Raw genomic sequence first — 54,705 nt, 5'->3', positions numbered from 1 at the left:
TACTTGCTGTGCGTCTGATATCTCGGAACAGAAGATTCTCCCAGGCAGCGGTGACCGCCGCGGTCGTCGCACTCGCGGCTGCCGGCTGCGGTGAGTCCAGCACCGGTTCCAAGGCGAGCGAGACGGAGTCCGGGAAGTACTCGGGCAAGGGCATCGGGCTCGCGTACGACATCGGCGGCAAGGGCGACCAGTCCTTCAACGACGCCGCCTACGCCGGCCTGCAGAAGGCCGAGAAGGAGTTCGGCATCAGCGGCCGGGACGTCGAGCCGCAGGACAACGAGACCGACGCGGACAAGGTCCAGCGCCTGACCCAGCTGGCCCAGGCCGGCTACAACCCGGTGATCGGCGTCGGCTTCGTCTACGGGCCGGCCGTCAAGGAGGTCGCCGCCAAGTTCCCGAACACCACCTTCGGGATCATCGACGACGAGACCGTCCAGGCGAAGAACGTCGCCGACATGGTCTTCCACGAGGAGCAGGCCTCCTACCTGGCCGGCGTCGCCGCCGCCAAGGCCTCCAAGAAGGCCCACATCGGCTTCATCGGCGGCGTGGACATCCCGCTGATCCACAAGTTCGAGGCCGGGTACGTCCAGGGCGCCAAGTCGGTCAACCCGAGCATCAAGATCGAGTCGCAGTACCTGACGGAGACGCCCCAGGAGGGCGGGTTCTCCAGCCCGGACAAGGGCAAGGACGCGGCCGGCGGCCAGATCGAGGCCGGCGCCGACGTCATCTACCACGCGGCCGGCCTCTCCGGCCAGGGCGTGATCACCGAGGCCGCCGCCAAGAAGGTGTGGGCCATCGGTGTCGACTCCGACCAGTACAACCAGAGCGCGCTGAAGGCGTACAAGGACTACATCCTCGGCTCGGCGCTGAAGAACGTCGGCGGCGCGGTCTACGACCTCGTGAAGTCCGTCTACGAGGGCAAGCCCCTGTCCGGCGCGGTCCGCGGCAGCCTCTCCAACGACGGCGTCGGCTTCGCCGACTCCAACCCGAAGTACAAGGCGATGACCGACGTCGTGGACGCCGTGAACAAGGCCAAGCAGGACATCATCGACGGCAAGGTCACGGTCAACACCAAGTAACAACCGGAATCCCGTTCCGGAAGGCCGTGACTACGGCTTCCGGGCGTCCTCGCAGCCCATGCGCCCCTTGCCTCCCGCAAGGGGCGTACTGCCGTACGTACGCTTGAAGACAACTGTGGCCACAGCTCGATAACGGAGCGGACAGAAGGGTTTTTCCTCCCGGTCTACGCGCGTTACGCTGCGGCGGAACCAGCGCCTGGTTTGGGCGCTTGCACAAAGGAGTCTCGTTCCATGCGCCGGGTGTCCCGAATCGCGGTTGCGGGTGTTGCCACCGCAGCTCTCGCAGTGACCGTTTCCGCCTGTGGAAGCTCGTCCACATCGTCGTCCTCGTCCGAGAGCAGCGGCAAGAACCTGGGCCTCGCTCTCGCGTACGACGTCGGCGGCAAGGGCGACCAGTCCTTCAACGACGCCGCGACCGCCGGCCTGGAGCAGGCCGACAAGGAGTTCGGCTACAAGTCCACCGCGGTCGAGCCGCAGGACAACGAGTCCGACGCGGACAAGGTGCAGCGCCTGGAGAGCCTCGCCAAGGCCGGTTACAACCCGGTCATCGGCGTCGGCTTCGCCTACGCGCCGGCCGTCAAGGAGGTCGCGGCCAAGTACCCGAAGACCACCTTCGGCATCGTCGACGACGAGACCATCAAGGCCGACAACGTCGCCGACCTCGTCTTCCACGAGGAGCAGGCCTCCTACCTCGCCGGCGTCGCCGCCGCCAAGGCCACCAAGTCCAACGTGGTGGGCTTCATCGGCGGTGTGGACGTGCCGCTGATCCACAAGTTCGAGGCCGGCTTCCAGCAGGGCGTCGAGGACACCAAGAAGGGCGTCACGGTCAAGTCGCAGTACCTGACCGAGACCGCCGCCGAGGGTGGCTTCTCCAGCCCGGACAAGGGTGAGAGCGCCGCCGAGGGCCAGATCGACGCCGGTGCGGACGTCGTCTACGCCGCCGCCGGCCTCTCCGGTCAGGGCGTCATCAAGGCCGCCAACGCCAACAAGGTGTGGGCCATCGGCGTCGACTCCGACCAGTACAAGCAGGACGCGCTGAAGGCGTACAAGGACTCGATCCTGACCTCCGCCATGAAGAACGTCCAGGGCGCGGTCTACACGCTGGCCAAGTCCGTCAAGGACGGCAAGCCGGAGACGGGCGTCGTCCGTGGCAGCCTGGAGAACGGTGGCGTGAGCCTGTCGAACTCCAACCCGACCTTCTCCGGCAACGCCGACATCCAGGCCGCGATCAAGAAGGCCGAAGAGGGCATCAAGGACGGCAGCATCACCGTCAAGACCTCCTGATCCGGGGAACTGAACCGGTCGGAGGCATTGGCCAACCGAACGCTGTAATGACAGCGTTACGGCCGCGGAACGGGGCACGGGAAAGATCGGTCCGCCAGGACCGCCCGCGCCCCGTTCGCGCGGCAGAATGCTCGGAACGGATCGGAACTGATCGAGATCGCCATCGGGATCATGGCCACCAAGATCATTAAAGATCGATTCGATCCGGGCACTATTTAAAGCAGGGGCGCTACGCGCGTAGAGCGGCCCCTTTCCCAAGGAGAGTGCGCCATCGACGCGTCCAGCAGCCCTCCGCTCACCGCACAGTCGACGATCGCGGTAGAGCTGGCGGGTATCACCAAGCGCTTCCCCGGTGTCGTCGCCAACCACGACATCCATCTGGCCGTCCGCAAGGGCACCGTCCACGCCCTCGTCGGGGAGAACGGCGCCGGCAAGTCGACCCTGATGAAGATCCTCTACGGCATGCAGAAGCCGGACGAGGGCACCATCGCCGTCGACGGCGACCAGGTGAGCTTCTCCAGCCCCGCCGACGCCATCGCCCGCGGCATCGGCATGGTCCACCAGCACTTCATGCTGGCGGACAACCTGACCGTCCTGGAGAACGTCGTGCTGGGCAGCGAGAAGCTGTACGGCATCGGCGGCGCCGCCCGTAAGAAGATCAAGGAGATCTCCGACCGCTACGGCCTCGGCGTCCGCCCCGATGCCCTGGTCGAGGACCTCGGGGTCGCCGACCGCCAGCGCGTGGAGATCCTCAAGGTCCTCTTCCGCGGCGCCCGGACCCTCATCCTCGACGAGCCGACCGCCGTGCTCGTCCCGCAGGAGGTCGACGCGCTCTTCGACAACCTGCGCGAGCTGAAGTCCGAGGGCCTCTCCGTCATCTTCATCTCCCACAAGCTCGGCGAGGTGCTGTCGGTCGCCGACGACATCACCGTCATCCGGCGCGGTACCACGGTCGGCACCGCCGTACCCTCCGAGACCACCCCGCGCCAGCTCGCCGAGATGATGGTCGGCAGCGAGCTGCCCACCCCGGAGACCGCCGAGTCCACGGTCACCGACCAGGCCGTGATCAGGGTCGACAGCCTCACCGTCTACGCCAGCGGCGGCGCCTCCCTGGGCGTCGAGTCCGAGCCCGTCGGCGGCTCCCTCGTGGAGGCCGGCGGCGAGGTCAAGCGCGTCCTGGACGACGTCAGCTTCACCATCCACGCCGGTGAGGTCATGGGCATCGCCGGTGTCGAGGGCAACGGCCAGACCGAGCTGATCGACGCGCTGATCGGCACCAAGAACGCCGACTCCGGCACCATCGCCTTCCTCGGCGAGGACATCACCCCCTGGCCCACCCGCAGGCGCCGCGAGTCCGGCGTCGGCTACATCCCCGAGGACCGCCACCGCCAGGGCCTGCTCCTGGAGGCGCCCCTCTGGGAGAACCGCATCCTCGGCCACGTCACCGAGACCCCCAACGCCAAGGGCTTCTGGCTGAACCCCAAGGGCGCCCAGGCCGACACCCGCCGGATCGTCGAGGAGTTCGACGTCCGCACCCCCGGCATCGACGTCACCGCCGCCTCCCTCTCCGGCGGCAACCAGCAGAAGCTGATCGTCGGCCGCGAGATGAGCCACAACCCGAAGTTCCTGATCGCCGCCCACCCCACCCGCGGTGTGGACGTCGGCGCGCAGGCCCAGATCTGGGACCGCATCCGCGAGGCCCGCCGCGAGGGCCTGGCGGTGCTGCTGATCTCCGCCGACCTGGACGAGCTCATCGGTCTGTCGGACACCCTGCGGGTGATCTACAACGGCAGGCTGGTCGCGGACGCCGACCCCGCCACCATCACCCCCGAGGAGCTCGGCTCCGCCATGACCGGCGCCGCGACCGGTCACCTGGAACACGTAGAGACGCCTGCGGAAGACGACGCAGCCGCCGGTCCGGAGGACGAGGCCCGATGAAGAAGTTCGACAAGGAGCGCCTGCTCCTCGCCGTGGCCGGACCGGTCATGGCGCTCGTCGCGGCGATCCTGCTGACCTCGGTCGTGCTGATCGCCTCGGGTAAGAGCCCGATCGAGCCGTACACGCTCATGGTGGAGCAGATCGGCTACTCCGACGTCCAGGTGCTGATCATCAACCAGGCGTCGCTGTACTACATCGCCGCCCTGGCGGTCGCCCTCGGCTTCCGCATGAACCTCTTCAACATCGGCGTCGACGGCCAGTACCGCCTGGCCGCGATGATGACCGCGGTGGTCGGCGCGCACATGGACCTGCCGGCCTTCCTGCAGATCCCGCTGCTGCTGCTGGTCGCCGCGCTCACCGGTGGCATCTGGGCCGGTGTCGCGGGCGTCCTGAAGGTCACCCGGGGCGTCAGCGAGGTCGTCGCGACGATCATGCTCAACGCGATCGCCACCAGCCTCATCGCCTACCTCACCCTCCCCGACCTCTTCGGCGAGCTGGTCGGCGACAACAAGACGACCGGCATCATGAAGGAGTCCGGCTGGGTCCCCGGCATCGACCTCGGCCCGGACGTCGGCGAGATCTACGGCCTGGTCTTCCTCGCCGTCGCCCTCGGCCTCGTCTACTGGCTGGTCCTCAACCGCACCCGCTTCGGCTTCGACCTGCGTGCCACCGGTGAGTCCGAGTCGGCCGCCGCCGCCTCCGGCGTCGACGCCAAGCGCATGATCCTCACCGTGATGATCATCTCCGGTGCCGTCTCCGGCCTCGCCGGTCTGCCGCTGCTGCTCGGCGACGCCCACACCTACAGCCTGAGCTTCCCGACGGGCGTCGGTTTCACCGCCATCGGCATCGCCCTGCTGGGCCGCAACAACCCCGGCGGCATCGCCCTCGCCTCCCTGCTGTGGGCCTTCCTCGACAAGGCGTCGCCCGCGCTTGACTACGCGACTCCGGAGCCGTACGAGAAGGAGATCGCGATGATCATGCAGGGCCTGATCGTCTTCGCGGTCGTCATCTCCTACGAGGTCGTCCGCACCTGGGGTCTGCGCCGCCAGCAGAAGCGCGTCGGCGAGGAACTCGCCGCCGCCGCGAACACCAAGAAGGAGGTGGCGGTCTGATGAGCACCGCGACCATCGCGAAGCCGAAGGCCCATCAGCCCGGCAAGGGCGGCCGCCGGATGTCGCTGCCCGTGCTCCTGCTGGTCATCTCGGGCGTCCTGATCCTCACCTCGATCGTCCGCCTGATCACCGGCGCGGACGGCATCACGTCCACCGGCCAGATGTCCACCGCCCTGCGCGCCGCCGTACCGATCGGGCTCGCCGGCCTCGGCGGTCTGTGGGCCGAGCGGGCGGGCGTCGTCAACATCGGCCTCGAGGGCATGATGATCCTCGGTACCTGGTTCGGCGCCTGGGCCGGCTACCAGTGGGGCCCGTGGACCGGTGTCGTCTTCGGCATCATCGGCGGCGCGCTCGGCGCCGTCCTGCACGCCATCGCCACCGTGACCTTCAACGTCAACCACATCGTCTCCGGTGTGGCCCTGAACATCCTGGCCCTCGGCGTCACCCGCTACCTGTCGAAGTTCACGTTCGAGGACGCCCCGCAGGGCTCCTCCAAGCAGTCCCCGCCGATCGACTCGCTGGGCACCTTCGACATCCCCGGCCTGTCCGGCTGGCTCGAGACCCTCAACGACAAGCACTGGTTCCTGGTCTCCGACCTCGCCGGCCTGGTCGGCGGGCTGATCACCAACCTGTCGCCGCTCACCGTCGTCGCCGTCGCCCTCGTACCGGGCACCTGGTACGTGCTGTGGCGCACCTCCTTCGGCCTGCGGCTGCGCTCCTGCGGCGAGAACCCGGTCGCGGCGGAGTCCCTCGGCGTCAACGTCTACAAGTACAAGTACATCGCCGTGATCATCTCCGGCGGCTTCGCCGGACTCGGCGGCGCGTTCCTGTCGATCGTCGCGTCGAACGTCTACCTCGACGGCCAGACCGCCGGCCGCGGTTACATCGGTCTCGCCGCGATGATCTTCGGCAACTGGATGCCGGGCGGACTGGCGCTGGGCGCGGGCCTGTTCGGCTACACCGACAGCCTCAACCTGCGGGGCGGCGCGACCAACGTGCACGCGCTGATCCTGCTGCTCGCGATCCTGCTGGTGGCCGGCGTGGCCTACCTGGCGTGGAGGAAGAAGTACGTCCCCGCCGCGATCACCGCCGCCGTCTCGGCCCTGATGTTCATCTGGTACGTCAGCACCGACGACGTTCCGAACCAGGTCGTCACGGCCACCCCGTACGTCGTCACCCTCCTGGTCCTCTCCCTCTCCGCCCAGCGCCTGCGCATGCCGAAGGCGGACGGGCTGCCGTACCGGAAGGGGCAGGGCAAGTGACCCCCGCCGCCGACACGGTCGACTGGGAGAAGCTGCGTTCTGTGGCCCGGGACGCCATGTCCCGGGCTTACGCCCCTTACTCCGGCTACCCGGTCGGCGTGGCGGCCCTCGTGGACGACGGCCGGATCGTCTCCGGCTGCAACGTCGAGAACGCCTCCTACGGACTCGGCCTGTGCGCCGAGTGCGGGCTGGTCTCCGAGCTGCAGAACACCGGCGGCGGCCGGCTCACCCACTTCACCTGCGTGGACGGCAGGGGCGAGATCCTCGTCCCGTGCGGACGCTGCCGCCAGCTGCTGTACGAGTTCGGCGGCGGCGGGCTCCTGCTGGAGACGCCGGCGGGGATCCTGCCCCTCGCGGAGATGCTCCCGCAGGCCTTCGGCCCGGACCATCTCACCAAGTGACTCCCGCGCGGCCCCTCTGACCCGCTTCGATCCGGGCAGAGGGGCCGCGCACTTTCCCGAGACTTCTTTCTGCACCACCCGCACCACCGGAAGGAAAGCCATGGCCATGGACGCCATCTCCGTCATCCGCACCAAGCGGGACCGCGGTGAGCTCAGCGACGAGCAGATCGACTGGGTCATCGACGCGTACACCCGTGGCGAGGTCGCCGACGAGCAGATGTCGTCGCTCGCGATGGCCATCCTGCTCAACGGCATGAACCGCCGGGAGATCGCCCGCTGGACGGCCGCGATGATCGCCTCCGGCGAGCGCATGGACTTCTCGTCCCTGTCCCGCCCGACGGCCGACAAGCACTCCACGGGCGGCGTCGGTGACAAGATCACGCTCCCGCTTGCTCCGCTCGTCGCGGCCTGCGGCGCGGCCGTCCCGCAGCTCTCCGGCCGCGGCCTCGGCCACACCGGCGGCACCCTGGACAAGCTGGAGTCCGTCCCGGGCTGGCGGGCCCTGCTCTCCAACGAGGAGATGCTGCACGTCCTCGACACCACCGGCGCCGTGATCTGCGCGGCGGGCGACGGTCTGGCCCCGGCCGACAAGAAGCTCTACGCACTGCGGGACGTGACCGGCACGGTCGAGGCGATCCCGCTCATCGCCTCCTCGATCATGTCGAAGAAGATCGCCGAGGGCACCGGCTCGCTGGTCCTGGACGTGAAGGTCGGCACCGGCGCCTTCATGAAGACCCTCGAGGACGCCCGCGAACTGGCGTCCACGATGGTCGGCCTGGGCACGGACCACGGCGTGAAGACGGTCGCCCTGCTGACGGACATGTCCACCCCGCTCGGCCTCACCGCCGGCAACGCCCTGGAGGTCCGCGAGTCGGTCGAGGTCCTCGCGGGCGGCGGCCCGGCGGACGTCGTCGAGCTGACCGTCGCCCTGGCCCGCGAGATGCTCGACGCGGCCGGTGTGAAGGACGCCGACCCGGCGAAGGCGCTGGCCGACGGCTCGGCGATGGACGTCTGGCGCCGCATGATCGCGGCCCAGGGCGGCGACCCGGACGCGCCCCTGCCCACCGCGAGGGAGCAGCACGTGGTGAAGGCCCCCTCCTCGGGCGTCCTCACCCGCCTCGACGCCTACGACATCGGCATCGCCGCCTGGCGCCTCGGTGCGGGCCGCGCCCGCAAGGAGGACCCGGTGCAGGCGGGCGCCGGCGTGGAGATGCACGCCAAGCCCGGCGACACGGTGACCGAGGGCCAGCCCCTCCTCACCCTCCACACCGACACCCCCGAGCGCTTCGAGTACGCGCTCCAGGCGGTGGCGGGCTCCTACGACATCGCAGCGGCGGGCACGACGTTCACCTCGTCCCCGGTGGTGCTGGAACGCATCGCCTGATCGGCGGTTTCATCGGTTCCGATGAGTCGGGGCCCCCGTGCGGGTCTACCGTACGTGGACCCCAAAACACCGCCCGTGCTCGCCCTGAACGGCCCCGTCACCCGCGACCGGGTGGCGGGGCTCGCCGACGACGTACGCACCCTGCTGGAGGCCGCCGGCGGCGGGGTCCTCGTCTGTGACGTGGCCGGGCTCGGGCCGCCGGGGCTTGCCGCCGTGGACCTGCTGGCACGTCTCCAGCTCGCCGCGCGGCGGGCCGGGGGGCGGATACGCCTGCGGGCCCCCGACGCCGCCCTACACGCCCTGCTCGACGTCGTCGGACTCCGCTTCGAGATGGAGGGGGAGGCCGAAGAGGGGGAACCAGCGCTTGGTGTCGAGGTAGAAGTGGAACCCGGTGAGGCGGCCGTCTGACATCTCCAGGACCTGGATCGCCCAGGGAGTGAACCCGCCCGACTCCGGGTCGGGCTTGTACTGGGCGAACCCCGGCAGACCGTTCACCCGCACCGGCAGCAGGCGCGAGCCCTCGCAGGCCGAGCCGAGCGTCGTCATGAAGCCCGTGATGTCGTCGTGGCCCGTCAGCCACAGGTCGAACGGCGGCATCGTCATGATGGCGTCCTCGTGCAGGAGGGCCGTCAGCGCCGTCATGTCATAGCCCTCGAAGGCCGCCACATAGCGCTCCAGCAACTTCTGCTGCTCCTCGTCCAGCGGGTCCGACACGGCCGCGTCCGCGCCCGCCTGAGCCCGTTCGGCGAGCGTCGCCCGCGCCCGCTGCAGCGCGCTGTTGACCGAGGCGACCGAGGTGTCGAGCAGCTCGGCGACCTCGCTGGCCCGCCACGCCAGCACCTCGCGCAGGATCAGCACCGCCCGCTGCTTCGGCGGCAGCTGCTGCAGCGCGGCCATGAACGCCAGCCGTACCGACTCCTTGGCGACCGCCGCCTCCGCCGGGTCCTCCACCGTCGGCAGGACGCGCGCGTCGGGCATCGGCTCCAGCCAGGTGTGGTCGGGGCGGGGGGACAGGGCCGCCTGGGCGAGCGGGGTGGACTCGGAGAGGTCCATCGGCCTCGCCCGCTTGTTGCCCGCCGTGAGCATGTCCAGGCAGACGTTCGTCGCGATCCGGTACAGCCAGGAGCGCAGGCTGGAGCGGCCCTCGAACTTCTCGTAGCTCCGCCAGGCCCGCACCAGGGTGTCCTGCACCGCGTCCTCGGCCTCGAAGGAGGAGCCGAGCATGCGGTAGCAGTAGCCGGTCAGCTCGACCCGGTGCTTCTCCAGCCTGACGTCGAGGTCCTCGATCGTCGAAGCGCCCGCCGTACCGTCACTCATCGTCGTCCACCCGCCCCTGTGGCCGTCCTGTCACGCGCCTTCGCGCCCAGCACTTCGGAAGCTACCGCAGGCCACTGACACTGGCCTGCCGAGTCGGCGAAGCCGCAGGTCACAGCGGTGAGGGGGCGGCGGAATTCGGACGAGCTGCCTCCACGGCCGGGTCACCGCGGTCGACCCGGAACCCCCCTCGACAAACCCCTGCCCGACCCTCGGCAAACCCCTGCCCGGCCCAGTTGTCGGCCGGAGGCCACCGGCCACCACCGACGACCGGCGCTGAGCAGGGGGAACGGGGGAGTTGTTCAGTGCGCGGCGACCAGCGTCTCCCGGCGCGCGGCTCGGGTCCCCAGCACGGTGATCGTCACGACACCGAGCACCGCCAGGACACCCACGCCGACCGTGCCGGCCCAGCCGCCCGAGTGGAAGGCGATGGCGCCGACCGTGGAGCCGGTGCTGGAGCCGATGTAGTAGGCGGACTGGTAGAGGGCGGAGGCCTGGGCGCGGCCGGTGGTCGCCGTCTTGCTGACCGCCGAGGACGCCACCGCGTGCCCCGCGAAGAAGCCCGCCGTGATGAGCACCAGGCCCATGAGGACGAGGGCGAGGGAGTCCGCCAGGGAGAGCAGCAGGCCCGCCGCCGTCGTACCGCCCGCCAGGTACAGCGCCCCGCGCCGCCCGAGCCGGCCCACCAGACGACCGGCCGTCGACGCCGACACCGTACCCACCAGGTACACCAGGAAGATCGAGCCGACGATGCCCTGCGGCAGGGAGAACGGCGCCTCCGTCAGCCGGTAGCCGATGACCGTGTACACACCGCCGAAGACGGTCATGAACAGCGCGCCGATGGCGTACAGCCGGCACAGCAGCGGGTTGGACAGGTGCTCGCGGACCGTACGGGCCAGGACGCGGGGCCGCAGCGAGCCGGCCCGGAAGTGCCGGGGCGCGGGGAGCAGCAGCCGGAACGCGACCGCGCACCCGACCGCCAGCACACCGATCACCCCGACGGCGACCCGCCAGCCCCATTCCTGCGCGACCCAGCCGGTGATGACCCGGCCGCTCATCCCGCCGACGCTGTTGCCCGCCACGAACAGTCCGATCGCCGTGACCAGGGCCTTCGGCCGGACCTCCTCCGCCAGATACGCGGTCGCCGACGCCGGCAGCCCGGCCAGGGCCGCGCCCTGCACCGCCCGCAGCACCACCAGCGCGCCCAGCGACGGCGCGAACGGCACCAGCAGTCCGACGGTCACCGCGACCGCCAGCGAGCCAGTCATCACCGTACGGCGCCCGTAGCGCTCGGAGAGCGCGCTCATCGGCAGGACGAACAGCGCCAGCCCACCGGTCGCCGCCGCCACCGTCCAGCTCGCCTCGCTCACCGCCACCCCGAAGTCACCGGAGATCAGCGGCAGCAGGGCCTGGGTGGAGTACAGCAGGGCGAAGGTCGCCACACCGGCGAGGAAGAGCGCGAAGCTCATCCGGCGGTAGCCGGGACCCCCGGGGGTCATGCGCGTGTCGGAGGAGGGGACGGACGAGACGGCGCCCACGATCGTGGACGCCCCGGTACTGGCGGGAGACATGCCTCGAACCTACGGACGATCCCGTTCATCCGTCCAATGCACGGACTCGCCATAATCGTTCCCATGGAGCATCAGCAGAGGTCACAGGCTCACCTGTCACGATCCAGTGACACACAAGACATGGCTGACATGTCGATGTTGCTGGCCCCGAGGCTCGCCTACTTCGCCGGGGTCGCCCGAACCGAGCACGTCACCCGTGCCGCCCAGGAGATGCAGGTCCCGCAGTCGACCCTCTCCCGGGCGATGGTCCGCCTGGAACAGGATCTGGGCGTGGACCTGTTCGCCCGCAGAGGCCGCACGGTCTCCCTGACCCCGGCCGGCCGCACCTTCCTCACCTCGGTCGAACGCGCCCTCGCGGAGGTCGAGAAGGCCGCCGACGAGGTCCGCGCCGACGCCGACGCGGCCACCGGCAAGGTCGCCTTCGGCTTCCTGCACACCCTGGGCGCCGAAACCGTGCCCGGCCTGATCCACGCCTTCCGCGCCGACCACCCGCGCGTCCGCTTCAGCCTGGTGCAGAACTACGGTGAGGCGATGATCGAACGCCTCCGGGCCGGCGAACTGGACCTCTGTCTGACGTCCCCGGTCCCGGACGCCCCCGACCTGGTCGCCCGCCGCCTGGACGAACAGAAGCTCCGCCTGGTCGTCCCGGCCGACCACCGCCTGGCCGGACGCAAGCGGGTCCGCCTGGCCGAGGCCGCCGAAGAGGCCTTCGTCACGCTGGAACCGAATTACGGCATGCGCCGCATCACCGACGACCTGTGCAAGGAAGCGGGCTTCAAGCCCCGGATCGCCTTCGAGGGCGAGGAGGCGGAGACCCTGAGGGGCCTGGTGGCGGCGGGCCTGGGGGTGGCCCTGCTGCCTCCACCGGCGGTGCCCCGGCCCGGCGTGGTGGAACTGACGGTCACGGCCCCGCGCGCGGTACGCGAAATCGGCGTGGCGTGGCTGGACGGCCACCCGGACACCCCACCGGTGGCGGCCTTCAAGAAATTCCTGCTCTCGAGAAGGGGCAACCTGCTGCCGACCTGAGGGCAGCACCCTCGGCCCGCACCCGAACCCCGTGTCAGCCCCGGCGCAGCGACCGCCCGAACCCCGCGGCCAACGGCATCCGCAACCCCAGGGGAGGCGGAGCGGCCAACGCGTCCTCCACCGGCCGGGAGAACGTCCTCCCGAACAGCACCCCCATCACGAAATCCTCGGCCAGCGCCAGCACTTCGTCCCAGTACTGACGCAACCCATGGCCGTCGGCGTGCACTTCGAACCGGCACACCCCCCGGTTCACCTTCTTCACCCGGCCCGCAAGCCGAAACGACAACTCCGGATCACTCCGGTCGTCATGGGTACCGTGCACCACCATCACCCGCCGCCCCACCAACTGCTTCACCGGTTCGGGTGGCGCGGCCACATCCTCCTGCGGCAGCCAGGGAGCGAGCGCCAGTACCGAGTTGACGGCGTCATGGCCGCCCGCCCGCAGCGCCGCCCGTCCGCCCATCCCGACCCCGGCGAGGCACACGGGAACGTCTCCATAGCGCCGTACGACCTCGTCGGCCGCCCATGCCGCGTCCGCGGCGAGATGCGCCTCGCTGCCGTTCCAGCCGCGGTAGCGGTAGTGGACGACATGGGTGACCAGCCCTTCCTCCCGGCCGGCGCGTGTGAGCCTTCGGCCGAGGCCGTGCACGGTCGCGGCCGCCCACAGGGGCGACGGTCTGCGCTCGGAGACCTCCTCGCCGCCGGGGAGCAGCAGCACCACCCCGCTCACCGCCCTCGGCTCCGGGCCGAACGCCCTCCCCAGCCGGGCCGTTCGAACCGGCGTCGTTTGGTGTGTCACGACAGAACAGTGTCAGAAGTGCCGGTGTACTCCACCCTTCCGTGCGGTCACCGTTGGGTATCGACGTGACGGCGCAACGCGCGTCCGCCAGGCGCTCTACGCGCGTAGGCGTTACAGTGCGGAGATGACGAGCCAGAGCATCCAGACGGGCACCACCCCGAACTCGGACCAGATCCGGCGGGCGCCCAAGGTTCTGCTGCACGACCATCTCGACGGCGGGCTGCGCCCCGGCACGATCGTCGACCTCGCCCGGGAGACCGGGTATCCCCACCTCCCCGAGAGCGACCCCGACAAGCTCGGCGTCTGGTTCCGGGAGGCCGCCGACTCCGGTTCCCTGGAACGGTACTTGGAGACCTTCTCGCACACCGTCGGAGTGATGCAGACCCGGGACGCGCTCGTGCGGGTCGCCCGCGAGTGCGCCGAGGACCTCGCCGAGGACGGTGTCGTCTATGCCGAGGTGCGCTACGCCCCCGAGCAGCACCTGGAAGGCGGGCTGACCCTGGAGGAGGTCGTCGAAGCCGTCAACGAGGGCTTCCGGCAGGGCGAGCGGACGGCCCGGGAGAACGGCCACCGCATCCGCGTCGGCGCGCTGCTCACCGCCATGCGGCACGCGGCCCGCGCCCTGGAGATCGCCGAACTCGCCAACCGCTACCGGGACCTCGGGGTCGTCGGCTTCGACATCGCGGGCGCGGAGGCCGGCTTCCCGCCCACCCGCCACCTCGACGCCTTCGAGTATCTGAAGCGCGAGAACAACCACTTCACCATCCACGCCGGTGAGGCCTTCGGTCTTCCGTCCATCTGGCAGGCCCTGCAGTGGTGCGGCGCCGACCGGCTCGGGCACGGCGTGCGCATCATCGACGACATCGAGGTCGCCGCCGACGGCGGTGTGAAGCTCGGCCGGCTCGCCTCCTACGTCCGCGACAAGCGCATCCCCCTGGAGATGTGCCCCAGCTCCAACCTCCAGACCGGAGCGGCCGCCTCCTACGCCGAACATCCCATCGGTCTGCTGCGCCGCCTGCACTTCCGGGCCACGGTCAACACCGACAACCGGCTGATGTCCGGCACCAGTATGAGCCGGGAATTCGAGCACCTTGTCGACGCATTCGGTTATACGCTCGACGACGTGCAATGGTTCTCTGTCAATGCTATGAAGTCAGCATTCATTCCTTTCGATGAACGACTCGCCATGATCAATGACGTGATCAAGCCGGGCTATGCCGAGTTGAAGTCCGAATGGCTGTTCCAGCAGACCTCCTCCACCAGCGGTTCCGTGACCACGGGCGACTGATCGCGGGGTTTGCCGGGGTGCGGAATGCGGGCGGGTGTTCACCATCCGTCCGCATTTCGATGTTTGCGGCTCGCCCCTTTCGGTGTTTACGGTCGTGAGCCGCTTGGTTTCCGTATCCCATTCGAGGACGCACTTATCATGAAGCAGTCTGCTGCCAAGACCCTCGGTGTCGCCGCCCTCGGTGCCGCCATCGCCGCCGTCGGTGCGGGTGCCGCGAACGCCGCGCCGGCCGTCCCGGACGCCACGCAGGCCCTGGACGGGGTCACCAAGACGCTGCCGACGGAGAACGTCACCAAGGTGCTCCCGGGTGCCACCCAGGCGCTCGGGCAGGCCGAGCTGTCGCAGGCCCAGCCCGCGCTCGCCTCGGGCCTGTCCGCCGTGCAGCCGGTCGCCGAGCAGGCGCTCGCCCAGGGCCCGACCAAGCCGGTCGCCGGTCTCATCGGCGGCCTTCCGATCGGCAAGGGCCTGCCCACGCACGGCCTGCCGGTGAACGGGATCCCGCTGGGCTGAACCCCCGGCCCGCCAGACGCCGTTGGGGCGCGCCCGAGGACCGGGCGCGCCCCAACGGCGTTCGCGGGTACCGGGACCGGTCCCGGGTCACCAGGCCGTGCGCGCCTTGCCCTCCGACGGGAAGAGGATCCACAGCGCTATGTAGAGCAGGAACTGCGGGCCGGGCAGCAGACACGAGACCAGGAAGATCACACGCATCGTCGTCGCGGAGGTGCCGAAGCGGCGGGCCAGCGCGGCGCACACTCCGCCGATCATGCGGTCGTTGGTGGGGCGGGCGAGGCTGGACATCTGCGGCTCCTTCGTGAGCGTCGGGAGAGGCGGCCCCAGCGGCCGCCCGACCTGTCTTCAACGCTACGGAGACGAAGGGGACGAAGCGTCACTCCCCGGGGCGATCACGACCCCGAGAATCCTCGCACTACGGGGCGATCCCGACCCTGGAAATCGTCGGGGTCCGACCCTGAACCGCTTCCTCCTGCGGGACGGCCGTGGACACCCGGCGCGCGCTCCTGCGGCGCAGCCACACCCGGGCCGCCGGCACCACCGCGGTGTGCGCGAGCGCCACACCCACCGTGTTCAGCAGCAGCGAGTCGACATCCACGACCTGACCGGGCACCCCGGTCTGCAGCAGCTCGATCGCCAGCGACAGCAGGGCGCCCGCCGCGACCGTACGGATCAGGGAGGCGAGCGGCGAGACCCGGAGCCGGCCGTGCACCAGCGGCAGCAGGACACCCAGCGGAGCCAGCAGCGCCAGCCCGTCCGCGATCCGCCGGGCCGCCTCGGGCCAGCCCAGTCTCAGGTCGGCCCGGATCCCGGCGAACGGGTGCAGATTGGCGGGCATCACCCAGGGCACGTCCAGTGGGCGCAGCGTGACCCAGGCGACGAGCACGAGGTGGACGACCAGGAGGACACACCCGGTCGCACGGAGACGGATCGCGGCGCTGCCGCCGATGGAGCCTTGACGCTGCACGAACCCCTAGACGCACCCCTCGGCACGATCGGTTCCGGCTCCCCGCCCGGCACTGCCGGGCGGCTCCGGCGGCACCGCTCACGGCCGTCCCGTCGGCAGACGGTGACCTGCGACGACGGTGACCCGGGAGCCGGTGTGAGGCGTCCGCCACACCCGGCGCGCCGCCTGTCAGCCGCCGTCGGCGACCGCGGAGGACGGCGGTTCGGCGCTGCCCGGCCGGGAGCGCACCTCGTCCGTGCACTCGTAGCGGCGCAGCGGCTCCGAGCCCGGGCCGCCCAGCACGACCGAGCCGTCGCCCTCGGCCGCCGCCGAGTCCGAGAACGTGCAGACCACCTGGGCGAGCGCGTACGAGGTCAGGTTCCCCGGCGGCACGCTCAGCCGCAGCGCGTCGTCCGGATCCCTCGCGCCCGGCCCGCTCACCGTCATCCCGCCGCGCACGTCGGTGGTGTACCCGGCCTCCTTCTCGGCCGCCGACGGCGTCTCGGCGAGCTGGTCGAGCAGGCCCTGCGCCACCAGCGCGCGCCGCTCGGAGTCCGCCGGCGCGTCCGTCACCCGCACCGAGCGGTCGACGGCCACCAGCGACGAGCCGCACAGCAGGAACACCTGCACCGGCACCCCGGCACGCCCGGACTGGGTCGTCAGGTCCGGCTCGCTGAGCGAGCAGCGCACCCGGGACGGCGCGGCCCCGAAGTCGGTGGGCACCTCGGTGGACCGGATCCCGCAGCCGGTGAGCAGCCCGGCCAGGAGGGGGAGCGCGAGCAGACGGCGTACGTTCATCGGGCGTCCCCCTCGTCCTTCCCGGCCTTCTCGCCCGGCTCGCCCTGTTCCACCAGCTCCGACGCGTCCCGCGGCAGCCGCAGCGTGAACACCGCGCCACCCTCGGGAGAGTTGGCGGCGGTGATGCCGCCGCCGTGGATGTGGGCGTTCTCCAGGGCGATGGACAGCCCGAGTCCGCTGCCGTCGGAGCGCGGCCGGGAGGCGCTCGCCTTGTAGAACCGGTCGAAGACGTGCGGCAGCACCTCCTCGGGGATGCCCGGGCCGTGGTCGCGTACGGCGATGACGACGTCCTCGGCGGACTCGCGCACCGACACCCGCACCGGCGAACCGCCGTGCTTGAGCGCGTTGCCGATCAGGTTGGCGAGGATCACGTCCAGGCGCCGCGGGTCGAGACGGGCGTGGATGCCGCGCTCGGCGTCCAGGTCGACCGCGTCCAGCCACGCGCGCGCGTCGATGCAGAAGGTGATCTGGTCGGCGACGTCGACGTTGTCGAGCACCAGCCGTGCCGTACCGGCGTCGAAGCGGGTGACCTCCATCAGGTTCTCGACGAGGTCGTTGAGCCGCCGTGTCTCACTGACCACCAGCCGGACGGCCGGCTCGATCATCGGGTCGATGCTGCCCGACTCGGCGTCCAGCTCCTCCTCGAGCACCTCGGTGACGGCGGTGATGGCGGTCAGCGGCGTGCGCAGTTCGTGCGACATGTCGGCGACGAACCGCCGTGACGCGTCGTCCCGCGCGGCCATGTCGGCGACCCGCTTCTCCAGCGCCTCCGCCGTCCGGTTGAACGTCCGTGACAGATCGGCGAGTTCGTCGGTCCCCGACACCCGCAGCCGGGTGTCCAGCCGCCCCTCGCCGAGCCGCCGCGCGGCCACGCCCAGCCGGTGCACCGGCTTCAGTACGGTCGTGGCGGCGGCCTGCGCGAGCAGCGCGGCGCCGATCAGCGCCAGCGCGGTGGCGATCCCCAGCGACCAGGCCAGCGAGTTGAGATCGTCGGCCTCCGGCTCCAGCGACTTGCGCATGTACCCGGTCGGCCCGCCCCCGATCACCTTCGTCCCGGCCACCAGGTACGGCGTCCCGTGGTCCACGACCCGCTGCCAGTACAGGTGGTACGGCGACTTGTTGCCGCCGGTGACGTCCTGCTTCTTGTTCACCGCCGTACGCAGCGACTTGGGCACGTCGTCCAGCGAGAAGCCGTTCAGCCCGCCGGAGTTGCCGTAGACGGTGGTGCCGCTCGCGTTCTCGCCCACCAGCAGCACGCTGAAGCGCTGGCTGCTGTTGGCCATCTGCCCGGCGGTGTGCTGCAGCTCGTCCTGCGTGGGATGCTCCGGCAGCGAACCCGCCCGGTTCTGCATCTCCTGCTCGAAGTCCCGCAGCACCGCCCCCTGGGTACGGGTGAGCACGGCCTCGCGGTTGAGCCAGTACGCGATGCCGGACGCGGAGACGGCGGCGGTCAGCGCCACCGCCCCGAAGACCACGACGAGCCGCAGCCGCAGACTGGTGAGGCGCAGCCGTGACAGATGACCCTTGCGCACCGCGGACCAGCCGCGGAACCCCCCTTGCGGCTTTGTCACTGAGGGGCGTCCAGGCGGTAGCCGACCCCGCGGACGGTACGGATCAGCGTCGGGGACGACGGCACGTCCTCGACCTTGGCGCGCAGCCGCTGCACACAGGCGTCGACGAGCCGCGAGTCACCGAGGTAGTCGTGCTCCCACACGAGGCGCAGCAGCTGCTGCCGGGACAGCGCCTGCCCCGGCCGCCGGCTCAGCTCCAGGAGCAGCCGGAGCTCGGTCGGCGTGAGCTGCAGATCCTCGCCGTTCTTGGTCACCGTCATCGCCGCCCGGTCGATGACCAGGCTGCCGAAGGTCGCCGCGTCGTTCGACTCGCGCTCCCCGCGACGCAGCACGGCCCGGATCCGGGCGTCCAGCACCCGGCCCTGGACGGGCTTGACGACATAGTCGTCGGCGCCGGACTCCAGCCCGACCACCACGTCGATGTCGTCGCTCCTCGCGGTGAGCAGGATGATCGGCAGCTGGTCGGTGCGCCGGATGCGCCGGCACACCTCGAAACCGTCGATGCCGGGCAGCATCACGTCCAGAACGATCAGATCCGGCCGCTGCTCGCGCAACAGCTTCAGACCGTCCTCACCGCTCGCAGCGGTCGCCACACGGTGCCCCTGGCGCGTCAGTGAGAGCTCCAGGGCCGTACGGATGGCGTCGTCGTCCTCGATCAGCAACAGGGAAGGCACGGCCTCATTCTGGCCCATGAGGGGGGTGTCCTTCGACCTGTGGGTGGGTGCCTGTCCGGCGGAGCAGGTCGCGGAGAGGCAACGGCGCCCGTTTCGGGCCGGTGAGCGGGGTGCTGAGGGGTGCCCTCCGCGCGGGCCCGGCGCCCGACCGCCATACCCCCGACGCCTGTGAACGATCTGTGGTGCCGACGTGACGGACCCCTGTGACAGGTCTGTGACAGTCGGCGGACACGGCGATGAAGTGGCCCCGGCAGTCTTTTGCTCACAGGCAGGACCGCAAAGAACGAAACACCGGAAGTCCACGACGGGGGGCGCGAGATGAGCACGCTGCAGGGCATCAGCACCAGGGCAGTCGTCACGCGTCTCCACGACGTGAACGTCGGCCGGGGTCCCGAGAAGTCCGGTGCCGTGAGCGGGCGGGGGTGCGCTCGCGGCACCGGGCGTCAGCACACCGCCTTCATGACGGTGGTCGACGCGGGGGAGCAGGCGGCTCACGGGGGAGCCGCGTACAGGGAGGACACGGGGGAGCGTCGCTCGCTGACCGAGGCGGAGTTCACCGCCTACGTCCAGGAGCGCCGCGCCTCCCTGTACGCCACCGCCTACCACCTCACCGGCGACCGCTTCGAGGCCGAGGACCTGCTGCAGAGCGCGCTGTTCTCGACGTACAGGGCGTGGGAGCGGATCAGTGACAAGGCCGCGGTCGGCGGATACCTGCGCCGCACGATGACCAACCTGCACATCAGCGCGTGGCGCCGCCGCAAGCTGAACGAGTACCCGACCGAGGAGCTGCCGGAGACGGCCGGCGACACGGACGCGATGCGCGGCACCGAACTGCGCGCGGTCCTGTGGCAGGCGCTGGCCCGGCTGCCCGAGCTCCAGCGGACGATGCTGGTCCTGCGCTACTACGAGGGCCGCACCGACCCGGAGATCGCGGAGATCCTCGACATCAGTGTCGGCACGGTGAAGTCCAGCATCTGGCGGTCGCTCCGCCGGCTGCGCGAGGACCAGGTCCTCAGCTTCGGCCGTGACGAGGAGGACGCCTTCGGGGAGCTTGTCGCCTGAGGGTCACGGGGGAACGATCCGGCCTCGGCCGGTGACGGGGGAACACGGGGGAGCGGTACCGGGGGGACCCGACGGGGGACGTTCGGGGGAGCGGTACCGCACAGCACGGGGGAAGCACCACCCGGGGGGAACGCGGGGAAGCACGGGGAAGCACGGGGGAACGGGGGGAGCGGGACTGGAGGGCCGGGGGGTCCGTCCAGTCCCGCTTTTCGTGTCCCGCGTCCAGGCGGACCCGTGGGTGGCTTCAGGCGGTCGTACGCGCCGTCGTCGCGCCGCGGCCCGGCGCCGCGGCCGCCAGCCGGCCCATCGCCTCGTCGCGGTCGCAGGGGTACGCGCCGAGCGCGGTCTGCCGGGCCACGATGGAGCGCTCCGCGCGCATCAGACGCCAGCCCCTGCGCAGCAGGAACGGCACCGACTTGCGGCCCTCCTTCAGATCGCGCAGGAACCGTCGGCGGAACGTCTTCACCGGGCCGCGGCTCAGACACAGCGCGTCGGCCAGGACGCCCAGCTCACGGCAGCGCTCGACGATCTCGGCGGCGAAGATGCCCTCCGCGATGAACAGCGGGGTCCGCCCGATCCCGACCGCCTCCACGCCGGTGCGGGCGCTGAGCGAGATGTCGTACACGGGCACGTTCGTACGGCCCGTGCCGCAGAGTTCCACGATGGCGGCGACGGCCGTGTCCGCGTCCCACGAGTCCGGGTGGTCCCAGTCGATGTCGGAGCTCCCGGCGACCAGCGGCAGGGTCGGGTCGTCACCCTCCTTGTAGAAGTCGTCGAGCCGCAGCACCGGCAGGCCGGAGCGGGCGGCGAGGAGGGACTTGCCGGAGCCGGAAGGGCCGCAGAGCAGCACGACTCGCGTCGGTATGGGCAAAGGGGAGGTCACGGGACACCAGTGTGAGGCATCCGTCGGGCCGGGTTCGACCCCGCGGGTCGGCTTTGAAGCGCGCGTCACACCTCAACTACCCTTCGTGTCGTCCTGATTACCTTGCGCAGCAGAAGGCGGCACCATCGATGGCACGACACGCCTCACCACAGAACTCCACCGGCCGGCGCGCCCTCGCCGCCCTCGCGACCGCCGGAGTGGCGCTGGGCGCGGGCGCCGGGACCGCCGCCGCGGCGACCGGCGAACCGGTCGCCGACGTGACCCGCACCCGCCCCGCCTCGATCGGCGCGATCGACCCGCAGACCGGGGTGCAGGGCACGCTCGCCACCCTCCCCCACGTCACCGGCGCCGTCTCGGGCCTCAAGCCCAACCCCCTCGCGGGCACCGGAGTCGACCCGCTCGACAACGGCGTCGGCACCCAGTTCGCCGACTTCAAGCCCCTGACGTCCCGGATGCTGACCGGGCCGGTGGCGCAGGCGCAGTCGGTCGGGGCGATTCCGGTGCTGGGGGACGCGACGAAGGCGCTGGGCGGCTGAGGGCACACGGCGCAGGGCCGCGTCTCCCCCCGGGCGGGGAGGAGACGCGGCCCTCCGGTCCGCGGTGCTCGGTGGCGGCCCCTACGGGGACGCGGGGGACTCAGTAGGACGAGCCCGACGCGCCCAGCGACCCCGTCGGATGCCAGACCGTCTTCGTCTCCAGGAAGGCCGTCATGCGGTCGATGCCGGGAGTCGCCGACCAGTCGTCCACAGGCTGTGGACGAAGGACGCGCTTCAGGTTGTCGGCCGCGGCGATCTCCAGTTCCTTCGCCAGGACCTCGTCGGCGCCCGCGAGGTCGATCGCGTTGACGTCCTGGTGGGCCGCGAGGGGCGCCGCGATCTCCGCCGTACGGCCGGACAGCACGTTGACGACACCGCCGGGAACGTCGGAGGTGGCCAGCACCTCGGCCAGGGAGAGCGCCGGGAGCGGGGACCTCTCGCTCGCGATCACGACCGCCGTGTTGCCGGTCGCGATCACCGGGGCGACGACACCGACCAGGCCCAGGAACGACGACTCCTGCGGAGCCAGGACCACGACCACGCCCGTCGGCTCGGGGGAGGAGAGGTTGAAGTACGGGCCCGCGACCGGGTTCCCGCCGCCCACGAGCTGGGCGATCTTGTCCGTCCAGCCCGCGTACCAGACCCAGCGGTCGATCGTCGCGTCCACGAGCGCGCCGGCCTTGGACTTGGAGAGGCCCTCGGCGTCGGCCACCTCGCGGAGGAACTGGTCCCGGCGGCCCTCCAGCATCTCGGCGACGCGGTAGAGGACCTGGCCCCGGTTGTAGGCCGTCGCGCCGGACCAGGCCCCGAACGCCTTGCGCGCGGCCACGACCGCGTCACGGGCGTCCTTGCGGGAGGACTGCGGTGCGTTGGCCAGCCAGTTGCCCTTGGAGTCGGTCACTTCGTACACCCGGCCGCTTTCGGAGCGGGGGAACTTGCCCCCGACGTACAGCTTGTAGGTCTTGAGGACCGACAGGCGCGGTTCGGTCTTTTCGGTCTTCTCAGACATCGAGGTACGCCTCCAGGCCGTGGCGGCCGCCCTCGCGGCCGAAGCCCGACTCCTTGTAACCGCCGAACGGCGAGGTCGGGTCGAACTTGTTGAACGTGTTGGACCACACGACACCCGCCCGGAGCTTGTTCGCCACCGCGAGGATGCGCGAGCCCTTCTCCGTCCAGACGCCCGCCGACAGGCCGTACGGCGTGTTGTTCGCCTTGGCCACGGCCTCGTCCGGGGTGCGGAAGGTCAGGACCGACAGGACCGGGCCGAAGATCTCGTCGCGGGCGACAGTGTGGGCCTGGGTGACGTTCGTGAACAGCGTCGGGGCGAACCAGTAGCCGCTCTCGGGCAGTTCGCAGGCCACGGACCAACGCTCGGCGCCCTCGGCCTCGCCCCGCTCGACGAGGGTGGTGATCCGCGCGAGCTGCTCCTCGGAGTTGATCGCGCCGATGTCCGTGTTCTTGTCCAGCGGGTCGCCCAGGCGGAGGGTGGAGAGGCGGCGCTTCAACGACTCCAGCAGCTCGTCCTGGATCGACTCCTGGACCAGCAGGCGGCTGCCCGCGCAGCAGACCTGGCCCTGGTTGAAGAAGATGCCGTTGACGATGCCCTCGACGGCCTGGTCGATGGGGGCGTCGTCGAAGACGATGTTGGCGCCCTTGCCGCCCAGCTCCAGGGTGAGCTTCTTGCGGGAGCCGGCCACGGTGCGGGCGATCTCCTTGCCGACGGCCGTGGAGCCGGTGAAGGCCACCTTGTTCACGTCCGGGTGCGCGACGAGCGCGGCGCCCGTGTCGCCGTAGCCGGGCAGGATGTTGACGACGCCCCTGGGCAGGCCCGCCTGGCGGCAGATGTCCGCGAAGAAGAGGGCCGAGAGCGGGGTCGTCTCCGCCGGCTTCAGGACGACCGTGTTGCCGGTCGCCAGCGCCGGGGCGATCTTCCACGCCAGCATCAGCAGGGGGAAGTTCCAGGGGATGACCTGGCCGGCCACGCCCAGCGGCCTCGGGTTCGCGCCGAAGCCGGCGTGGCCGAGCTTGTCCGCCCAGCCCGCGTAGTAGAAGAAGTGCGCGGCGACCAGGGGAAGGTCGGTGTCGCGCGTCTCCTTGATGGGCTTGCCGTTGTCCAGGGTCTCCAGGACGGCGAGCTCGCGGCTGCGTTCCTGGATGACGCGGGCGATACGGAAGAGGTACTTCGCGCGCTCGGAGCCGGGGAGCGCCGACCACTTCTCGAAGGCCTTGCGGGCCGCCCTCACGGCGCGGTCGACGTCCTCGGCACCGGCCCGCGCGATCTCCGACAGGACTTCCTCGGTGGACGGCGAGACGGTCTTGAAGACCTTGCCGTCGGCGGCATCGGTGAACTCGCCGTCGATGAACAGGCCGTAGGAAGGGGCGATGTCGACGACCGAGCGGGACTCGGGCGCCGGGGCGTATGCGAAGACCGAGGTCTGCTTTTCCATGGTCATGGGGCTCAGTCCACCGTCACGTAGTCGGGGCCGGAGTAGCGGCCCGTGGCCAGCTTCTGACGCTGCATCAGCAGGTCGTTCAGGAGCGAGGAGGCGCCGAAGCGGAACCAGTGGTTGTCCAGCCAGTCCTGGCCCGCCGTCTCGTTGACCAGGACCAGGAACTTGATGGCGTCCTTGCTGGTGCGGATGCCGCCGGCGGGCTTCACGCCGACCTGGATCCCGGTCTGGGCACGGAAGTCCCTGACCGCCTCCAGCATGAGGAGGGTGTTGGCGGGGGTGGCGTTGACGGCGACCTTGCCGGTGGACGTCTTGATGAAGTCCGCGCCGGCGAGCATGCCGAGCCAGCTGGCGCGGCGGATGTTGTCGTACGTCGACAGCTCGCCCGTCTCGAAGATGACCTTCAGGCGGGCCGACGCCGCGCAGGCCTCCTTGACGGCGACGATCTCGTCGTACACCTTCAGATAGTCGCCCGCGAGGAACGCGCCGCGGTCGATGACCATGTCGATCTCGTCGGCGCCCGCGGCGACCGCCTCGCGCACGTCCGCCAGCTTCACCGAGAGGGCGGCGCGGCCGGCCGGGAAGGCGGTGGCGACCGAGGCGACCTTCACGCCGGAGCCGGCGACCACCTGCTTGGCGACGGCCACCATGTCGGGGTAGACGCAGACCGCGGCCGTGGTGGGGGTCGTACGGTCGGTGGGGTCGGGGAGGACCGCCTTGGCGCCGAGCGCCCGGACCTTGCCCGGGGTGTCCGCGCCTTCCAGCGTCGTCAGATCGACCATCGAGATGGCGAGGTCGATGGCGTACGCCTTCGCGGTCGTCTTGATGGAACGGGTGCCGAGCGACGCGGCGCGTGCCTCCAGGCCGACCGCGTCGACGCCGGGCAGCCCGTGGAGGAAGCGGCGCAGCGTGCTGCCGGACGTGGTGACGTCCGAGAGCGTGTGGGCCACGGAGGGGGCATTGGTGGGCATGGTCACCAGACGAGCATATCTACGCGCGTAGCGGGTGTACAGCCCCCCTGCTCTTTCCGCGCGAGGGGAGCCCGGATGAGCGGTGGTGGGCGGTCGGGCAGAATCGGGACCATGACGACCCCGGAAGACCAGCCCTCCGCGCCGCGGCCCGCGGCACCCGAGTTCGACGACCGCGTGTACCGGTCGTCCGCCGGTATCGCCAGTGGCGTGATGCTGCTGGCTCTCGTGGGCTGGCTCGGCATCGACGCGATCGTCACGGGCGACGGGCGTACGCCGTGGCTGGCGCTGGCCGCGCTCATCCTGGTGGTGCCGCTGATCGTCGCCTTCACCCTGCGGCCCGCCGTGTACGCCGGTCAGGACAGGCTGCGGGTGCGCAATCCGTTCCGGATGATCGTGCTGCCCTGGGGGCAGGTGGCCGCGCTGCGGTCCGGATACTCCAACGAGGTCGTCAGCACGGCCGGGGCGAAGTACCAGCTGTGGGCCGTCCCCGTCTCGATGCGGGCCCGCAAGTCGGCGGCCCGGCGGCAGGCCAGGGCGGCGTCGGACCGGACCGCCGGACGCGAGGGGCGCAGCGGTGGCCGGGGCGGTCTCGGCGGGCTCGCGGGGTTCGGGGCGGCCGGCGGTTCGTCCGGGCCGGCTCCGGCGGGACCCGTGCGGGCCGCGACCGACCAGATCATGGACGAGGTGCGGGCACTGTGGGAGACGCACGAGAAGGAGGAGGGCGCGCAGGGCGAGGTCACCGTGCGATGGGCCTGGGAGATCCTGGGGCCGGCGGTCGCGGGGGCCGTGGTGTTGGGGATCTTGCTGGCCGTGGGGTGACGGGTCCTCGTGAGAGGGCCGGACGGGTGACGGTTCGACCGGCCGGGTGGTGACCCGGCCGGTCTTCCGTCTCTCCCGCCGGGTCAGATGCCCGCCGCCGCCGACAGATCCCGCTTGATCGCCGCGAGCAGGCCGTCGGCCTGGGCGCGGGCGGCCGGGAGACCGGCGTGGTCGGCGACCGGGACCACGACCTCCAGGTAGCACTTCAGCTTGGGCTCGGTGCCGCTGGGGCGGACGATGACGCGGGCGCCGTCGAGGGTGTAGCGCAGACCGTCGGTGGGCGGCAGTGTGTCGGTGCCCCGGGTGAGGTCCTCGGCGCGGGTGACGGCGAGCCCGGCGAGCGAGGCCGGGGGCTGCTCCCGCAGCCGGCGCATCGCGTCGGCGATGACGGCCAGGTCCTGGACGCGGACCGACAACTGGTCGGTGGCGTGCAGACCGTGCTCCACGGCGAGGTCGTCGAGCAGGCCGAGGAGGGTGCGGCCCGCCTCCTTGAGCTCGGAGGCGAGTTCCGTGATGAGCAGGGCGGCGGTGATGCCGTCCTTGTCCCGCACGCCCTCGGGGTCCACGCAGTAGCCGAGGGCCTCCTCGTAGCCGTAGCGCAGGCCCTCCACGCGGGCGATCCACTTGAAGCCGGTGAGGGTCTCCTCATGGGGCAGACCCGCCTTCCCGGCGATACGGCCGAGGAGGGAGGAGGAGACGATCGACTCGGCGAAGGTCCCCTGGACGCCGCGCCGGACCAGATGGGCGGCGAGGAGCGAGCCGACCTCGTCGCCCCGCAGCATGCGCCAGTCGCCGCCGGCGGGGACGGCCACGGCGCAGCGGTCGGCGTCCGGGTCGTTGGCGATGATCAGGTCGGGGTGCGTGGCGCGGGCCCGCTCGAAGGCGAGGTCCATCGCGCCGGGCTCCTCCGGGTTGGGGAAGGCGACGGTCGGGAAGTCCGGGTCGGGGTCGGCCTGCTCGGCGACGAGGACGGGCTCCGGGAACCCGGCGCGCGCGAAGGCGGCCAGCAGGACGTCCTTGCCGACGCCGTGCATCGCCGTGTAGACGGCGCGGGCGGTGCGGGGGGAGCCGGGGGCGAGGACGGCGTCGGTGCGGGCCAGGTAGACGTCGAGGACGGCCTCGTCGAGCGTCTCCCAGCCGGACTCCGGCCGCGGGACGTCGTCCAGGGACCGTACGGCGTCGATCTCGGCGGCGATCTCCGCGTCGGCGGGCGGCACGATCTGCGAACCGTCGCCCAGGTAGACCTTGTAGCCGTTGTCACGGGGCGGATTGTGACTGGCCGTGACCTCGACTCCGGCGACCGCGCCCAGGTGCCTTGTGGCGTACGCCAGGACGGGCGTGGGGAGGGGCCGGGGCAGCACGGCGGCGCGCAGTCCCGCGCCCGTCATCACCGCGGCGGTGTCCCGGGCGAAGTCGGCGGACTTGTGGCGGGCGTCGTACCCGACGACGACCAGACCGCCCTCCTGCCCCTTGCCCTTGAGGTACGCGGCGAGACCGGCGGCGGCGCGGATGACGACGGACCGGTTCATACGCATCGGCCCGGCCCCCAGCTCACCGCGCAGACCGGCGGTGCCGAACTGGAGCGTGCCGGTGAAGCGGGCGGCCAGCTCGGTGACGTCCCCCGCCTCGATGAGCTTGTCCAGCTCGGCGCGGGTCTCGGGGTCGGGGTCCTCCGCGAGCCAGGCCTGGGCGCGGGCGAGGAGATCGTCGTGCACGGTGGTCAACCTCCGGTTGCTTGTGAACGCCGGCCCATTCTCCAGCCCGGCCGGCGTGTGGGGACGAGGCCCGTTCGGGGCCGAAGCGGGGTCTGGGGGCCGGCGGCCCCCAGTCGCCGGCGGAACCGCTGCTACAGCCGGTCCAGCACCTGTGCCAGCAGCGAGCCCATCCGCGTCGCCGAGTCCCGCCCCGCCTGCAGAACCTCCTCGTGGTTCAGCGGCTCCCCGGTCATGCCCGCGGCGAGATTCGTCACGAGGGAGATGCCCAGCACCTCGGCCCCGGCCTCACGCGCCGCGATCGCCTCCAGCACCGTCGACATGCCCACCAGGTCCGCGCCGATGACCCGTGCCATCCGGATCTCGGCCGGCGTCTCGTAGTGCGGGCCGGGGAACTGGGCGTAGACGCCCTCCTCCAGCGTGCCGTCGATCTCCTTGCACAGGGCGCGCAGCCGCGGCGAGTACAGGTCGGTGAGGTCGACGAAGTTGGCGCCGATGATCGGCGAGGTCGCCGTGAGGTTGATGTGGTCGCTGATCAGGACCGGCTGCCCGGGGCGCATGCCCTCGCGCAGACCGCCGCAGCCGTTGGTCAGGACGACGGTCTTGCAGCCCGCCGACACGGCCGTACGGACCCCGTGCGCGACGGCGGCGACCCCGCGTCCCTCGTAGTAGTGGGTGCGGCCCAGGAACACCAGGGCGCGCTTCTCCCCCATGCGGTACGAGCGGATCTTGCCGCCGTGGCCCTCGACCGCCGGCGGCGGGAAGCCGGGCAGCTCGGTGACCTGGAACTCGGCGTCGGGGGCGCCGAGGGCGTCCACGGCGGGTGCCCAGCCGGAGCCCATCACGAGGGCGACGTCGTGGGTCTCGGCGCCGGTCAGTTCGCGCAGGCGCGAGGCGGCGGCGTCGGCGGCGGCGTGGGGGTCGCCCTGGATGTCGTCCGGGAGAAGATGTGCGTTCACGCGGATGAGGGTAGCCGGTTCTTGCCTACGCGCGTAGATGACAGAGCCCGCGGGAAGGCGATCGTTGCCTTGTCGTTTCCAACCGGCGGCCCCCACGATCGCCGTCGGCAGCGGCCTCCGGCAGCGGTTCCGGACGGCCGCTCCGGTCACTCCTGCGACCACTCCTCCGGGACGACGACGTCCTGGTCGCTGAAGACCTCGACCACGAAGATCAGCAGCCGGCCGCGGCTGACGATGTACTCCGCGAAGATGTGCTCCGTGAGCCGGACCGTGCGGTCGTCGCCCGTCGCGCTGACGGCACGGGACGCGGGGAGGTAGGGGTCGCGGGCCAGTACGGCGATGCCCCGGTCGAACCTGGCGCGCTGGCGTGCGTCCAGGCGGTCGCGCGCCGCCGCGGCCTGCTCGGTGTAGAAGACCTGGTAACCGTGGCGCGTCCCGCTCATACACATCAGGATCGTTCAGCAGGGCCTTTTCCGCAGCTCCATCACGTAGTCGTGCGGCGCCCCCGCCGACTCCGCCGCGTCGGCGATCTCCCCGAGGTAGCGGGCCGACGGCAGGCCTCCCTCGTAGCCGTTGAGGACGTACACCCACGCCCCGGTCTCGCCGTCCAGGGTGTGCACCCGGACCCGGGCCCGGCGGTAGATGCCGAGCCCGACGCCCTCCCAGCGGTCCAGGGACTCCTCGTCCATGGGCGCGAGGTCGTAGAGCGCCACGAAGACCCGGGCCTCCGGGTCCGCGCCGTCCTCCACGACCGTCGCCAGCGCGCCCTCCCAGCCGAGCTGCTCGCCGCCGAAGGTCAGCCGCCAGCCGTTGAGCCAGCCCGTCGCGCGCAGGGGCGAGTGCGGGGCGCGGCGGGTCATGAGCCGCGCGTCGAGGTTGCCGGCGTACGCGGCGTAGAGCGACATGCGACGAGAGTACGGCAGTCGGCACACCCGTCATTCGCGCCACAGAGGCGGCTCCCGCGCCCCCCGGGGAGTACCACCGGGGGGCGTGCGGGACAATGGAGTACGTGACTCGGATCGTGATCATCGGTGGCGGACCCGGCGGCTATGAGGCGGCGCTGGTGGCCGCGCAGCTCGGCGCGGAGGTGACCGTCGTCGACTGCGACGGTCTGGGCGGAGCGTCGGTGCTGACCGACTGCGTGCCGTCGAAGACCCTTATCGCTACGGCCGAGGTCATGACGACCTTCGACTCGTCGTACGAGGAACTCGGCATCATCGTCGCCGACGACACCCCACCCCTGGAACAGGCGGCCCGGGTCGTCGGGGTGGACCTCGGCAAGGTCAACCGGCGTGTGAAGCGGCTCGCGCTCGCGCAGTCGCACGACATCACCGCCTCCGTCACCCGTGCCGGGGCCCGGGTGCTGCGCGGCCGCGGCCGCCTGGAGGGCATGCAGGCCCTGGACGGTTCCCGCAAGGTCGTCGTCACCGCCGCCGACGGCGCCGAGGAGACCCTCACCGCCGACGCCGTCCTGATCGCCACCGGCGGTCACCCCCGCGAGCTGCCCGACGCCCAGCCCGACGGCGAGCGCATCCTGAACTGGACCCAGGTCTACGACCTCGGCGAGCTGCCCGACGAGCTCATCGTGGTCGGCTCGGGCGTCACCGGTGCCGAGTTCGCCGGCGCCTACCAGGCCCTCGGCTCCAAGGTCACCCTGGTCTCGTCCCGGGACCGCGTGCTGCCCGGTGAGGACCCGGACGCCGCCGCCGTCCTGGAGGAAGTCTTCCGGCGCCGCGGCATGAACGTGATGGCCCGCTCCCGCGCCGAGTCCGCCAAGCGGGTCGGCGACCGGGTCGAGGTCACCCTCTCCGACGGGCGGGTCATCACCGGCTCGCACTGCCTCATGGCCGTCGGCGCCATCCCCAACAGCGCGGGGCTCGGCCTGGAGGAGGCGGGCGTCAAGGTCCGCGAGTCCGGGCACATCTGGACCGACAAGGTCTCCCGGACCACCGCGCCGGGCGTGTACGCCGCCGGTGACGTGACCGGCGTGTTCGCGCTCGCGTCCGTCGCCGCCATGCAGGGACGTATCGCCATGTACCACTTCCTCGGCGACGCGGTGGCCCCGCTCAACCTCAAGACGGTCTCCTCGAACGTCTTCACCGACCCCGAGATCGCCACCGTCGGCTACACCCAGGCCGACGTCGACGCCGGTGTCATCGACGCCCGAGTGGTCAAGCTGCCGTTGCTGCGCAACCCGCGCGCCAAGATGCAGGGCATCCGCGACGGCTTCGTCAAGATCTTCTGCCGGCCCGGCACCGGCATCGTCGTCGGCGGTGTGGTCGTCGCGCCGCGCGCGTCGGAACTGATCCACCCCATCTCGATCGCCGTCGACAACAATCTGACGGTCGAACAGATCGCGAACGCCTTCACCGTGTACCCGTCCCTTTCGGGCTCGATCGCCGAGGTGGCCCGGCAGCTTCACACCCGCAAGGCGGCGGGGGAGGCCTGAGGGCGGGTTCCGACTCCCCGCAGGTCACGGCGAGTTGACGGACGCACAGAAGGGTTTACGGGTGGCATGGGTGCCGGAACTGCGCCCTATACCACCTCCCGTCCCTCTGTGCGAACAACTTCGACTATTCGGTGTAAAGAGCTGAAAGCAGACGGTCGCCCGCGTTACTGTCAGTTTCGTGTTCGCTGCAGAACGTCGCCAATTGATCCTCGAAATGGTGCGAGCGAACGGGGCCGTGTCGCTCCGTGAGCTCGCCCGCGTCGTCCAGACCTCCGAAGTGACCGTACGGCGGGACGTGCGCGCACTGGAGGCAGAAGGACTCCTCGACCGCCGGCACGGCGGTGCGGTATTGCCGGGCGGGTTCACGCGGGAGTCCGGCTTTCCGCAGAAATCCCATCTCGCGACCGCCGAAAAGACCGCCATCGCGGACCTCGCCGCCAACTTCGTCGAAGAGGGCGAGGCCATCGTGGTCGGGGCGGGTACCACCACCCAGGAGCTCGCCCGCCGGCTCGCCCGTGTCCCCGGTCTGACGGTCGTCACCAACTCCCTCCTGGTCGCCCAGGCGTTGGCCCATGCCAACAGAGTCGAAGTGGTGATGACCGGGGGCACCCTGCGTGGCTCCAACTACGCCCTCGTGGGCAGCGGAGCCGAACAGTCGCTCCAGGGGCTGCGCGTCTCCAGAGCGTTCCTGTCGGGGAGCGGACTGACCGCCGAGCGCGGACTGTCCACCTCCAACATGCTGTCGGCCTCCGTCGACCGGGCGCTCGTCCAGGCGGCCGCCGAGGTCGTCGTCCTCGCCGACCACACCAAGCTCGGCACCGACACCATGTTCCAGACCGTGCCCACGGACCTCATCACCCGCCTGGTGACCGACGAGCCGCCCGCGCACGACGACCGTGCCGCCACCGAGCTGCAGGCCCTCGCGGACCAGGGGGTGCAGATCGCCGTGGCCGGGGCGTCCGGAAGCCCGGGGGGTGACGCGGTCCCGGCGCGCCCTCAGCAGCAGCGCCGGGACGTCCCCCTCCCGGCCCCTCGCCGGGGCCAGGTCCCCGGCTCGGCCACACTGCGTGCGGCCGCGGCCGCGGCGCTCGCCGAACAGTCGTCCGGCACCGACCGCGCCCGTGTCGCGGACCTCCGCCGCCGCTGAGGCCTCGGGCGGTTGAGCGGGCGGGTGGGGTGAACTCGACCCTCGGGGGGCTGCCGCCACCGCGTCTCCGGCTTCGGCCCTCGACGGACCTCGTCCCTCGGGCCTCGTCCCTGAACGGCCCCGGAGGAGATTCCCGGACCGGCTGACGGTGCCGTTCTGTGCTGTGCATACGGCGGGGCGCCCGGTGGGTCGGTCCACCGGGCGCCCCGTCGCATGTCGTGCGCTCAGTCCTTGATCTCGCAGATCGCCGCGCCGGAGGTGACGGACGCGCCGACCTCGGCCGCGAGGCCCTTGACGGTGCCGGAGCGGTGCGCGTTCAGCGGCTGCTCCATCTTCATCGCCTCGAGTACGACCACCAGGTCGCCCTCCTTGACCTCCTGGCCCTCCTCGACCGCGACCTTGACGATCGTGCCCTGCATCGGGGAGGCGAGGGTGTCGCCGGAGGCGACGGGGCCGGACTTCTTGGCCGCCCGCCGCTTGGGCTTCGCGCCGGCGGCGAGGCCGGTGCGGGCCAGGGACATACCGAGCGAGGACGGGAGGGAGACCTCCAGGCGCTTGCCGCCGACCTCGACGACGATCGTCTCGCGGTCCTTGTCCTCCTCGTCCGCCTCGGCGTCGGCCGGGGAGACGAACGGCTTGATCTCGTTGACGAACTCGGTCTCGATCCAGCGGGTGTGGACCGTGAACGGGTCGCCGGAGCCGGTGAGCTCGGGGGCGAACGCCGGGTCCCTGACGACCGCGCGGTGGAACGGGATGGCCGTGGCCATGCCCTCGACCTGGAACTCCTCCAGCGCGCGGGCGGCCCGCTGCAGAGCCTGCTCACGGGTGGCGCCGGTGACGATCAGCTTGGCGAGCAGGGAGTCCCACGCGGGGCCGATGACCGAGCCGGACTCGACACCCGCGTCGAGGCGCACACCCGGGCCGGACGGCGGGGCGAACGTGGTGACCGTGCCGGGGGCCGGGAGGAAGCCCCGGCCCGGGTCCTCGCCGTTGATGCGGAACTCGAAGGAGTGACCGCGCAGCGGCGGGTCGTCGTAGCCGAGCGCCTCGCCGTCGGCGATGCGGAACATCTCGCGCACCAGGTCGATGCCGGAGACCTCCTCGGTGACCGGGTGCTCGACCTGCAGACGCGTGTTGACCTCCAGGAAGGAGATCGTGCCGTCGTTGCCGACGAGGAACTCCACCGTGCCGGCGCCGACGTAGCCGGCCTCCTTCAGGATCGCCTTGGAGGAGGAGTACAGCTCGGCGACCTGCTCGTCGGAGAGGAACGGCGCGGGGGCCTCCTCCACGAGCTTCTGGTGGCGGCGCTGGAGAGAGCAGTCACGGGTGGAGACGACCACCACGTTGCCGTGCTGGTCGGCCAGGCACTGCGTCTCCACGTGGCGCGGCTTGTCGAGGTAGCGCTCGACGAAGCACTCGCCGCGTCCGAAGGCGGCGACCGCCTCACGGACGGCCGAGTCGTACAGCTCGGGGACCTCTTCCAGCGTCCGGGCGACCTTCAGACCCCGGCCGCCGCCGCCGAAGGCGGCCTTGATCGCGATGGGCAGGCCGTGTTCCCGGGCGAAGGCGACGACCTCCTCGGAGCCGCTGACCGGGTCCGGCGTACCGGCCACGAGAGGGGCGCCGGCGCGCTGGGCGATGTGGCGGGCGGCCACCTTGTCGCCGAGGTCGCGGATGGCCTGCGGCGGCGGGCCGATCCAGACCAGGCCGGCGTCCAGGACCGCCTGGGCGAACTCGGCGTTCTCGGAGAGGAAGCCGTAGCCCGGATGGACGGCGTCCGCGCCGGACTCGCGCGCGGCGTTCAGCACCTTCTGCATGTCCAGGTAACTGGTCGCCGGAGTGTCACCGCCCAGGGCGAACGCCTCGTCCGCGGCCCGGACATGCAGAGCATCCCGGTCCGGGTCGGCGTACACGGCAACGCTCGCGATACCGGCATCCCGGCACGCCCGGGCAACGCGGACTGCGATTTCGCCACGGTTGGCGATGAGCACCTTGCGCACGATTGAGGCTCCCTCCTTGAAACAAGCCGAGTTTAGGGACTGCCGACACGGCACTTCGACCCGTCCCCAGAGGTGAGCTTGCCCACACGGAGCGTGATGCGAGGCTCACTCGACCGTGAAATCCCTTGTAGTACCGCCGTACGCAGCACTCCACCCGGCAACCCTAGCCCTCCCGTGTGGCCAAGGTCTCTGTGAGAGCGTGCTGCGGCCCACTCCGTTTCTTTGTGGAGTCCCTACGAATGGCCCAATGATTCTTTGCCGGGCGCAGAACCCTTGTCCCCGGGTTTACCCGTTAGTAGCGTTCGCGATGTCTCGAACGTACTTGAGGTAACTGCAACCCCGCTCGGGCCGGACTCGGGCGGGGGCGAAAGTGGGTGGGGACCGGTGGTACGCAGACCGGTGGCGTGGATCGTGGCTCTCCTGCTGTTCGCGGAGGCACTCGGCATCGCCGCGCTGAACTGGCTCATGGGAACCCTGGCCGACCGGCAGAACATGTCCCTGGCGGGCATCGATCCGGACGTCATGTCGACCTCCTCGAAGGTCGGCGGGATCGTCTTCGGCCTCTACTTCGCCCTGTGCGGGCTGGTGGCGCTGCTGGTGGCCCTGCGCAACCGCCCGGCCGCCGGCTTCGGGCGTGTCCTGCTGATCAGCGCGGCCGTGGTGCACGCCCTGCTGGGCGCGTTCGCCTGGGGCCTGCTGGGCTGGCAGCAGTTCCTGTTCATGGTCGTGGTGCTCGCGCTGATCGTGCTGCTCCTGATGACGTACGACGTCCCGCAGGCGCCCGCCGCCGAGGAACCGGAGGACGGCGGCAGGGGGGACGGGGGCGACGGCTCGCCGGTCACCCCTCCCGCGGCGCCCACAACTCCGTGATACCGACCCCCAGCCGGCCCAGCAGCCTGCGGACCAGGGGCAGGCTGATGCCGATGACGTTGCCGTGGTCGCCGTCGATACCGTCGATGAAGGGCGCCGAACGGCCGTCCAGCGTGAACGCCCCCGCGACATGGAGGGGCTCGCCCGAGGCGACGTACGCGGCGATCTCCTCGTCGGTCGGCTCCCCGAAGCGGACCACGGTGGAGGCGGTCGCGGAGGCGTAGCGCCCGCTGAGGGTGTCGTAGACGCAGTGCCCCGTCTGGAGCGTGCCCGCCCGGCCGCGCATCGCCTTCCAGCGGGCCGTGGCCTCCTCCGCGTCCGCCGGCTTGCCCAGGGCCTCGCCGTCCAGGTCGAGGACCGAGTCGCAGCCGATCACCAGCGCCCCGTTGACCTCGGGCCGCGCGGCCACCACGGAGGCCTTCGCCTCGGCGAGCGCGAGGGCCAGGTCGGCGGGGGTGGGGGCGGTGACGGCTTCCTCGTCCACGCCGCTCACGATGACCTCGGGGACGAGGCCGGCCTGGCGCAGGAGGTTCAGGCGGGCGGGGGACTGGGAGGCGAGGACGAGTCGGCGCATGCCGTCAGCGTAGCGCCGGGTGCGGCGCTCATCTGAGGCCCAGCACGATCATGGCGATCACCATGGCCAACGCCAGGAAGAGGCCGAGCCGCCTGAGGGTCTCCTGCATCTCGCGGAGTTCCTTGGGCGGCTCGTTCTTCGGGTCGGACCACAACATGCTTCCCAGGGTGCGGCGAGTGCGGCCTCGCCGCCTGAGTACGCGTACTCAGGTTTCGTGGCGGCCGGCCGCCGTTCCCCGCGCCCCTCAGGAGCGGGTGGGCTGTCTTCAGCTCGGCCAGTAGGTGCGGGCCCACGACGCCCGACCGGGCTGCGGCACCCGCTGACCCGCGAGACGGGCCGGGTCGGACCACGCGTCCCTGGGACCCTCCGCGCCGGACGGCATGGCCGACGCCGCCGCGGCGCGGGCTCTCACCACCGCCAGGGCGGCGGCCAGCTCCTCCGGGGTCGGGTTGCCCCGTACGACCTTGATGTTCATGACGGCTCCCGGGCCTAGAGGGGGATGTTGCCGTGCTTCTTCGGAGGCAGGGATTCCCGTTTGGTGCGCAGTTGACGCAGGCCGCGCACGATGTGGCGGCGGGTGTCGGACGGCATGATCACGGAGTCGACGTAGCCGCGCTCGGCCGCGACGTAGGGGTTGAGGAGGGCGTCCTCGTACTCCTGGATGAGCCGGGCGCGCACCGCCTCGGCGCTTTCGCCGTTCGCCTCCGCCTCGGCGATCGAGCGGCGGTGCAGGATGTTGACCGCGCCCTGGGCGCCCATGACGGCGATCTGGGCGGTCGGCCAGGCCAGGTTGAGGTCGGCGCCGAGGTGCTTGGAGCCCATGACGTCGTAGGCACCGCCGAAGGCCTTGCGGGTGATGACCGTGATCAGCGGGACGGTCGCTTCCGCGTAGGCGTAGATCAGCTTGGCGCCGCGGCGGATGATGCCGTCGTGCTCCTGGTCGACGCCGGGCAGGAAGCCGGGGACGTCGACGAAGGTGATGACGGGGACGTTGAAGGCGTCGCAGGTGCGCACGAAGCGGGCCGCCTTCTCGGAGGCGGTGATGTCGAGGCAGCCGGCGAACTGCATCGGCTGGTTGGCGACGATGCCGACCGGGTGGCCCTCGACCCGGCCGAAGCCGGTGAGGATGTTCGGCGCGAACAGCGGCTGGGTCTCGAAGAACTCGGCGTCGTCCAGGACGTGCTCGATGACCGTGTGCATGTCGTACGGCTGGTTGGCGCTGTCCGGGACGAGGGTGTCCAGCTCCAGGTCCTCGTCGGTGACCGCGAGGTCCGCCTCCTCCGGGAAGACCGGGGCCTCGGACAGGTTGTTGGACGGCAGGTACGACAGCAGCTGCTTGACGTACTCGATGGCGTCCTTCTCGTCGCCCGCCATGTGGTGCGCCACGCCGGAGACGGAGTTGTGGGTGCGGGCGCCGCCCAGCTCCTCGAAGCCGACGTCCTCGCCGGTGACCGTCTTGATGACGTCCGGGCCGGTGATGAACATGTGCGAGGTCTGGTCGACCATGACGGTGAAGTCGGTGATCGCGGGGGAGTAGACCGCGCCGCCCGCGCAGGGGCCGACGACCAGCGAGATCTGCGGGATGACACCACTCGCGTGGGTGTTGCGGCGGAAGATCTCGCCGTACGCCCCCAGGGAGGCGACACCCTCCTGGATGCGGGCGCCGCCGGAGTCGTTGATGCCGATGACCGGGCAGCCGGTCTTCAGCGCGAAGTCCATCACCTTGACGATCTTCTGACCGTAGACCTCGCCCAGCGCGCCGCCGAAGACGGTGAAGTCCTGCGAGAACACCGCGACCGGACGGCCGTCGACCGTGCCGTAACCCGTCACGACACCGTCGCCGTAGGGGCGGTTCTTCTCCAGGCCGAAGTTGGTGGAGCGATGGCGGGCGAACTCGTCGAGCTCGACGAAGGACCCCTCGTCGAGGAGGAGTTCGATGCGCTCACGGGCCGTCAGCTTGCCCTTGGCGTGCTGTTTCTCGACGGCGCGAGCGGAGCCGGCGTGCGTCGCTTCCTCGATACGGCGCTGGAGATCCGCGAGCTTGCCCGCGGTGGTGTGGATGTCGATCTCTTGACGCTCTTCCGGCTCGGACATCGGGATGCGGCTCCCTGCCTGCTCAAAAGGGGGGACGGTTACTCATCCGTAGAGTAGTGGTGGCCCTGGGAATCAGCAGTGCGGCGTTTCACACACCTAGGGTGGCTTGCATGACGCCCCGAGATGCTTCAGACGCCGACGGCAGCCGCTGGTCCGACCTGGACCGGCCGCCCCTCAACGCCACCTCCCTGCGCCGGGCCCTGGTGCGGGAGGGCAGCTTGTGGTCAAAGGTGGACGTGGTGCAGCGGACGGGCTCCACCAACGCCGATCTGCTGGCGCGGGCGGTCGAGGGCAAGGTGGAGGAGGGCGCCGTCCTCGTCGCCGAGGAGCAGACCTCCGGGCGGGGCCGCCTGGACCGCCGGTGGACGGCGCCCCCGCGCTCCGGGCTCTTCTTCTCCGCGCTGCTCAGGCCCGGCGAGGTGCCGGTCTCGCGCTGGGGCTGGCTGCCGCTGCTCACGGGCGTGGCCGTGGCGACCGGGCTGGCGCGGGCGGCGGGTGTCGACACGGCACTCAAGTGGCCGAACGACCTGCTGGTGACCGTGGCGGGAGAGGAACGCAAGGCCGGCGGGATCCTCGCCGAGCGGGCCGGGCAGGACGGTGTCGTCATCGGTGTCGGCATCAACGTCACCCTGCGCGCCGACGAACTGCCGGTCCCGCAGGCCGGGTCGCTGGCGCTGGCCGGGGCGGTGAACACGGACCGGGACCCGCTGCTGCGGGCCGTGCTGCGGTCGCTGGAGGACTGGTACGGGCGCTGGCGGGCGGCAGGGGGCGATCCGGCGGCGAGCGGGCTGCAGGAGGCGTACGCGGCGGGGTGCGCGACGCTCGGTCGTGCCGTGCGCGCCGAGCTGCCGGGGGAGCGGTCCCTGGTGGGGGAGGCGGTGGCCGTGGACGGGGACGGGAGGCTGGTGATCGCGACCGAGGAAGGGGTACAGGAGCCGGTGGGGGCGGGAGACGTCGTGCACCTGCGACTGGCGTGAGTGCTGATCCGCGCTGAGGCTGGGGGTGGGTTCACCCACCCTCGCTGCGTAGGGCAGCTCGGGCGTGAGCTGGCGCACACTGCCGTAGAGTTGAGGCCGGTCGATACCTGACCGCGGAAGATCGGAAGGGCAGCAGGCGTGACCGTCGACGACACGGGCTCCGGCGCGGGCGCGGAACGCCGGGTGGATCCCCACGCCGCCGATCCCGGCGACAACGGCGAGGACAACCCGCTCGCCCTGCGCCTCGAACACCTCATTCTCGGCGCCGAGCGGCGCTACACCCCGTTCCAGGCGGCCCGCAGCGCCGGTGTCTCCATGGAGCTGGCGTCCCGTTTCTGGCGGGCGATGGGCTTCGCCGACATCGGGCAGGCCAAGGCGCTCACCGAGGCCGACGTACTGGCGCTGCGCCGCCTCGCCGGTCTGGTCGAGGCGGGACTGCTGAGCGAGGCGATGGCGGTCCAGGTGGCGCGGTCCACGGGGCAGACCACCGCCCGGTTGGCGGAATGGCAGATCGACTCCTTCCTGGAGGGGCTCACCGAGCCGCCCGAGCCGGGCATGACCCGCACCGAGGTCACGTATCCGATCGTCGAGCTGCTCCTGCCCGAGCTGGAGGAGTTCCTCGTCTACGTCTGGCGCCGCCAGCTCGCCGCCTCCGCCGGGCGGGTCGTGCAGGCCGCCGACGACGAGGAGATGGTCGACCGGCGGCTCGCCGTCGCCTTCGCCGATCTCGTCGGCTTCACCCGCCTCACCCGCCGCATGGAGGAGGAGGAGCTCGGCGAGCTGGTGGAGGCCTTCGAGACCACCGCCGCCGACCTGGTGGCGGCCCGCGGCGGACGGCTGATCAAGACCCTCGGTGACGAGGTGCTCTACGCGGCGGACGACGCGGGCATCGCCGCGGACATCGCGCTGCTGCTCGTCGAGACGATGAGCAACGACGAGACGATGCCCGAGCTGCGCGTCGGCATGGCCTTCGGCACGGTGACGACCCGGATGGGCGATGTCTTCGGTACGACGGTCAACCTGGCCTCGCGGCTGACGTCGATAGCGCCGCGGGACGCCGTGCTCGTCGACAGCGCCTTCGCGGAGGAGCTGATCCGCACCGGCGACGCGCCGGCCTCGGAGGCGGAGGCCGCCGAGGAGGCGGCCGCGGCGGAGAAGGAGGGCGAGGAGCCCCCGAAGTACCGCTTCGCGCTCCAGCCGATGTGGCAGCGCCCGGTGCGCGGTCTGGGCGTCGTGGAACCGTGGCTCCTGACCCGCCGCCCCGGCCCGCTGACCCCTTAGGGCGTGTGGGAAAGTCCCGCCTTCCCGCCGGGCCCGCCCTCCGGGCGGACGACGCTGCTTTCACCACACCCTTAGGGGGCGTCGACGCACAGGCCCACGACCGGGACGCAGAGGCCGGGCTGGTGCGGATGTGGCTGAGGCGTGGAGGGCGTGGTGGCCGGGGTGGTCCGGGCGGGTGCCGGGGGCGGGGTCGACGCGGGACGCGGGGCGGTGGTGTGGCCGGGCGCGGGGGCCGGGGCATCCGGAGCGGCCGGTGCCGGGGTCACCCCCGGGAGCGCCGGGGTGTAGGTGGCGCCCGGGGTGAGGGCGACGGACGTGGGTGAACCGGGGGCGCCCGGGACGAGGCTGACCTCGGGTGTGGGGGTGGGGCTCGCGCCGCCCATGGCGGAGGGGGTGGTCGGGGTGGCCGCGACGGTGGCGCCGGCGTTGGCCGCGCGGTCCGCGTCGGCGCCGACGCCCGTGACGGGGGCGGGGCGGGGTTCCGCCTCCGCCGTTCCGATACCGGTGACGCCGCCCGGGTCCGACGCCATCCGCACCAGGCTCAGCACGCCGGCGGCCAGCGCGAGGCCGCCCGCGGCGAACAGGACCTTGCGGGGGCGGGGACGGCGGTGCCGGCCGCGCGGGGCCGCCCAGAGCCGGGTGGACTCCTCCTGGGTGTCGTCCACCGGTGTGCTCGTCATCGCGTTCCTCCCCGGTGCGGTCACGCCCCTGAAGGGCCGGGGCGGACGCACGTTATGCGCTCCTGTGGGCGGTCGGGGAGGAGTTGGGCGGGATGTCACCCGAAGGGATGGATGGCGGCTCGTGCGGGGGCGGGTGCCGGCTCGTGTGGGGCGGGTGCCGGCGAGGGAAGCGGGCGGCGCTTCCGCGGCCTTTTGTCCCGGGGGCCGGGGCTGCGATGATCGGGGTTCGAGAGTGGTTAACCGGCGTTAACTCTGAGAACGCGGAGGATGCATGGGCAGCGAGGAGCGGTACGGGGAGTTCGTCCTGGTGCGGCGGCACGGAGAGGGCGGCCATGTCGCGGAGCTCGTTCTCGACCGGCCCAAGGCCATGAACGCCATGTCCAGCGAGATGGCCCGGTCCATCGCCGGGGCGTGCGCGGCGCTGGGCGAGGACCGCGACGTACGGGTCGTCGTGGTGACCTCGACGCACGAGCGGGCGTTCTGCGTCGGCGCCGACCTGAAGGAGCGCAACTCCTTCAGCGACGCGGACCTGCGGCGGCAGCGGCCGGTCTCGCGCGGGGCGTACACCGGCGTCCTGGAACTGCCGGTGCCGGCGGTCGCGGCGGTGCACGGGTTCGCGCTGGGCGGCGGGTACGAGCTGGCGCTCGCCTGCGATGTGATCGTGGCCGACCGCACCGCCGTGGTGGGGCTGCCGGAGGTGTCGGTGGGCGTGATCCCGGGCGGGGGCGGTACGCAGTTGCTGCCGCGCCGGGTGGGGGCGGCCCGGGCGGCCGAGCTGATCTTCACCGCGCGGCGGGTGGAGGCGGGCGAGGCGCGGGAGCTGGGGCTGGTGGACGTGCTGGTGGAGGAGGGGCGGGACCGGGAGGAGGCGCTGGCCGTGGCCTCCCGGATCGCGGGCAACTCACCGGTGGGGCTGCGGGCGGCCAAGCGGGCGCTGCGGCTGGGGCAGGGGCTGGATCTGCGGGCGGGGCTGGAGGTGGAGGACGCGGCCTGGCGGACGACGGCGTTCTCGGGGGACCGGGCGGAAGGGGTGGCGGCGTTCAACGAGAAGCGGGCGCCTCGGTGGCCGGGGGAGTAGGTGCCGTCATGATCGCCCGGGGGTGTGCGGGCGATCGCAGCCGGTGTCACTCTAAGTGCGCACTCGGCGTCCCCTTTTGTAGTAAATATCCCTAGTCTGGGGTAATGGGTGACGACAGACGCCTCGCGGCTGTGGTGGCGCTCGCGCAGGGGATGGCGGCCGCGCGGGCGCCCCGGGAGTCCTGGCGGGCCGCCGCCCTCGGGGCGTGCCGGGCGCTCGCGGGTGGCTTCGCCGCGCTCTCGGTGTGGGAGCGGGACCTGGGGCGGCTGCGGGTCCTGGTGAACGTGGGGGACCGGGCCGCCGACGAGGAGGAGTTCCCGGAGGCGGAGGCCTATCCGGTGCACCAGTTCCCCGAGATCACCGAGTTCCTGCACGAACGCTGGGCGTCCGGCGGCGAGCCCAACGCCTGGGTGGAGACGGCGGAGGGCGCGGCCGAGGGCCGGCCCGGGTACTGCCATCAGAGGGTCGCCGCCCTGCGCCGCAGGGGCCGCGGCTCGTGCGTCGTGGCGCCGATCGTGCTGCACGGCCGCGCCTGGGGCGAGCTCTATGTCGCCCGCTCCTCCGGCACCCCCGTGTTCGACCGGGCGGACGCCGACTTCGCGACCGTCCTGGCCGCCGTCGTCGCCGCGGGGCTGGCCCAGACCGAGCGGCTGGAGGAGGCCAGGCGCCTCGCCTTCACCGACGCCCTCACCGGTCTCGCCAACCGCCGCGCCGTGGACGTACGCCTGGAGGAGGCCGTCGAGCGGCACCGTGCGCAGGGTGTCGTCGTCAGCCTGGTCGTGTGCGACCTCAACGGGCTCAAGCGGGTCAACGACACGTGCGGGCACGCCGTCGGGGACCGGCTGCTCGAACGGTTCGGGTCCGTCCTGTCGCTGTGCGGGGCCATGCTGCCGGGCGCGCTCGCGGCGCGGCTCGGCGGCGACGAGTTCTGTCTGCTCGCGGCCGGGCCGCCCGCCGACGACGTGGTGAAGGTGGCCGACGAGCTGTGCCGCCGGGCCGGGGAGCTGGAGCTCGGCGAGGGTGTGGCGTGCGGGGTCGCGTCCACCGAGGATCCCATCGGGCCCGTCCGCAGCGCCCGCAGGCTCTTCCGGCTCGCCGACGCCGCCCAGTACCGTGCCAAGGCCGTACGGGCCGCCCGGCCGGTCGTCGCGGGTCGCGAGGGCCCCGACGATCCCGTCGTGCGCCTGGCCGACGAGCCGCCGCGGGAGCGGGCGGCCGAGCGGCGCAGCTTCCGTGGCCGGCCGTGACGGGGCGGCTGTGACGCATTCGGTAAGGGGTGAACCGGGCCCCCACTGGTGACATCTTCGTCTTCACTGCGTACGCTCCTGAATATGGATATGCACACTGTGGTGGTGGGGACGTCCGGGGTGACCGCGTCCGACGTGCTCGCCGTGGCGCGCGGCGGCGCCCGCGTCGAACTCTCCGGGGAGGCGGTGGCGGCCCTCGCCGCGGCCCGCGGGATCGTGGACGCCCTCGCGGCCAAGCCCGACCCGGTCTACGGCGTCTCCACCGGGTTCGGCGCCCTCGCCACCCGGCACATCAGCCAGGAGCTCCGCGCCCAGCTGCAGCGCAACATCGTCCGCTCGCACGCCGCCGGCATGGGTCCGCGCGTCGAGCGCGAGGTCGTCCGCGCGCTGATGTTCCTCCGGCTGAAGACCGTCTGCTCAGGACACACCGGCGTCCGGCCCGAGGTCGCACAGACCATGGCCGACATCCTGAACGCCGGCATCACCCCGGTCGTCCACGAGTACGGCTCCCTCGGCTGCTCCGGTGACCTCGCGCCGCTGTCCCACTGCGCGCTGACACTCATGGGGGAGGGCGAGGCCGAGGGCCCGGACGGGGTCGTACGGCCCGCCGGCGAACTCCTCGCCGAGCACGGCATCGACCCCGTGGAACTGCGCGAGAAGGAGGGGCTCGCGCTCCTCAACGGCACCGACGGCATGCTCGGCATGCTGATCATGGCCCTCGCCGACCTGGACACCCTGTACAAGTCCGCCGACATCACGGCCGCCCTCAGCCTGGAGGCGCTGCTCGGCACGGACAAGGTCCTCGCGCCCGAACTGCACGCCATCCGCCCGCACCCGGGCCAGGGCGACTCCGCCGCCAACATGCTCGCGGTCCTCGAGGGCTCGGAACTCACCGGCCACCACCAGGACGACGCCCCTCGCGTCCAGGACGCCTACTCGGTGCGCTGCGCCCCGCAGGTCGCCGGCGCCGGCCGCGACACCATGGCCCACGCCCGGCTGGTCGCCGAGCGGGAGCTGGCCTCGGCGGTCGACAACCCGGTGGTCCTGCCCGACGGACGGGTGGAGTCCAACGGCAACTTCCACGGCGCCCCGGTCGCCTACGTCCTGGACTTCCTCGCCATCGCCGTCGCCGACCTCGCCTCCATCGCCGAGCGGCGCACCGACCGGCTGCTGGACAAGAACCGCAGCCACGGTCTGCCGCCGTTCCTCGCGGACGACGCCGGCGTCGACTCCGGGCTGATGATCGCCCAGTACACGCAGGCCGCGCTGGTCGGCGAGCTGAAGCGGCTGGCCGTACCGGCCTCGGCGGACTCGATCCCGTCCTCCGCGATGCAGGAGGACCATGTGTCGATGGGCTGGTCGGCCGCCCGCAAGCTGCGCACGGCCGTCGACAACCTCACGCGCGTGCTCGCCGTCGAGCTGTACGCCGCCACGCGCGGCGTCGAACTGCGCGAGGGGCTCACTCCGGCGCCCGCGTCCCGGGCGGTGATCGAGGCCGTACGCAAGGCCGGCGTCCAGGGCCCGGGGCCCGACCGGTTCCTGGCGCCCGACCTCGCGGCCGCGGACGCTTTCGTGCGCGACGGCCGGCTCGTCGCGGCGGCGGAGACGGTCACCGGGCCGCTCCGGTAGAGCAGCGGGGCCCTGCCGTACGCAGATGACGGCAGGGCCCGGAAGTACCGCGAGGGTACTGGAGTTACTTGAGCTTGGTGACCTGCGCCTGGACCACGGCCGCCGGGATCGAGGTCGCCTTGCCGGAGGCGAGCGCGGCGAAGTTCACCGTGTAGAAGGTGGCGACGGTGTTGCCCTTGCGGATCACCTCGGTGTGGAAGGTGGCCGTGCCCTCGCCGTCCACGTCGACGTCCTCCGAGAACGCCACCGACTCGTCGCCGCCGCCGGTGCCCTTCTCCGAGGCGACCTTGGTGACCTTCGACTTCTCGCCCTCGGCCGCGAGGGCGTACCCGCCGGAGCAGGCCGTCACGCCGTCGGACACGGCCTTCATGGCCTTCTCGGCGCCGTCGCCGTCGTACGAGGAGAGGCCCACGAACGTCATGTTGACGTTGAACGCGTCCTCGATGTCGGCCTCCGACGGGGAGGCCGTGACGGACGCCGACTTGTCCTCCGTGACGGAGTTGCTGGCGTTCGCGTCCGTGTCGCCCGGCGCGAGACCGGCCGTGGCCCAGGCGAGCGGGTCGCAGGCCGCCTTGTCCGTCTTCACGGCGGTCTTCGACTTCGGCAGGGTGTCGTCACCCGAGTCGACCTTGTAGCCCTTGACATCGCCCTGTGCGAGCAGCAGCTTCTCCAGCTCGGCCGCGGTCGACGCCTTCGCGTCCGAGGCGGCGGAAGCCGTGGCGGAGGACGAGTCCTTGGAGTCCTTCGAGTCCTTGGAACCGTCGTCCGAGGAACACCCCGTGAGGAGGGCGAGTGACAGTGCGCCTATCGCGGCGGTGGAGCACAGCCGCGCCCCCGATGATCTCTTCATGAGCGGACTATGAAGGAATCGTCAAGGAACAGTCAACTCGATTCAAAAGCCGAGACGTTCCCGGCGAACCGAATAAACCACGAAACCCGCGCCCAGGGCGAGAAGCGTCGTTCCGCCGACCAGGTACGGGGTGGTGTCGAAGCTTCCGGTGTCGGCGAGACGGGTGCCGTCGTCGGCCGTCGTCGTCGCGCTGCCGGCGCTCGTGGACGCGCTGTCCGCACTCGTGGACACGGCGCGCGCCTGGGCCGTGACCTGCGTCGACGTCTCCGTTCTCACCGAGGCGTCCTGGGACGCGTTGGCGGACGGGACGAACCACAGGGCACCCAACAGGGTCCCCGCGGCGGTGGCGGTCAGCAACGGACGGCGAGCGGATGACACGGAATATCGATCCCCTTGTGGCGCTGGCGAATTGGCCGTGTGGGCCGATGCTAATGAAAGGCGCGGGTCGCGGGAAAGTTGCGGGAGCTGTGAGCCGTACGCTCCGGGGCATGAGCGTTGAAGAGACATCACGTTTTGTCCGGCTTCGGGTGGAGCTGGTGGTGGAGGTGCAGGACGCCGACGCGTTGACGGGGGCGGCCGCCGGGCAGATCGCCGCCGGCCCGGAGACGCCGGACGCCGAGCGCGCTCACGCCGAGAGTGTTGTGACGGAAGACACCGCGGAGGCCCTCGCGTATCTCGTCGACCCGTTCGACCTGGTCAGGGAGGTGCCCGGGGTGGAACTCCACCAGGCCTCCTGGTCCAGCGAGCAGATCGACTACGACCCGGATTCGCCTGAGTGGGACCTGGACGAGGATGATGGCGAGGACGGCGGCGAAGAAGCCGGCATCGGCTGAGCGTCTTGGGGAAATCGTGACCCCGGGCGGCAACCGCCGACCGGGGTCACGTCGTCTCACCAGGCGCACGGACCGCAACGCACCACCGGTCCCCGCCGGGCCCGACGCCCCGTGGACGTGGTGTGCCCCACACATTCGGAGAATGTGCAACGGGACGAACCGGTCGTAGCGTTGATGGTCTTTGACGGGGACTCTCGGGGTTTCGGGAAATCGGCAACGATGGAGAAGCGTGTGATGACGGACAGTAGGCGGCGCCGAGGTCTGATGACCGCGTCCGCACTGCTCGGCGGTGTTCTGATGCTCACCGCGTGTTCCAGCGGCGACAGCAACGCCTCGGACGGCGGCGGCAACAGCTCCTCGCAGGCCAAGGCCGACGAGGCGGCGGCGAAGAAGTCCTCCGAGGCGCAGATCAAGATCACGCCCGCGGACGGCTCGAACAACGCCTCCATCAACAACTCGGCGGCCGTCACGGTGAGCAAGGGCACGCTCACCCAGGTGACGATGACCACCGCCGACGGCACGGCAGTCCAGGGCACGCTCTCCGCGGACAAGACCAGCTGGAAGCCCAGCGTCCAGCTGGAGCGCTCGACCACCTACAAGGTGACGGCCTCCGCGAAGGACTCCAAGGGCCTGGAGGCCCATGAGAACGCGTCCTTCACCACGGTCTCCCCGGACAACAGCTTCATAGGCAACTTCACGCCGGAGGACGGCTCGACCGTCGGCGTCGGCATGCCCGTGTCGATCAACTTCAACAAGGAGATCACCAACAAGGCGGCCGTCCAGAAGGGCATCACCGTCAGCACCAGCAGTGGCCAGGAGGTCGCCTGCCACTGGTTCTCCACCGTCCGCATGGACTGCCGTCCGGAGGACTACTGGAAGGAGAACTCCACCGTCACGCTGAAGCTGGCGCTCGACGGTGTCGAGGGTGCCAACGGCGTCTACGGCGTGCAGCAGAAGACGGTCACCTTCAAGATCGGCCGCAACCAGGTCTCGTACGTCGACGCCAAGACCAAGCAGATGAAGGTCACGCACAACGGCCAGACGATCAGGACCATCCCGATCTCGGCCGGCTCGCCGGAGAACAAGACGTACGAAGGCATCATGGTGATGTCGGAGAAGTTCAAGGAGACGCGCATGAACGGCGCGACCGTGGGCTTCACCGACGACGACGGCAAGGGCGAGTACGACATCAAGGACGTGCCGCACGCCATCCGCCTCACCAACTCCGGCACCTTCGTGCACGGCAACTACTGGGGCGCGAAGTCCATCTTCGGCAGTGTGAACACCAGCCACGGCTGCGTGGGTCTGTCCGACACCAAGGGTGCCAACGACACCGGCACCGCGGGCTACTGGTTCTACACCAACTCGATCATCGGTGACGTCGTGGTCGTCTCCAACACCGGCGACAAGACGGTGGCCCCGGACAACGGCCTCAACGGCTGGAACCTCAGCTGGGCCGACTGGAAGGCCGGTTCGGCGGTCTGACGCGGTTTCCGACGGTCTGACCCTCAGTCGTCGCACAGCTCTCCGGTGCCGCCCTCAGGGGCGGCACCGTCGTTTCCGGGGTCAACCACAGTCTTCTCATGCTTCTCTTATGTCTGCCTTATCCAGTCATCACGCGCTGTGCCTAGCTTGCGGCGCATGTTCTTCACCTACCTGAGGCGCGAGCTGCGCCGCCGCAGAAAAGCGGCCCTCGTCGTCGCCTCCGGCCTCGCCCTGGGCATCGCGCTGGTCATCGTCGTCTCCTCCGTGTCGGCCGGCATGGGGAAGGCCCAGGACAAGGTCCTGCAGAGTCTGTACGGCCTGGGTACGGACATGACGGTCACCAAGGCCGCCTCGCCCACCGCGAGCGCGTCGGACCGCCCCCGCTTCCAGTTCGACGCGCAGGACAACGACTCCGACGAGGAGCAGAGCACCGACCGGGTCCTGGTCCAGGGCTTCCAGACCCTGTCGACCTCGACCGTCACCAAGGTCGGCGAGCAGAGCGGGGTCTCCGACGCGGTCGGCGGGCTGAGCCTGCAGGTCATCAAGGTCAGCGGCCAGTTCACCCGCGGCCAGTTCCAGCAGAACGGCAACGGCGGCCAGCAGGGCGGCCCCGGCGGCGGCAACGGCCAGCCGCAGGGCGAGGTCCAGGGCGGTGGCGCCAACTTCGACGTCAACAACTACTCCGTCTACGGCACCGACGTCACCCAGCCCGCGCTCGGCCCGCTGACCTCTTCCAAGATCACCAGCGGCCGTGCCTTCAAGACCACGGAGACGAACGCGAAGGTCGCCGTCGTCGACTCGGCGTACGCCAAGGAGAAGAAGCTCAAGGTCGGTTCGACCGTCACCATCAAGAGCGTCAAGTTCGAGGTGATCGGCGTCGCCACCGCCGACAGCGGTGACTCCGCCGCCAACCTGTACATCCCGCTGACCCAGGCCCAGACGCTCAGCGACTCGAAGAACAAGGTCACCACGATCTACGTCAAGGCGACCGACTCGCAGAAGATCGACAGCGTCAAGTCGACGATCCAGAAGAACGTCTCCGGTACGACGGTGACGACCTCCGCCGATCTCGCGGACACCGTCTCCGGCTCGCTCTCCACGGCCTCCTCCCTCGCCACCAACGTCGGCAAGTGGCTGTCCATCGCGGTCCTCGTCGCGGCCTTCCTGGTCGCCGGTCTCCTCACCTCCTCGGCGGTCTCCCGCCGCGTCCGCGAGTTCGGCACGCTGAAGGCGCTGGGCTGGAAGTCCGGCCGGGTCACCCGGCAGGTCGTCGGCGAGGCCATGGTCAACGGCCTTCTCGGCGGCGTCCTGGGCATCGCGCTCGGCCTCGCCGGCGCCTACGCCGTGACCGCCATCAGCCCCACCCTGGAGGCCCAGCTCGGCGGCGGCGGTGGCGGCGGCCAGGGCGGCCCCGGCGGTGGCGGCGGCTTCGGCCGTGCGGCGGCCAAGACGCTCGACGTGGCGCTCACCGCGCCGGTCAGCGTCACCACGGTGGCCACGGCGGTCGGCCTCGCCGTCGCCGGCGGCCTGATCGCGGGCGCGTTCGGTGGCTGGCGGGCGTCGAGGCTCCGTCCGGCGGACGCCCTGCGCCGCGTCGAGTAGCACGGCCCCGCCGCCACGCCAAGCCACCTCACACACCCAGGAGTTGACCCATGTACGAACTCAGAGGCGTCACCAAGCGCTATACCCGGGGCAAGGACACCGTCCACGCCCTCGACGGCGTCGACCTGTCCATCGCGGACGGCGACCGACTCGTCATCCAGGGCCCCACGGGCGGCGGCAAGTCCACGCTGCTGCAGATGCTCGGCGGCCTCGACCGTCCCACCGAGGGCGAGGTCGTCCTCGACGGCACCGACCTGGCCAAGCTGTCCGAGGCCAAGCTGACCAAGGTGCGCAGCGAGAACATCGGCTTCGTCTTCCAGTCCTTCAACCTCATCCCGACGCTCACCGCGCAGGAGAACGTCGAGACCGCCCTCGTCCCGCTCGGCGTCAAGGTCAGGGAGCGGCGCGAGCGGGCCGCCGAGGCGCTGAGGTCCGTGGGTCTGGGCGAGCGCCTGGGCCATCTGCCCTCCGAGATGTCCGGCGGCCAGCAGCAGCGCGTCGCCATCGCCCGGGCGCTGGTGAAGCAGCCCAAGGTGCTGCTCGCCGACGAGCCCACCGGCAACCTCGACGAGGGCATGCGCGACGAGATCATGGACGTGCTGGAGAGCCTGTGGAAGGAGCACGGGCTGACCTTCATCATGGTCACCCACGACTCCGCGATCGCGAAGAAGGCGCCGAGGGTGGCGACGATCCGCAAGGGGAAGATCACGGTGAAGGAGAACGCGGCGTCGTCGTGACCCCGTGACGCGGCGTGAGCCGACCCCCCGGCACACTGTGGTGTGTTTCGGGGGGTTCGTGGGGAGGGTCCCGTCCTCCTCCTCACCCCCACCGCCTGGTCCCCCTTCCTCGCAGCGGTCGGCTCAGTTCCCGCGGCGCACTCCCCGGCACCGCGACCCCTTCCCCGATCAGCCCCGTCGGAGTGGCCGCGTGGAGAGGCGTACGGCGGTTCATGACCGATGGCCGTAACTGAGCGCTGAGCGAACACACCCCGGAAGAGCCGCCTCCGCCACGCCGTTCGTGCTTGCGTACCCCCATGACGGCACCCGAGACAGGCACCCCTCCCACGCCAGGCACCACGGTCGAGTACATCCGGTACCGCATCCCCGAGGAGCGGTCGGCGGAGTTCCTCGCCGCCTACACCCGCGCCCAGGTCCACCTCGCGGCCTCCGCGCACTGTGTCGACTACGAACTCGCCCGCTGCGAGGAGGACTTCGAACACTTCATCCTGCGGATCACCTGGACGTCCACGGAGGACCACCTCCAGGGGTTCCGGACGTCCGACCTGTTCCCCGCCTTCCTCGCCGAGATCCGGCCGTACGTCGGGGCCATAGAGGAGATGCGGCACTACAAGGCCACGTCGGTGCGCGGGACGGGATCCGCCGTGCCCACGCTGTTCGCGTGGGCGGGCGGCGCGGAGGCCCTCGCCCGGCTGACGGAGGTGTTCTACGCCAAGGTCGTCGAGGACGACCTGCTCGCCCCCGTCTTCGCCGGCCTCGCCCCCGAGCACGCCGAGCACGTCGCCCTCTGGCTCGCGGAGGTCTTCGGCGGACCGGAGGCCTACTCGGCGGCCCAGGGCGGCCACAGCCACATGGTCGCCAAGCACTTCGGCCTCGGCATCAGCGAGACCCAGCGGCGCCGGTGGGTCAACCTCATCCAGGACGCCGCCGACGAGGCCGGGCTGCCCACGGACGCGGAGTTCCGGTCCGCGTTCCTCGCGTACGTCGAGTGGGGGACGCGGCTCGCCGTGTACTTCTCCGGCCCGGACGCGAAGCCGCCCGCCGAGCAGCCCGTGCCGAAGTGGGGGTGGGGAGCGGCGCCGCCTTACCAGGGGTGAGCGTGATCAGCCGCCCCGCGTCCGACTCGGTGAGAACGCTGTCACCGCTGATTCGACTTGCCGGGCGAGGCGTTCAAGTGCGGCTCGGCCCGCGATCGGCTGACCGTGCTGCTGCTGTCGCGCGGGCGAGCGCGTCCTCGATGAGCTGCAGGGAGCGCAGCGCCTCGGCGTGCTGATGGGGAGTGAGGGCGCTCGTCGTCGCGTCTTCGAGTTCGGACCAGAACTCTTCGACCTGTGAGCGCAGCGCCTGGCTGGCGGAGGTCGGTTCGATGATGGTCGCGCGTCTGTCCTGAGGGCAGGGACGGCGGCGGACGAAGCCGGCCTTCTCCAGGCGCTTGACGCTGCGGGTCATTGTGGCGGCGTCGGAGTCGAGCAGATCTACGAGGTCGGTCTGCCGCTGAGGGCCGCGTTCCCACAGGTGCATCATGATCAACTCCTGGCCGAGATGGAGGCCGAGTGGACGCAGAAGCTGTCCACCGATCATGCGGTGCAGGCGGGCGACGCGGAAGATGGCATGGCTGACGGGTCCCGCTTGGGCGGCGACGGGTACCGGCACCGAGGAGGCGGTCGGTGTCGTCGGGGCCGGCTGACTGCTCTGCCCTTCCCCGTCCGGACTCGGGCTCACCACGAGGCTCCTCTCCGACAGTACTGAGCCGGACAGTTATCCGGGCTTGTCTTGCGCCGTGCTCATTGAGGATAGCGCGTCGCTGCGCCATGTCGCGCCCCGAGAATTCTCACATTTCGGCACATGGGCTGGGGTATGTACGGCGGGTGGCTGGCTCACGCGGCAGCACGGGAAGCCACGGCATGATTTAGTTGTTCGGACAGGCAATGATGTGGCGATGGTGTGCATCGAAAGTGGGCCTCCGGCCGGGCGGCCCTGACCGGAGGGAAGATGATGACGACCGCGTTCGATCCGATCGAGCTGGGCGGCAAGCGTCTGGCCAACCGCATCGTGATGGCGCCGATGACCCGAAGCCGGGCCTACGGGCCGGGGGCCAGTGCGACGGAACTGATGGCGACCTACTACGCCCAGCGCTCAAGCGCTGGGCTGATCATCACCGAAGGCGTTCAGCCGTCGGTGATCGGTCAGGGCTACCCCGGTACTCCGGGCCTGCACTCCGCCGAGCAGGTCGCCGCGTGGCGTCAGGTGACCGACGCGGTTCACCGCGAAGGCGGAGTGATCTTCGCGCAGTTGCTGCACACCGGCCGCATCGGCCACCCCGGCCTGCTGCCCGCGGGCCTGGTGCCGGTGGCGCCCTCCGCCGTCGCGGCGAAGGGGCGGACATACACCCATCAGGGCCTTCAGGACTTCGTCACTCCACAGGAGTTGAATGACGAGGAGATCGTGCAGACGATCGCCGACTTCGCCGGCGCGGCGCGCAACGCCATCGCCGCCGGGTTCGACGGGGTGGAGCTCCATGGGGCGAACGGCTACCTGATCCACCAGTTCCTCGCCCCCAACACCAACCAGCGCACCGACCGATGGGGAGGCGACCCCACCGGCCGGGCGCGTTTCGCCGTCGAGGTCACCCGCGCCGTCGCCGACGCCATTGGCGCGCACCGGACCGGCGTCCGCTTCTCCCCCGGGTCCCCCTTCAACGACATCGACGAGACGGACCAGGCCAACCTGGCGGAGACCTACACAACCGTGGCGGCCGCTCTCGCCCCACTGGGCCTGGCCTACCTGCACATACTCGAAGGCCCCGACCAGAGCCTGACGGGGGTCCTGCGCAAGGACTGGCCCGGCACGTTCATCCTCAACCCCTTCACCTCCCCCGAGCCCACCGACCACCGTTCCCTGAGCCTGATCGAGGACGGCGCCGCGGACATGCTCGCCTTCGGCGCACTGTTTGTGGCCAACCCCGACCTGCCCCGTCGCCTCGCATCCGGCGGCCCCTACAACGAACCCGACCACGCCACGTATTACGGCGGCGACGAGCACGGCTACACCGACTACCCCTCCCTTCCCGCCTGACCGCCCGTGGCGCGGCGCCCCGGCTCACCCGTGCGCGCCCCGTCCCGTCCACTCCTCACCTGAGGGGCTGATCGCGACCACCGTCGCTGCCCCCAACCGCGCCCCCAGTTGAACGCAGACGCCGCCCTGATCACGGACGCCGTCGACCAGCCAGACCGTCCTCTCCCTTGGGGCGGGCTGTCGCCCTTCTGACCGGAACAGCGAAAGGAAAGACTGATGCGAGTCGTGCAGGTCACTGAGTTCGGCGGACCCGAGGTGCTGTCCGTGGTGGAGGTGCCAGAACCCGAACCCGGCCCCGACCAGGTGATCGTCGCTCTGGCGTTCGCCGACGTCCTCTTCCTCGACGCCCTGATCCGCAGCGGGGGATGGGCAACCCGGCACTTCGACCGCACTCCGCCCTTCGTGCCCGGCACCGGCGGCGCCGGGACCGTGATCGCGGTCGGAACCGGCGTCGACCGCGCCTGGTTGGGACGCCGGGTCCTGGCCGCCGCCGAGACCGGCTACGCCGAACAGATCACCGTCCCCGTGGGACAGCTCCTGCCCATCCCTGACGAGGTCGACGACCAGACCGCGGCGGCCCTCCTGCACGACGGCGCGACCGCGGCCGCCCTGGACCGGCTCGGCAAACCGACGAACGGCCAGTGGGTACTGGTCACCGCCGCCGCGGGAGGAGCCGGCTCACAGTTGGTTCAGCTGGCCGCGCAAGCCGGAGCCCGGGTGATCGCGGCGGCGTCCACCGGTGACAAACGAGCCTTCGCCGAGAAGATGGGCGCCGAGATCACCATCGACTACACCCGGCCCGGATGGGACGAGCAGGTACGCACCGTGACCGGCGGCGGAGTCCGCCTGGCCTACGACGGCGCCGGCGGCGGACTCGCGACAGCCACGCTGTCCACGGTCATCGACGGTGGCCGACTCATCACCTACGGCACCACGAACGGCTTCGCCTCCCTCGACCGCGACGACATCACCCGCCGCCGCATCGACATCGTCACCCCCGTGGCCTCGGGCGCACTCACCGACGAGCACCTGCCCAACGCCGCGCGGGCCCTGGCGCTCGGCGCCGAGGGACGACTGCGCCCGGCGGTCAGCGCGGTATACCGCCTGGAGCACGCAGCCGACGCCCACCGCGACCTCGAAGCACGCAAGCTGACGGGCAAGGCCCTGCTGGCGATCACCTGACGGGCGCACGCTCGCTCCGCACAACGCGGCGGCGCCGGCGGCCAGATCGGAGCCGAGGCCGGCGAAGAGGGAGGCTGCGGCGACCACGAGGCGCCTGCCCGGTAGTTCGGCCAGCCTCCCCCCGATTCAATTGCTCCTGACCACCGTTGGCGATCTCGCGTCGCTTTCACGCGTCTGAGCCCATGGCGACAGCAGCCGCGTGGTCCGCAAGTGCGAGGACGGGTTTTCAGGCGGGCGGCGGCGGAGAACCGGCCCCCGCACGCGTCGCGTCGGCGCCCCAGCTCGCCAGCAGCCGCAGCGCCTCCGCCGAAGCCGAGCCCGGTTCCGCGTGGTAGGTCACCATCGTCTGCTCGCCGTCGCCCGACAGCCTGAAGCCCTCGAAGTTCAGGGAGAGGTCGCCGACCAGCGGATGGCGCAGGCTCTTCACGCCGTAGTCCTTCTCCTTCACGTCATGCGTGGCCCACAGACGCCGGAAGTCCTCGCTCTTGACGGAGAGTTCGCCGACGAGGGCGGACAGCCGCGGGTCGTCGGGGTAGCAGCCGGCGTCCATGCGCAGGGCGCAGACG

At 71.1% G+C, this 54,705-nt stretch carries 55 protein-coding genes (1 of these 55 running past the window's edge); 29 read left to right on the top strand and 26 right to left on the bottom strand.

Annotated features, from left to right (window positions below; all coding sequences use genetic code 11):
• Positions 1-8 precede the first annotated feature (8 nt).
• The 8 genes from ACIBVL_RS17520 (at position 9) to ACIBVL_RS17485 (ending at position 8,868) form a co-directional block, all read left to right on the top strand.
• Complete coding sequence (locus tag ACIBVL_RS17520) at positions 9-1,079, top strand: BMP family protein (RefSeq protein ID WP_399098046.1); 1,071 nt, start codon at positions 9-11, stop codon at positions 1,077-1,079.
• Between the two features lie 231 nt (positions 1,080-1,310).
• The gene (locus ACIBVL_RS17515; protein WP_399098045.1) at positions 1,311-2,363 is read left to right on the top strand and encodes a BMP family protein; all 1,053 of its coding nucleotides are present in this window, start codon (positions 1,311-1,313) and stop codon (positions 2,361-2,363) included.
• A 270-nt stretch (positions 2,364-2,633) separates the two neighbouring features.
• Positions 2,634-4,301: an ABC transporter ATP-binding protein gene (locus ACIBVL_RS17510; protein WP_399098431.1), complete on the top strand. Its 1,668-nt coding sequence runs from the start codon at positions 2,634-2,636 to the stop codon at positions 4,299-4,301.
• The gene (locus ACIBVL_RS17505) at positions 4,298-5,413 is read left to right on the top strand and encodes an ABC transporter permease (protein WP_399098044.1); all 1,116 of its coding nucleotides are present in this window, start codon (positions 4,298-4,300) and stop codon (positions 5,411-5,413) included. The genes ACIBVL_RS17510 and ACIBVL_RS17505 overlap by 4 nt, the downstream gene beginning before the upstream one ends.
• On the top strand, positions 5,413-6,675 hold the full coding sequence (locus tag ACIBVL_RS17500) for an ABC transporter permease (RefSeq protein WP_399098043.1): 1,263 nt from the start codon (positions 5,413-5,415) through the stop codon (positions 6,673-6,675). The genes ACIBVL_RS17505 and ACIBVL_RS17500 overlap by 1 nt, the downstream gene beginning before the upstream one ends.
• Entirely contained in the window at positions 6,672-7,076 is a 405-nt protein-coding gene (locus ACIBVL_RS17495) for a cytidine deaminase (RefSeq protein WP_399098042.1), read from the top strand. Before ACIBVL_RS17500 ends, ACIBVL_RS17495 begins: the two co-directional genes overlap by 4 nt.
• A 100-nt stretch (positions 7,077-7,176) precedes the next feature.
• A complete protein-coding gene (locus tag ACIBVL_RS17490; RefSeq protein ID WP_399098041.1) occupies positions 7,177-8,460 on the top strand; it encodes a thymidine phosphorylase in 1,284 nt (427 codons plus the stop codon).
• A gap of 21 nt (positions 8,461-8,481) precedes the next feature.
• Positions 8,482-8,868: an STAS domain-containing protein gene (locus ACIBVL_RS17485; RefSeq protein WP_399098040.1), complete on the top strand. Its 387-nt coding sequence runs from the start codon at positions 8,482-8,484 to the stop codon at positions 8,866-8,868.
• Here ACIBVL_RS17485 and ACIBVL_RS17480 read toward each other — a convergent pair.
• Both ACIBVL_RS17480 and ACIBVL_RS17475 read right to left on the bottom strand, forming a co-directional pair.
• Positions 8,752-9,777, bottom strand: a complete 1,026-nt coding sequence (locus tag ACIBVL_RS17480; protein WP_399098039.1) for a sigma-70 family RNA polymerase sigma factor — start codon at positions 9,775-9,777, stop codon at positions 8,752-8,754. The genes ACIBVL_RS17485 and ACIBVL_RS17480 overlap by 117 nt on opposite strands.
• Before the next feature lie 299 nt (positions 9,778-10,076).
• A complete protein-coding gene (locus ACIBVL_RS17475; protein WP_399098038.1) occupies positions 10,077-11,345 on the bottom strand; it encodes an MFS transporter in 1,269 nt (422 codons plus the stop codon).
• Positions 11,346-11,408: 63 nt separating this feature from the next.
• Here ACIBVL_RS17475 and ACIBVL_RS17470 point away from each other — a divergent pair, with 63 nt between their 5' ends.
• Positions 11,409-12,371 (top strand): LysR family transcriptional regulator, encoded by a 963-nt coding sequence (locus ACIBVL_RS17470; protein ID WP_399098037.1) that lies wholly within the window; start codon positions 11,409-11,411, stop codon positions 12,369-12,371.
• A gap of 34 nt (positions 12,372-12,405) precedes the next feature.
• On the opposite strand, the gene ACIBVL_RS17465 is transcribed toward ACIBVL_RS17470, so the two are convergent.
• A complete protein-coding gene (locus ACIBVL_RS17465) occupies positions 12,406-13,170 on the bottom strand; it encodes an alpha/beta hydrolase (protein ID WP_399098036.1) in 765 nt (254 codons plus the stop codon).
• A 124-nt stretch (positions 13,171-13,294) separates the two neighbouring features.
• Here ACIBVL_RS17465 and ACIBVL_RS17460 point away from each other — a divergent pair, with 124 nt between their 5' ends.
• Entirely contained in the window at positions 13,295-14,458 is a 1,164-nt protein-coding gene (locus ACIBVL_RS17460; protein WP_399098035.1) for an adenosine deaminase, read from the top strand.
• Between the two features lie 138 nt (positions 14,459-14,596).
• The gene (locus tag ACIBVL_RS17455; RefSeq protein WP_399098034.1) at positions 14,597-14,968 is read left to right on the top strand and encodes an ATP-binding protein; all 372 of its coding nucleotides are present in this window, start codon (positions 14,597-14,599) and stop codon (positions 14,966-14,968) included.
• An 87-nt stretch (positions 14,969-15,055) separates the two neighbouring features.
• On the opposite strand, the gene ACIBVL_RS17450 is transcribed toward ACIBVL_RS17455, so the two are convergent.
• The 5 genes from ACIBVL_RS17450 to afsQ1 all read right to left on the bottom strand — a co-directional run bounded on the left by ACIBVL_RS17450 (position 15,056) and on the right by afsQ1 (position 18,957).
• The gene (locus tag ACIBVL_RS17450) at positions 15,056-15,256 is read right to left on the bottom strand and encodes a PspC domain-containing protein (protein WP_399098033.1); all 201 of its coding nucleotides are present in this window, start codon (positions 15,254-15,256) and stop codon (positions 15,056-15,058) included.
• A 127-nt stretch (positions 15,257-15,383) separates the two neighbouring features.
• Positions 15,384-15,935 (bottom strand): VanZ family protein, encoded by a 552-nt coding sequence (locus ACIBVL_RS17445; protein ID WP_399098032.1) that lies wholly within the window; start codon positions 15,933-15,935, stop codon positions 15,384-15,386.
• Between the two features lie 168 nt (positions 15,936-16,103).
• A complete protein-coding gene (locus ACIBVL_RS17440; RefSeq protein ID WP_399098031.1) occupies positions 16,104-16,712 on the bottom strand; it encodes a hypothetical protein in 609 nt (202 codons plus the stop codon).
• Positions 16,709-18,283 (bottom strand): sensor histidine kinase, encoded by a 1,575-nt coding sequence (locus tag ACIBVL_RS17435; RefSeq protein ID WP_399098030.1) that lies wholly within the window; start codon positions 18,281-18,283, stop codon positions 16,709-16,711. The genes ACIBVL_RS17440 and ACIBVL_RS17435 overlap by 4 nt, the downstream gene beginning before the upstream one ends.
• Positions 18,280-18,957 (bottom strand): two-component system response regulator AfsQ1, encoded by a 678-nt coding sequence (gene afsQ1, locus ACIBVL_RS17430; protein ID WP_390658337.1) that lies wholly within the window; start codon positions 18,955-18,957, stop codon positions 18,280-18,282. The genes ACIBVL_RS17435 and afsQ1 overlap by 4 nt, the downstream gene beginning before the upstream one ends.
• Before the next feature lie 318 nt (positions 18,958-19,275).
• Between afsQ1 and ACIBVL_RS17425 the strand changes: the two genes are divergently transcribed.
• A complete protein-coding gene (locus tag ACIBVL_RS17425) occupies positions 19,276-20,019 on the top strand; it encodes a SigE family RNA polymerase sigma factor (protein ID WP_399098029.1) in 744 nt (247 codons plus the stop codon).
• 244 nt (positions 20,020-20,263) lie between these two features.
• Here ACIBVL_RS17425 and ACIBVL_RS17420 read toward each other — a convergent pair whose 3' ends face one another.
• Complete coding sequence (locus ACIBVL_RS17420; protein WP_399098028.1) at positions 20,264-20,971, bottom strand: uridine kinase; 708 nt, start codon at positions 20,969-20,971, stop codon at positions 20,264-20,266.
• Between the two features lie 59 nt (positions 20,972-21,030).
• Here ACIBVL_RS17420 and ACIBVL_RS17415 point away from each other — a divergent pair, with 59 nt between their 5' ends.
• Entirely contained in the window at positions 21,031-21,438 is a 408-nt protein-coding gene (locus ACIBVL_RS17415; protein WP_399098027.1) for a hypothetical protein, read from the top strand.
• Between the two features lie 100 nt (positions 21,439-21,538).
• Here the strand turns inward: ACIBVL_RS17415 and ACIBVL_RS17410 are convergent, their stop codons facing one another.
• The 3 genes from ACIBVL_RS17410 to deoC are packed head-to-tail and all read right to left on the bottom strand — an operon-like array spanning position 21,539 to position 24,859.
• The gene (locus ACIBVL_RS17410; protein WP_399098026.1) at positions 21,539-22,447 is read right to left on the bottom strand and encodes an aldehyde dehydrogenase family protein; all 909 of its coding nucleotides are present in this window, start codon (positions 22,445-22,447) and stop codon (positions 21,539-21,541) included.
• Positions 22,440-23,885 carry an aldehyde dehydrogenase family protein gene (locus ACIBVL_RS17405; RefSeq protein ID WP_399098430.1) on the bottom strand — a complete coding sequence of 482 codons (1,446 nt, stop codon included), beginning with the start codon at positions 23,883-23,885 and terminating at the stop codon, positions 22,440-22,442. Before ACIBVL_RS17405 ends, ACIBVL_RS17410 begins: the two co-directional genes overlap by 8 nt.
• Before the next feature lie 11 nt (positions 23,886-23,896).
• Complete coding sequence (gene deoC / locus ACIBVL_RS17400; protein WP_399098429.1) at positions 23,897-24,859, bottom strand: deoxyribose-phosphate aldolase; 963 nt, start codon at positions 24,857-24,859, stop codon at positions 23,897-23,899.
• Between the two features lie 111 nt (positions 24,860-24,970).
• On the opposite strand from deoC, the gene ACIBVL_RS17395 reads away from it, so the two are divergent.
• Positions 24,971-25,678, top strand: a complete 708-nt coding sequence (locus ACIBVL_RS17395) for a PH domain-containing protein (protein ID WP_399098025.1) — start codon at positions 24,971-24,973, stop codon at positions 25,676-25,678.
• 83 nt (positions 25,679-25,761) lie between these two features.
• Here the strand turns inward: ACIBVL_RS17395 and ACIBVL_RS17390 are convergent, their stop codons facing one another.
• From ACIBVL_RS17390 to ACIBVL_RS17375, 4 genes are all read right to left on the bottom strand, one after another.
• On the bottom strand, positions 25,762-27,393 hold the full coding sequence (locus ACIBVL_RS17390; RefSeq protein ID WP_399098024.1) for a phospho-sugar mutase: 1,632 nt from the start codon (positions 27,391-27,393) through the stop codon (positions 25,762-25,764).
• 131 nt (positions 27,394-27,524) lie between these two features.
• Positions 27,525-28,349 (bottom strand): purine-nucleoside phosphorylase, encoded by an 825-nt coding sequence (locus tag ACIBVL_RS17385; RefSeq protein ID WP_399098023.1) that lies wholly within the window; start codon positions 28,347-28,349, stop codon positions 27,525-27,527.
• A 146-nt stretch (positions 28,350-28,495) separates the two neighbouring features.
• Complete coding sequence (locus tag ACIBVL_RS17380) at positions 28,496-28,792, bottom strand: hypothetical protein (RefSeq protein ID WP_399098022.1); 297 nt, start codon at positions 28,790-28,792, stop codon at positions 28,496-28,498.
• A gap of 15 nt (positions 28,793-28,807) precedes the next feature.
• Positions 28,808-29,254: a gamma-glutamylcyclotransferase gene (locus ACIBVL_RS17375; protein WP_399098021.1), complete on the bottom strand. Its 447-nt coding sequence runs from the start codon at positions 29,252-29,254 to the stop codon at positions 28,808-28,810.
• Positions 29,255-29,349: 95 nt separating this feature from the next.
• On the opposite strand from ACIBVL_RS17375, the gene ACIBVL_RS17370 reads away from it, so the two are divergent.
• Together ACIBVL_RS17370 and ACIBVL_RS17365 are read left to right on the top strand one after the other, a co-directional pair.
• The gene (locus ACIBVL_RS17370) at positions 29,350-30,798 is read left to right on the top strand and encodes an NAD(P)H-quinone dehydrogenase (RefSeq protein WP_399098020.1); all 1,449 of its coding nucleotides are present in this window, start codon (positions 29,350-29,352) and stop codon (positions 30,796-30,798) included.
• A gap of 214 nt (positions 30,799-31,012) precedes the next feature.
• Positions 31,013-31,945, top strand: a complete 933-nt coding sequence (locus tag ACIBVL_RS17365) for a DeoR/GlpR family DNA-binding transcription regulator (RefSeq protein WP_399098019.1) — start codon at positions 31,013-31,015, stop codon at positions 31,943-31,945.
• Positions 31,946-32,169: 224 nt separating this feature from the next.
• Here the strand turns inward: ACIBVL_RS17365 and ACIBVL_RS17360 are convergent, their stop codons facing one another.
• Complete coding sequence (locus ACIBVL_RS17360) at positions 32,170-33,945, bottom strand: acetyl/propionyl/methylcrotonyl-CoA carboxylase subunit alpha (protein ID WP_399098018.1); 1,776 nt, start codon at positions 33,943-33,945, stop codon at positions 32,170-32,172.
• Between the two features lie 384 nt (positions 33,946-34,329).
• Here ACIBVL_RS17360 and ACIBVL_RS17355 point away from each other — a divergent pair, with 384 nt between their 5' ends.
• Entirely contained in the window at positions 34,330-34,815 is a 486-nt protein-coding gene (locus ACIBVL_RS17355; RefSeq protein ID WP_399098017.1) for a hypothetical protein, read from the top strand.
• Here the strand turns inward: ACIBVL_RS17355 and ACIBVL_RS17350 are convergent.
• The 4 genes from ACIBVL_RS17350 to ACIBVL_RS17335 all read right to left on the bottom strand — a co-directional run bounded on the left by ACIBVL_RS17350 (position 34,784) and on the right by ACIBVL_RS17335 (position 37,483).
• Positions 34,784-35,389: a Maf family protein gene (locus ACIBVL_RS17350; protein ID WP_399098016.1), complete on the bottom strand. Its 606-nt coding sequence runs from the start codon at positions 35,387-35,389 to the stop codon at positions 34,784-34,786. The genes ACIBVL_RS17355 and ACIBVL_RS17350 overlap by 32 nt on opposite strands.
• A 28-nt stretch (positions 35,390-35,417) precedes the next feature.
• Positions 35,418-35,546 (bottom strand): morphogenic membrane protein MmpB, encoded by a 129-nt coding sequence (mmpB, locus tag ACIBVL_RS17345; RefSeq protein ID WP_399098015.1) that lies wholly within the window; start codon positions 35,544-35,546, stop codon positions 35,418-35,420.
• A 108-nt stretch (positions 35,547-35,654) separates the two neighbouring features.
• Entirely contained in the window at positions 35,655-35,864 is a 210-nt protein-coding gene (locus tag ACIBVL_RS17340) for an acyl-CoA carboxylase epsilon subunit (protein ID WP_399098014.1), read from the bottom strand.
• 14 nt (positions 35,865-35,878) lie between these two features.
• Positions 35,879-37,483, bottom strand: coding sequence for an acyl-CoA carboxylase subunit beta (locus ACIBVL_RS17335; RefSeq protein ID WP_399098013.1), 1,605 nt, complete (start codon positions 37,481-37,483; stop codon positions 35,879-35,881).
• 110 nt (positions 37,484-37,593) lie between these two features.
• Here ACIBVL_RS17335 and ACIBVL_RS17330 point away from each other — a divergent pair, with 110 nt between their 5' ends.
• Both ACIBVL_RS17330 and ACIBVL_RS17325 read left to right on the top strand, forming a co-directional pair.
• Positions 37,594-38,460, top strand: coding sequence for a biotin--[acetyl-CoA-carboxylase] ligase (locus ACIBVL_RS17330; RefSeq protein WP_399098012.1), 867 nt, complete (start codon positions 37,594-37,596; stop codon positions 38,458-38,460).
• A 138-nt stretch (positions 38,461-38,598) separates the two neighbouring features.
• A complete protein-coding gene (locus ACIBVL_RS17325; RefSeq protein WP_399098011.1) occupies positions 38,599-39,741 on the top strand; it encodes an adenylate/guanylate cyclase domain-containing protein in 1,143 nt (380 codons plus the stop codon).
• Between the two features lie 71 nt (positions 39,742-39,812).
• Here the strand turns inward: ACIBVL_RS17325 and ACIBVL_RS17320 are convergent, their stop codons facing one another.
• Complete coding sequence (locus ACIBVL_RS17320) at positions 39,813-40,421, bottom strand: hypothetical protein (protein ID WP_399098010.1); 609 nt, start codon at positions 40,419-40,421, stop codon at positions 39,813-39,815.
• Between the two features lie 271 nt (positions 40,422-40,692).
• Between ACIBVL_RS17320 and ACIBVL_RS17315 the strand changes: the two genes are divergently transcribed.
• The 3 genes from ACIBVL_RS17315 to hutH all read left to right on the top strand — a co-directional run bounded on the left by ACIBVL_RS17315 (position 40,693) and on the right by hutH (position 44,375).
• Positions 40,693-41,499, top strand: coding sequence for an enoyl-CoA hydratase/isomerase family protein (locus tag ACIBVL_RS17315; protein WP_399098009.1), 807 nt, complete (start codon positions 40,693-40,695; stop codon positions 41,497-41,499).
• Between the two features lie 104 nt (positions 41,500-41,603).
• Positions 41,604-42,746 (top strand): diguanylate cyclase domain-containing protein, encoded by a 1,143-nt coding sequence (locus ACIBVL_RS17310; protein WP_399098008.1) that lies wholly within the window; start codon positions 41,604-41,606, stop codon positions 42,744-42,746.
• Positions 42,747-42,836: 90 nt separating this feature from the next.
• Positions 42,837-44,375 (top strand): histidine ammonia-lyase, encoded by a 1,539-nt coding sequence (hutH, locus tag ACIBVL_RS17305; protein WP_399098428.1) that lies wholly within the window; start codon positions 42,837-42,839, stop codon positions 44,373-44,375.
• Positions 44,376-44,439: 64 nt separating this feature from the next.
• Here hutH and ACIBVL_RS17300 read toward each other — a convergent pair whose 3' ends face one another.
• Together ACIBVL_RS17300 and ACIBVL_RS17295 are read right to left on the bottom strand one after the other, a co-directional pair.
• Complete coding sequence (locus tag ACIBVL_RS17300; protein ID WP_399098007.1) at positions 44,440-45,225, bottom strand: hypothetical protein; 786 nt, start codon at positions 45,223-45,225, stop codon at positions 44,440-44,442.
• Between the two features lie 42 nt (positions 45,226-45,267).
• Complete coding sequence (locus tag ACIBVL_RS17295) at positions 45,268-45,603, bottom strand: LAETG motif-containing sortase-dependent surface protein (protein WP_399098006.1); 336 nt, start codon at positions 45,601-45,603, stop codon at positions 45,268-45,270.
• A gap of 110 nt (positions 45,604-45,713) precedes the next feature.
• On the opposite strand from ACIBVL_RS17295, the gene ACIBVL_RS17290 reads away from it, so the two are divergent.
• The 5 genes from ACIBVL_RS17290 (at position 45,714) to ACIBVL_RS17270 (ending at position 50,979) form a co-directional block, all read left to right on the top strand.
• Positions 45,714-46,058, top strand: coding sequence for a hypothetical protein (locus ACIBVL_RS17290; RefSeq protein ID WP_399098005.1), 345 nt, complete (start codon positions 45,714-45,716; stop codon positions 46,056-46,058).
• A gap of 219 nt (positions 46,059-46,277) precedes the next feature.
• On the top strand, positions 46,278-47,543 hold the full coding sequence (locus ACIBVL_RS17285) for an Ig-like domain-containing protein (RefSeq protein ID WP_399098004.1): 1,266 nt from the start codon (positions 46,278-46,280) through the stop codon (positions 47,541-47,543).
• Between the two features lie 156 nt (positions 47,544-47,699).
• Complete coding sequence (locus tag ACIBVL_RS17280; protein ID WP_399098003.1) at positions 47,700-49,145, top strand: ABC transporter permease; 1,446 nt, start codon at positions 47,700-47,702, stop codon at positions 49,143-49,145.
• Positions 49,146-49,195: 50 nt separating this feature from the next.
• Positions 49,196-49,882, top strand: a complete 687-nt coding sequence (locus ACIBVL_RS17275; protein WP_399098002.1) for an ABC transporter ATP-binding protein — start codon at positions 49,196-49,198, stop codon at positions 49,880-49,882.
• A gap of 296 nt (positions 49,883-50,178) precedes the next feature.
• Entirely contained in the window at positions 50,179-50,979 is an 801-nt protein-coding gene (locus tag ACIBVL_RS17270; protein ID WP_399098001.1) for a group II truncated hemoglobin, read from the top strand.
• A 73-nt stretch (positions 50,980-51,052) separates the two neighbouring features.
• Here the strand turns inward: ACIBVL_RS17270 and ACIBVL_RS17265 are convergent, their stop codons facing one another.
• Complete coding sequence (locus ACIBVL_RS17265; RefSeq protein WP_399098000.1) at positions 51,053-51,535, bottom strand: MarR family winged helix-turn-helix transcriptional regulator; 483 nt, start codon at positions 51,533-51,535, stop codon at positions 51,053-51,055.
• Between the two features lie 342 nt (positions 51,536-51,877).
• Here ACIBVL_RS17265 and ACIBVL_RS17260 point away from each other — a divergent pair, with 342 nt between their 5' ends.
• Together ACIBVL_RS17260 and ACIBVL_RS17255 are read left to right on the top strand one after the other, a co-directional pair.
• Positions 51,878-52,957 carry an alkene reductase gene (locus tag ACIBVL_RS17260; RefSeq protein ID WP_399098427.1) on the top strand — a complete coding sequence of 360 codons (1,080 nt, stop codon included), beginning with the start codon at positions 51,878-51,880 and terminating at the stop codon, positions 52,955-52,957.
• Between the two features lie 216 nt (positions 52,958-53,173).
• Positions 53,174-54,139: a zinc-binding dehydrogenase gene (locus ACIBVL_RS17255; RefSeq protein WP_399097999.1), complete on the top strand. Its 966-nt coding sequence runs from the start codon at positions 53,174-53,176 to the stop codon at positions 54,137-54,139.
• A gap of 226 nt (positions 54,140-54,365) precedes the next feature.
• On the opposite strand, the gene ACIBVL_RS17250 is transcribed toward ACIBVL_RS17255, so the two are convergent.
• Positions 54,366-54,705, bottom strand: partial view of a helix-turn-helix domain-containing protein gene (locus ACIBVL_RS17250; protein WP_399097998.1) — the 3' portion only. It continues 575 nt past the right edge of the window; only the last 340 of its 915 coding nucleotides appear in the window; its start codon lies off the right edge, out of view; the stop codon is at positions 54,366-54,368.

Origin of the sequence: Streptomyces sp. NPDC049687 (genome assembly GCF_044465285.1) — a bacterium.
Lineage (GTDB): Bacteria > Actinomycetota > Actinomycetes > Streptomycetales > Streptomycetaceae > Streptomyces.
The sequence above is the reverse complement of the archived record's forward strand: the minus strand, read 5'-3'. Positions and strand labels throughout refer to the sequence as shown.

Excerpts from the sequence above, each read along its gene's own strand:
- ACIBVL_RS17450 (WP_399098033.1), bottom strand. The coding sequence starts at position 15,256 with ATGTCCAGCCTCGCCCGCCCCACCAACGACCGCATGATCGGCGGAGTG.
- ACIBVL_RS17365 (WP_399098019.1), top strand. The coding sequence starts at position 31,013 with ATGGTGCGAGCGAACGGGGCCGTGTCGCTCCGTGAGCTCGCCCGCGTC.
- ACIBVL_RS17515 (WP_399098045.1), top strand. The coding sequence starts at position 1,311 with ATGCGCCGGGTGTCCCGAATCGCGGTTGCGGGTGTTGCCACCGCAGCT.
- ACIBVL_RS17470 (WP_399098037.1), top strand. The coding sequence starts at position 11,409 with ATGGAGCATCAGCAGAGGTCACAGGCTCACCTGTCACGATCCAGTGAC.
- ACIBVL_RS17290 (WP_399098005.1), top strand. The coding sequence starts at position 45,714 with ATGAGCGTTGAAGAGACATCACGTTTTGTCCGGCTTCGGGTGGAGCTG.
- ACIBVL_RS17505 (WP_399098044.1), top strand. The coding sequence starts at position 4,298 with ATGAAGAAGTTCGACAAGGAGCGCCTGCTCCTCGCCGTGGCCGGACCG.
- ACIBVL_RS17425 (WP_399098029.1), top strand. The coding sequence starts at position 19,276 with ATGAGCACGCTGCAGGGCATCAGCACCAGGGCAGTCGTCACGCGTCTC.
- ACIBVL_RS17460 (WP_399098035.1), top strand. The coding sequence starts at position 13,295 with ATGACGAGCCAGAGCATCCAGACGGGCACCACCCCGAACTCGGACCAG.
- ACIBVL_RS17410 (WP_399098026.1), bottom strand. The coding sequence starts at position 22,447 with ATGTCTGAGAAGACCGAAAAGACCGAACCGCGCCTGTCGGTCCTCAAG.
- ACIBVL_RS17405 (WP_399098430.1), bottom strand. The coding sequence starts at position 23,885 with ATGGAAAAGCAGACCTCGGTCTTCGCATACGCCCCGGCGCCCGAGTCC.
- ACIBVL_RS17500 (WP_399098043.1), top strand. The coding sequence starts at position 5,413 with ATGAGCACCGCGACCATCGCGAAGCCGAAGGCCCATCAGCCCGGCAAG.
- ACIBVL_RS17380 (WP_399098022.1), bottom strand. The coding sequence starts at position 28,792 with ATGAGCGGGACGCGCCACGGTTACCAGGTCTTCTACACCGAGCAGGCC.
- ACIBVL_RS17255 (WP_399097999.1), top strand. The coding sequence starts at position 53,174 with ATGCGAGTCGTGCAGGTCACTGAGTTCGGCGGACCCGAGGTGCTGTCC.
- ACIBVL_RS17330 (WP_399098012.1), top strand. The coding sequence starts at position 37,594 with ATGACGCCCCGAGATGCTTCAGACGCCGACGGCAGCCGCTGGTCCGAC.
- ACIBVL_RS17310 (WP_399098008.1), top strand. The coding sequence starts at position 41,604 with ATGGGTGACGACAGACGCCTCGCGGCTGTGGTGGCGCTCGCGCAGGGG.
- ACIBVL_RS17415 (WP_399098027.1), top strand. The coding sequence starts at position 21,031 with ATGGCACGACACGCCTCACCACAGAACTCCACCGGCCGGCGCGCCCTC.
- ACIBVL_RS17375 (WP_399098021.1), bottom strand. The coding sequence starts at position 29,254 with ATGTCGCTCTACGCCGCGTACGCCGGCAACCTCGACGCGCGGCTCATG.
- hutH (WP_399098428.1), top strand. The coding sequence starts at position 42,837 with ATGCACACTGTGGTGGTGGGGACGTCCGGGGTGACCGCGTCCGACGTG.
- ACIBVL_RS17440 (WP_399098031.1), bottom strand. The coding sequence starts at position 16,712 with ATGAACGTACGCCGTCTGCTCGCGCTCCCCCTCCTGGCCGGGCTGCTC.
- ACIBVL_RS17395 (WP_399098025.1), top strand. The coding sequence starts at position 24,971 with ATGACGACCCCGGAAGACCAGCCCTCCGCGCCGCGGCCCGCGGCACCC.
- ACIBVL_RS17370 (WP_399098020.1), top strand. The coding sequence starts at position 29,350 with ATGGAGTACGTGACTCGGATCGTGATCATCGGTGGCGGACCCGGCGGC.
- ACIBVL_RS17320 (WP_399098010.1), bottom strand. The coding sequence starts at position 40,421 with ATGACGAGCACACCGGTGGACGACACCCAGGAGGAGTCCACCCGGCTC.
- ACIBVL_RS17485 (WP_399098040.1), top strand. The coding sequence starts at position 8,482 with ATGAGTCGGGGCCCCCGTGCGGGTCTACCGTACGTGGACCCCAAAACA.
- ACIBVL_RS17300 (WP_399098007.1), bottom strand. The coding sequence starts at position 45,225 with ATGAAGAGATCATCGGGGGCGCGGCTGTGCTCCACCGCCGCGATAGGC.
- deoC (WP_399098429.1), bottom strand. The coding sequence starts at position 24,859 with ATGCCCACCAATGCCCCCTCCGTGGCCCACACGCTCTCGGACGTCACC.
- mmpB (WP_399098015.1), bottom strand. The coding sequence starts at position 35,546 with ATGTTGTGGTCCGACCCGAAGAACGAGCCGCCCAAGGAACTCCGCGAG.
- ACIBVL_RS17475 (WP_399098038.1), bottom strand. The coding sequence starts at position 11,345 with ATGTCTCCCGCCAGTACCGGGGCGTCCACGATCGTGGGCGCCGTCTCG.
- ACIBVL_RS17350 (WP_399098016.1), bottom strand. The coding sequence starts at position 35,389 with ATGCGCCGACTCGTCCTCGCCTCCCAGTCCCCCGCCCGCCTGAACCTC.
- ACIBVL_RS17490 (WP_399098041.1), top strand. The coding sequence starts at position 7,177 with ATGGCCATGGACGCCATCTCCGTCATCCGCACCAAGCGGGACCGCGGT.
- ACIBVL_RS17455 (WP_399098034.1), top strand. The coding sequence starts at position 14,597 with ATGAAGCAGTCTGCTGCCAAGACCCTCGGTGTCGCCGCCCTCGGTGCC.
- ACIBVL_RS17340 (WP_399098014.1), bottom strand. The coding sequence starts at position 35,864 with ATGAACATCAAGGTCGTACGGGGCAACCCGACCCCGGAGGAGCTGGCC.
- ACIBVL_RS17480 (WP_399098039.1), bottom strand. The coding sequence starts at position 9,777 with ATGAGTGACGGTACGGCGGGCGCTTCGACGATCGAGGACCTCGACGTC.
- ACIBVL_RS17315 (WP_399098009.1), top strand. The coding sequence starts at position 40,693 with ATGGGCAGCGAGGAGCGGTACGGGGAGTTCGTCCTGGTGCGGCGGCAC.
- ACIBVL_RS17260 (WP_399098427.1), top strand. The coding sequence starts at position 51,878 with ATGACGACCGCGTTCGATCCGATCGAGCTGGGCGGCAAGCGTCTGGCC.
- ACIBVL_RS17335 (WP_399098013.1), bottom strand. The coding sequence starts at position 37,483 with ATGTCCGAGCCGGAAGAGCGTCAAGAGATCGACATCCACACCACCGCG.
- ACIBVL_RS17285 (WP_399098004.1), top strand. The coding sequence starts at position 46,278 with ATGGAGAAGCGTGTGATGACGGACAGTAGGCGGCGCCGAGGTCTGATG.
- ACIBVL_RS17270 (WP_399098001.1), top strand. The coding sequence starts at position 50,179 with ATGACGGCACCCGAGACAGGCACCCCTCCCACGCCAGGCACCACGGTC.
- ACIBVL_RS17275 (WP_399098002.1), top strand. The coding sequence starts at position 49,196 with ATGTACGAACTCAGAGGCGTCACCAAGCGCTATACCCGGGGCAAGGAC.
- ACIBVL_RS17280 (WP_399098003.1), top strand. The coding sequence starts at position 47,700 with ATGTTCTTCACCTACCTGAGGCGCGAGCTGCGCCGCCGCAGAAAAGCG.